Annotated in this window: 55 protein-coding genes, 1 tRNA gene and 4 pseudogenes (1 of these 60 running past the window's edge); 17 read left to right on the top strand and 43 right to left on the bottom strand. The window is 33.2% G+C overall.

The genetic code is table 11. The annotated features are described in order from the left end of the window. The 4 genes from treP to gltB form a co-directional block, all read right to left on the bottom strand. Positions 1-395, bottom strand: partial view of a PTS system trehalose-specific EIIBC component gene (gene treP / locus IDG65_RS08345; RefSeq protein ID WP_000279370.1) — the 5' end (the start) only. The gene continues 1,033 nt to the left of window position 1, outside the view; 395 of the gene's 1,428 nt are visible here — the first part of the coding sequence; its start codon is at positions 393-395; its stop codon lies beyond the left edge, outside the window. A gap of 470 nt (positions 396-865) precedes the next feature. Then, positions 866-958 (bottom strand) — tRNA-Ser (locus IDG65_RS08340). A 268-nt stretch (positions 959-1,226) separates the two neighbouring features. Next, the gene (locus tag IDG65_RS08335) at positions 1,227-2,690 is read right to left on the bottom strand and encodes a glutamate synthase subunit beta (protein WP_000503590.1); all 1,464 of its coding nucleotides are present in this window, start codon (positions 2,688-2,690) and stop codon (positions 1,227-1,229) included. Positions 2,691-2,707: 17 nt separating this feature from the next. Continuing rightward, the gene (gene gltB, locus IDG65_RS08330) at positions 2,708-7,207 is read right to left on the bottom strand and encodes a glutamate synthase large subunit (protein ID WP_031928728.1); all 4,500 of its coding nucleotides are present in this window, start codon (positions 7,205-7,207) and stop codon (positions 2,708-2,710) included. A 180-nt stretch (positions 7,208-7,387) separates the two neighbouring features. On the opposite strand from gltB, the gene gltC reads away from it, so the two are divergent. The 3 genes from gltC to IDG65_RS08315 all read left to right on the top strand — a co-directional run bounded on the left by gltC (position 7,388) and on the right by IDG65_RS08315 (position 10,284). Further along, positions 7,388-8,272, top strand: coding sequence for a glutamate biosynthesis transcriptional regulator GltC (gene gltC, locus IDG65_RS08325; protein WP_000403914.1), 885 nt, complete (start codon positions 7,388-7,390; stop codon positions 8,270-8,272). A gap of 114 nt (positions 8,273-8,386) precedes the next feature. Beyond that, positions 8,387-9,505 carry a YibE/F family protein gene (locus tag IDG65_RS08320; RefSeq protein ID WP_014667684.1) on the top strand — a complete coding sequence of 373 codons (1,119 nt, stop codon included), beginning with the start codon at positions 8,387-8,389 and terminating at the stop codon, positions 9,503-9,505. Next, the gene (locus IDG65_RS08315) at positions 9,502-10,284 is read left to right on the top strand and encodes a YibE/F family protein (protein ID WP_000994678.1); all 783 of its coding nucleotides are present in this window, start codon (positions 9,502-9,504) and stop codon (positions 10,282-10,284) included. The genes IDG65_RS08320 and IDG65_RS08315 overlap by 4 nt, the downstream gene beginning before the upstream one ends. A 168-nt stretch (positions 10,285-10,452) precedes the next feature. Here IDG65_RS08315 and IDG65_RS08310 read toward each other — a convergent pair whose 3' ends face one another. Together IDG65_RS08310 and IDG65_RS08305 are read right to left on the bottom strand one after the other, a co-directional pair. Next, positions 10,453-10,938, bottom strand: coding sequence for a GNAT family N-acetyltransferase (locus tag IDG65_RS08310; protein ID WP_000183671.1), 486 nt, complete (start codon positions 10,936-10,938; stop codon positions 10,453-10,455). Next, a complete protein-coding gene (locus tag IDG65_RS08305; RefSeq protein WP_000588529.1) occupies positions 10,928-11,323 on the bottom strand; it encodes an NUDIX hydrolase in 396 nt (131 codons plus the stop codon). Before IDG65_RS08305 ends, IDG65_RS08310 begins: the two co-directional genes overlap by 11 nt. Before the next feature lie 148 nt (positions 11,324-11,471). Between IDG65_RS08305 and IDG65_RS08300 the strand changes: the two genes are divergently transcribed. Continuing rightward, positions 11,472-11,741: a hypothetical protein gene (locus IDG65_RS08300; protein WP_001129473.1), complete on the top strand. Its 270-nt coding sequence runs from the start codon at positions 11,472-11,474 to the stop codon at positions 11,739-11,741. Positions 11,742-11,925: 184 nt separating this feature from the next. On the opposite strand, the gene aaa is transcribed toward IDG65_RS08300, so the two are convergent. The 10 genes from aaa to IDG65_RS08250 form a co-directional block, all read right to left on the bottom strand. Further along, positions 11,926-12,933, bottom strand: a complete 1,008-nt coding sequence (gene aaa / locus IDG65_RS08295; protein WP_001170272.1) for an autolysin/adhesin Aaa — start codon at positions 12,931-12,933, stop codon at positions 11,926-11,928. Positions 12,934-13,265: 332 nt separating this feature from the next. Continuing rightward, positions 13,266-14,108, bottom strand: coding sequence for a dipeptide ABC transporter glycylmethionine-binding lipoprotein (gene gmpC / locus IDG65_RS08290; RefSeq protein ID WP_000825530.1), 843 nt, complete (start codon positions 14,106-14,108; stop codon positions 13,266-13,268). Positions 14,109-14,144: 36 nt separating this feature from the next. Further along, a complete protein-coding gene (locus IDG65_RS08285; RefSeq protein ID WP_000467994.1) occupies positions 14,145-14,804 on the bottom strand; it encodes a methionine ABC transporter permease in 660 nt (219 codons plus the stop codon). A gap of 3 nt (positions 14,805-14,807) precedes the next feature. Continuing rightward, the gene (locus tag IDG65_RS08280; RefSeq protein ID WP_000569292.1) at positions 14,808-15,833 is read right to left on the bottom strand and encodes a methionine ABC transporter ATP-binding protein; all 1,026 of its coding nucleotides are present in this window, start codon (positions 15,831-15,833) and stop codon (positions 14,808-14,810) included. Between the two features lie 293 nt (positions 15,834-16,126). Continuing rightward, positions 16,127-17,269 (bottom strand): bifunctional cystathionine gamma-lyase/homocysteine desulfhydrase, encoded by a 1,143-nt coding sequence (locus tag IDG65_RS08275; protein WP_001036646.1) that lies wholly within the window; start codon positions 17,267-17,269, stop codon positions 16,127-16,129. Next, on the bottom strand, positions 17,262-18,167 hold the full coding sequence (locus IDG65_RS08270; RefSeq protein WP_000634098.1) for a PLP-dependent cysteine synthase family protein: 906 nt from the start codon (positions 18,165-18,167) through the stop codon (positions 17,262-17,264). The genes IDG65_RS08275 and IDG65_RS08270 overlap by 8 nt, the downstream gene beginning before the upstream one ends. Before the next feature lie 216 nt (positions 18,168-18,383). Continuing rightward, a complete protein-coding gene (locus IDG65_RS08265; RefSeq protein ID WP_000828722.1) occupies positions 18,384-19,721 on the bottom strand; it encodes a sodium-dependent transporter in 1,338 nt (445 codons plus the stop codon). Between the two features lie 164 nt (positions 19,722-19,885). Beyond that, complete coding sequence (locus tag IDG65_RS08260; protein ID WP_000513419.1) at positions 19,886-19,999, bottom strand: hypothetical protein; 114 nt, start codon at positions 19,997-19,999, stop codon at positions 19,886-19,888. Positions 20,000-20,127: 128 nt separating this feature from the next. Further along, complete coding sequence (locus IDG65_RS08255) at positions 20,128-20,862, bottom strand: alpha/beta hydrolase (protein WP_001220805.1); 735 nt, start codon at positions 20,860-20,862, stop codon at positions 20,128-20,130. Positions 20,863-20,898: 36 nt separating this feature from the next. Next, complete coding sequence (locus IDG65_RS08250; protein ID WP_000565817.1) at positions 20,899-21,573, bottom strand: phosphatase PAP2 family protein; 675 nt, start codon at positions 21,571-21,573, stop codon at positions 20,899-20,901. Positions 21,574-21,610: 37 nt separating this feature from the next. Between IDG65_RS08250 and IDG65_RS08245 the strand changes: the two genes are divergently transcribed. Continuing rightward, the gene (locus IDG65_RS08245) at positions 21,611-22,027 is read left to right on the top strand and encodes a hypothetical protein (RefSeq protein ID WP_001805684.1); all 417 of its coding nucleotides are present in this window, start codon (positions 21,611-21,613) and stop codon (positions 22,025-22,027) included. A gap of 228 nt (positions 22,028-22,255) precedes the next feature. Here IDG65_RS08245 and IDG65_RS08240 read toward each other — a convergent pair whose 3' ends face one another. The 3 genes from IDG65_RS08240 to IDG65_RS08230 form a co-directional block, all read right to left on the bottom strand. Continuing rightward, positions 22,256-22,618 carry a Na-translocating system protein MpsC family protein gene (locus IDG65_RS08240; RefSeq protein ID WP_000831496.1) on the bottom strand — a complete coding sequence of 121 codons (363 nt, stop codon included), beginning with the start codon at positions 22,616-22,618 and terminating at the stop codon, positions 22,256-22,258. 161 nt (positions 22,619-22,779) lie between these two features. After that, positions 22,780-25,485, bottom strand: a complete 2,706-nt coding sequence (locus IDG65_RS08235; protein ID WP_052997666.1) for a DUF2309 domain-containing protein — start codon at positions 25,483-25,485, stop codon at positions 22,780-22,782. Positions 25,486-25,497: 12 nt separating this feature from the next. After that, positions 25,498-26,982 (bottom strand): NADH dehydrogenase subunit 5, encoded by a 1,485-nt coding sequence (locus IDG65_RS08230; RefSeq protein WP_000948298.1) that lies wholly within the window; start codon positions 26,980-26,982, stop codon positions 25,498-25,500. Between the two features lie 519 nt (positions 26,983-27,501). Between IDG65_RS08230 and IDG65_RS08225 the strand changes: the two genes are divergently transcribed. The 4 genes from IDG65_RS08225 to IDG65_RS08210 all read left to right on the top strand — a co-directional run bounded on the left by IDG65_RS08225 (position 27,502) and on the right by IDG65_RS08210 (position 27,910). After that, entirely contained in the window at positions 27,502-27,567 is a 66-nt protein-coding gene (locus IDG65_RS08225) for a phenol-soluble modulin PSM-alpha-1 (protein ID WP_014373781.1), read from the top strand. A 31-nt stretch (positions 27,568-27,598) separates the two neighbouring features. Beyond that, a complete protein-coding gene (locus IDG65_RS08220) occupies positions 27,599-27,664 on the top strand; it encodes a phenol-soluble modulin PSM-alpha-2 (RefSeq protein WP_014373780.1) in 66 nt (21 codons plus the stop codon). 51 nt (positions 27,665-27,715) lie between these two features. Then, complete coding sequence (locus IDG65_RS08215; protein WP_014373779.1) at positions 27,716-27,784, top strand: phenol-soluble modulin PSM-alpha-3; 69 nt, start codon at positions 27,716-27,718, stop codon at positions 27,782-27,784. Between the two features lie 63 nt (positions 27,785-27,847). After that, entirely contained in the window at positions 27,848-27,910 is a 63-nt protein-coding gene (locus IDG65_RS08210) for a phenol-soluble modulin PSM-alpha-4 (RefSeq protein ID WP_014532416.1), read from the top strand. Between the two features lie 657 nt (positions 27,911-28,567). On the opposite strand, the gene IDG65_RS08205 is transcribed toward IDG65_RS08210, so the two are convergent. Then, entirely contained in the window at positions 28,568-29,770 is a 1,203-nt protein-coding gene (locus IDG65_RS08205) for a GTP-binding protein (protein WP_001062987.1), read from the bottom strand. 118 nt (positions 29,771-29,888) lie between these two features. On the opposite strand from IDG65_RS08205, the gene IDG65_RS08200 reads away from it, so the two are divergent. Further along, the gene (locus IDG65_RS08200; protein WP_072433528.1) at positions 29,889-30,149 is read left to right on the top strand and encodes a hypothetical protein; all 261 of its coding nucleotides are present in this window, start codon (positions 29,889-29,891) and stop codon (positions 30,147-30,149) included. Positions 30,150-30,476: 327 nt separating this feature from the next. Here IDG65_RS08200 and IDG65_RS08195 read toward each other — a convergent pair whose 3' ends face one another. From IDG65_RS08195 to IDG65_RS08160, 8 genes and pseudogenes are all read right to left on the bottom strand, one after another. Further along, a complete protein-coding gene (locus tag IDG65_RS08195; RefSeq protein ID WP_000172540.1) occupies positions 30,477-30,791 on the bottom strand; it encodes a hypothetical protein in 315 nt (104 codons plus the stop codon). A gap of 18 nt (positions 30,792-30,809) precedes the next feature. Continuing rightward, positions 30,810-31,133 carry a hypothetical protein gene (locus IDG65_RS08190; protein WP_000971498.1) on the bottom strand — a complete coding sequence of 108 codons (324 nt, stop codon included), beginning with the start codon at positions 31,131-31,133 and terminating at the stop codon, positions 30,810-30,812. Next, positions 31,130-32,458, bottom strand: a complete 1,329-nt coding sequence (locus tag IDG65_RS08185) for a hypothetical protein (protein WP_000042462.1) — start codon at positions 32,456-32,458, stop codon at positions 31,130-31,132. The genes IDG65_RS08190 and IDG65_RS08185 overlap by 4 nt, the downstream gene beginning before the upstream one ends. A 2-nt stretch (positions 32,459-32,460) precedes the next feature. Next, positions 32,461-33,270, bottom strand: a complete 810-nt coding sequence (locus tag IDG65_RS08180; RefSeq protein WP_025174571.1) for a tandem-type lipoprotein — start codon at positions 33,268-33,270, stop codon at positions 32,461-32,463. Positions 33,271-33,450: 180 nt separating this feature from the next. Then, the gene (locus IDG65_RS08175; RefSeq protein WP_001670268.1) at positions 33,451-34,248 is read right to left on the bottom strand and encodes a tandem-type lipoprotein; all 798 of its coding nucleotides are present in this window, start codon (positions 34,246-34,248) and stop codon (positions 33,451-33,453) included. Positions 34,249-34,286: 38 nt separating this feature from the next. Then, positions 34,287-35,081, bottom strand: a complete 795-nt coding sequence (locus tag IDG65_RS08170) for a tandem-type lipoprotein (RefSeq protein ID WP_001205664.1) — start codon at positions 35,079-35,081, stop codon at positions 34,287-34,289. A 60-nt stretch (positions 35,082-35,141) separates the two neighbouring features. Next, positions 35,142-35,920 (bottom strand): annotated as a pseudogene (locus IDG65_RS08165) (tandem-type lipoprotein). Between the two features lie 47 nt (positions 35,921-35,967). Then, positions 35,968-36,750 carry a tandem-type lipoprotein gene (locus IDG65_RS08160; RefSeq protein WP_050964244.1) on the bottom strand — a complete coding sequence of 261 codons (783 nt, stop codon included), beginning with the start codon at positions 36,748-36,750 and terminating at the stop codon, positions 35,968-35,970. 366 nt (positions 36,751-37,116) lie between these two features. Here IDG65_RS08160 and spn point away from each other — a divergent pair, with 366 nt between their 5' ends. Next, the gene (spn, locus tag IDG65_RS08155; protein ID WP_000669523.1) at positions 37,117-37,425 is read left to right on the top strand and encodes a myeloperoxidase inhibitor SPIN; all 309 of its coding nucleotides are present in this window, start codon (positions 37,117-37,119) and stop codon (positions 37,423-37,425) included. A gap of 106 nt (positions 37,426-37,531) precedes the next feature. Here the strand turns inward: spn and IDG65_RS08150 are convergent, their stop codons facing one another. The 13 genes and pseudogenes from IDG65_RS08150 to IDG65_RS08100 all read right to left on the bottom strand — a co-directional run bounded on the left by IDG65_RS08150 (position 37,532) and on the right by IDG65_RS08100 (position 50,487). Continuing rightward, positions 37,532-39,016 (bottom strand): FKLRK protein, encoded by a 1,485-nt coding sequence (locus tag IDG65_RS08150; RefSeq protein WP_001208914.1) that lies wholly within the window; start codon positions 39,014-39,016, stop codon positions 37,532-37,534. Positions 39,017-39,037: 21 nt separating this feature from the next. Next, positions 39,038-39,724 (bottom strand): superantigen-like protein SSL11, encoded by a 687-nt coding sequence (locus tag IDG65_RS08145; protein ID WP_000769157.1) that lies wholly within the window; start codon positions 39,722-39,724, stop codon positions 39,038-39,040. A gap of 412 nt (positions 39,725-40,136) precedes the next feature. Beyond that, a pseudogene (locus tag IDG65_RS15140) lies at positions 40,137-40,715 on the bottom strand (restriction endonuclease subunit S); the annotation flags it as partial. Positions 40,716-40,718: 3 nt separating this feature from the next. Next, a pseudogene (locus tag IDG65_RS15135) lies at positions 40,719-40,892 on the bottom strand (restriction endonuclease subunit S); the annotation flags it as partial. Next, a pseudogene (locus IDG65_RS15130) lies at positions 40,866-41,396 on the bottom strand (restriction endonuclease subunit S domain-containing protein); the annotation flags it as partial. The pseudogenes IDG65_RS15130 and IDG65_RS15135, both read right to left, overlap by 27 nt. Next, the gene (locus IDG65_RS08135) at positions 41,389-42,945 is read right to left on the bottom strand and encodes a type I restriction-modification system subunit M (protein WP_000028651.1); all 1,557 of its coding nucleotides are present in this window, start codon (positions 42,943-42,945) and stop codon (positions 41,389-41,391) included. The pseudogene IDG65_RS15130 and the gene IDG65_RS08135, both read right to left, overlap by 8 nt. A gap of 258 nt (positions 42,946-43,203) precedes the next feature. Beyond that, a complete protein-coding gene (locus IDG65_RS08130; RefSeq protein WP_000778498.1) occupies positions 43,204-43,887 on the bottom strand; it encodes a superantigen-like protein SSL10 in 684 nt (227 codons plus the stop codon). A 366-nt stretch (positions 43,888-44,253) separates the two neighbouring features. After that, positions 44,254-44,952, bottom strand: a complete 699-nt coding sequence (locus IDG65_RS08125) for a superantigen-like protein SSL9 (protein ID WP_000778502.1) — start codon at positions 44,950-44,952, stop codon at positions 44,254-44,256. A 340-nt stretch (positions 44,953-45,292) separates the two neighbouring features. After that, positions 45,293-45,988: a superantigen-like protein SSL7 gene (locus IDG65_RS08120; protein WP_000769824.1), complete on the bottom strand. Its 696-nt coding sequence runs from the start codon at positions 45,986-45,988 to the stop codon at positions 45,293-45,295. A 447-nt stretch (positions 45,989-46,435) separates the two neighbouring features. After that, positions 46,436-47,140 carry a superantigen-like protein SSL5 gene (locus tag IDG65_RS08115; protein ID WP_000702720.1) on the bottom strand — a complete coding sequence of 235 codons (705 nt, stop codon included), beginning with the start codon at positions 47,138-47,140 and terminating at the stop codon, positions 46,436-46,438. Between the two features lie 360 nt (positions 47,141-47,500). Continuing rightward, positions 47,501-48,532 carry a superantigen-like protein SSL3 gene (locus IDG65_RS08110; protein ID WP_000702717.1) on the bottom strand — a complete coding sequence of 344 codons (1,032 nt, stop codon included), beginning with the start codon at positions 48,530-48,532 and terminating at the stop codon, positions 47,501-47,503. A 289-nt stretch (positions 48,533-48,821) separates the two neighbouring features. Further along, positions 48,822-49,523, bottom strand: coding sequence for a superantigen-like protein SSL2 (locus IDG65_RS08105; RefSeq protein WP_000782836.1), 702 nt, complete (start codon positions 49,521-49,523; stop codon positions 48,822-48,824). 283 nt (positions 49,524-49,806) lie between these two features. Next, positions 49,807-50,487 carry a superantigen-like protein SSL1 gene (locus IDG65_RS08100; RefSeq protein WP_000669003.1) on the bottom strand — a complete coding sequence of 227 codons (681 nt, stop codon included), beginning with the start codon at positions 50,485-50,487 and terminating at the stop codon, positions 49,807-49,809. A gap of 471 nt (positions 50,488-50,958) precedes the next feature. Here IDG65_RS08100 and IDG65_RS08095 point away from each other — a divergent pair, with 471 nt between their 5' ends. The 4 genes from IDG65_RS08095 to IDG65_RS14840 all read left to right on the top strand — a co-directional run bounded on the left by IDG65_RS08095 (position 50,959) and on the right by IDG65_RS14840 (position 53,428). Beyond that, a complete protein-coding gene (locus IDG65_RS08095; RefSeq protein WP_001024383.1) occupies positions 50,959-51,804 on the top strand; it encodes an SDR family oxidoreductase in 846 nt (281 codons plus the stop codon). An 18-nt stretch (positions 51,805-51,822) separates the two neighbouring features. Then, entirely contained in the window at positions 51,823-52,182 is a 360-nt protein-coding gene (locus tag IDG65_RS08090) for a DUF1304 domain-containing protein (protein ID WP_001021572.1), read from the top strand. Positions 52,183-52,710: 528 nt separating this feature from the next. Further along, positions 52,711-52,863, top strand: coding sequence for a hypothetical protein (locus IDG65_RS08085; protein ID WP_000248844.1), 153 nt, complete (start codon positions 52,711-52,713; stop codon positions 52,861-52,863). Positions 52,864-53,008: 145 nt separating this feature from the next. Next, positions 53,009-53,428, top strand: coding sequence for a hypothetical protein (locus tag IDG65_RS14840; RefSeq protein WP_223289616.1), 420 nt, complete (start codon positions 53,009-53,011; stop codon positions 53,426-53,428). A 587-nt stretch (positions 53,429-54,015) separates the two neighbouring features. Here the strand turns inward: IDG65_RS14840 and IDG65_RS08075 are convergent. Continuing rightward, on the bottom strand, positions 54,016-54,348 hold the full coding sequence (locus tag IDG65_RS08075) for a hypothetical protein (RefSeq protein ID WP_000212548.1): 333 nt from the start codon (positions 54,346-54,348) through the stop codon (positions 54,016-54,018). Between the two features lie 927 nt (positions 54,349-55,275). Between IDG65_RS08075 and IDG65_RS08070 the strand changes: the two genes are divergently transcribed. Next, positions 55,276-55,755 (top strand): hypothetical protein, encoded by a 480-nt coding sequence (locus IDG65_RS08070; protein ID WP_000705125.1) that lies wholly within the window; start codon positions 55,276-55,278, stop codon positions 55,753-55,755. A gap of 21 nt (positions 55,756-55,776) precedes the next feature. Continuing rightward, positions 55,777-56,169 carry a hypothetical protein gene (locus IDG65_RS08065; protein WP_000888757.1) on the top strand — a complete coding sequence of 131 codons (393 nt, stop codon included), beginning with the start codon at positions 55,777-55,779 and terminating at the stop codon, positions 56,167-56,169. 625 nt (positions 56,170-56,794) lie between these two features. Here IDG65_RS08065 and IDG65_RS08060 read toward each other — a convergent pair. Next, complete coding sequence (locus tag IDG65_RS08060) at positions 56,795-57,487, bottom strand: Abi family protein (protein ID WP_230401019.1); 693 nt, start codon at positions 57,485-57,487, stop codon at positions 56,795-56,797. Positions 57,488-57,671 lie beyond the last annotated feature (184 nt).

The following is a 57,671-nucleotide window of genomic DNA, read 5'->3' as shown; positions in this document are numbered from 1 at the left end:
TTATTGATTCCCATTAACAAACCAGCTGTCACAATCGCAGGTAATATTGGTATAAAAATATCCCCCAACAATTTGATCAAACGTTGTACTGGATTCCCTTTTTGTGCAGCTGCTTTTTTCGCTTCATCTTTCGAAGCTTCTTGAGCACCTGTTTCATCAATAAACTGCTTATACACTTCATCGACTGTTCCTGGACCAATGACAATTTGATATTGATGGTCTGCTTTAAACTGCCCCTTGACCAACGCGTTATTACTTAATGCGTCTTTATCAACTTTACTTTCATCCTTCAGCACTAAACGTAATCGTGTTACACAATGCGTTGCAGCTTCAAGATTTTCTTTTCCCCCAATAGCGGTTACGATGGCTTTTACATCTTCTCTTTTTACAGCCATATATTTCACTCCCTTAATGTCTTAAAATGAGTATAACTTGTCTAGACAAGTTATGTAAAGGCTTTCAAAGAAATATTTTTATTTTGTCACAATTATCTGGGATAGCCATTTCAGAAAATCAATGAGCCATAACGACATATGTAGCAATAACTCCTCGCTACAATTGCGTTATTAACAATACCTCACCACGCTCTCACCATTATAAAGTGTAGATGCATGGCCAACTCCTAAATTGAAAAATGCATATCTATAAATAGCAAACTTGTCCACACAAGCCATCCATCATATTTCACAAAACAAAAAAGACATTTAGCTATGTATATTGCACAAGCCAAATGCCCTTCCAATCTCAATGCCTTATCATTTCTATTATCAAAAATTACGAGTCATTCAAAGACAAATAAAAAAGGTAAATACTCAAAATTTGAGCACTTACCTTCATTATATATAGTATTTAATATAAATATTGATGGCGGAGGAAGAGGGATTCGAACCCCCGCGAGCCGTTAAGCCCCTGTCGGTTTTCAAGACCGATCCCTTCAGCCGGACTTGGGTATTCCTCCTAAACACAATATTTATCATATATGAACGTTCTGTAAAAGTCAATATTGTTTTTAAGCATTACATGATTACCACAAATCATTGTCTTCCACTACAGTTGACCTATAAACGAATGTAAAAAATCACTACTTATAATTAATCTATTTGTTGTCTTACAAACCTTTGTTTTTAGGTTACAATGATAGCATGTGACGTTGATAGATACTAGATTATTTCAAACTCGATTCAGCATGCCACAACGTCAACGTAACCACCATTTCCATACAAAGATTATACACAAACTTTACTCGCTAAATACTGATCTACTGCTTTCGCTACGCCTCTACCTTCTTTAATCGCCCATACAACTAAACTTTGACCACGTCTAGCATCTCCAGCAGCAAATACTTTTTCATTATTAGTTTGATAGTTTGTATCATCCGCCACGATTCGATTTCTATCCGTTTTAATGTTAAAAGCATTCGGTACAGTTGGTTCTGTACCTTCGAAGCCGATTGATAATAATACAAGGTCAGCAGGCCAAAATCTTTCAGGTCCTTCTTTCATGACCATACCATTTTCGCCTTGCTCTAAAATTTGAGTATACAAACCACGTATGTGTCCTTTATCGTCAACATCGTAACGCATTGTTTGAACACCATATGCACGTGGTTCCTTACCAAACTTAGCTTCGTACTCTTGGTGCGCATAGTCCATTTTAAACACCGGCATTGCTAAAGGCCATGATGCATTTTCTGTAAATGTAATTGCTTCTGGCAATTTCGTATATTTATTAAATTGAACAATCGATTTACAATTTTCTCTTAATGCTGTCGCTACACAGTCTGCCCCTGTATCACCAGCACCAATGATAATGACATTCTTATCTTTTGCAGTTATTGTAATATCATCAATTTCTCCATTTAACAGCTGCGTTTGTTCAGTTAAATAATCCATAGCGAAATGTATACCATCACCCATGCGTCCTTCTAAAGGTAAATCTCTACCTTTTTGTGCACCAGTACATAATATAATGGCATCATACTCAGATTCTAACGTTGCTTTATCAATATCAACGCCTACTTCAACACCATTAATGAAAGTAATGCCCGCTTCTTCCATTAACTTAATACGACGTCGAACCACATCTTTATCAAGTTTCATATTCGGAATACCATACATTAATAAACCGCCTGATTCTCTAGCACGTTCATAAATAGTTACTTGATATCCTAGTAGATTAAGTTCTTCAGCAGCAGTTAATCCTGCTGGACCGCTTCCAACGATTGCCACTTTTTCATCTCTACGGCGACTCGGAACTTTCGGCGCTACCCAACCATTTTCAAAAGCTTCATCAATAATTGTGCGTTCAATACCTTTAATCGCAATCGATTCTCTATTAATCTTCATCACACAAGCACTTTCGCATGGTGCAGGACATACACGCCCTGTAAAGTCAGGAAAGTTATTTGTTTCGCTTAAGCGTTCATAAGCAGTTTTAAAATCTTGATGATACACTAAGTCGTTCCATTCAGGAATGTAGTTTCCAATTGGACAACCTATTGTTTCCCTACCATACTGTTGTCCGGTTTGACAAAACGGCGTTCCACAATCCATACATCGCGCACCTTGGATAGAGGCATCTTCTTTAGTAAATCGTTGTTGATATGCTTTATGATGCTTCAAACGGTCTACCAGTGATAATTCACCTAAGTACTGTTTGTCATACTTCATAAATCCTTTAAATTCACCCATCGTATCTCCCCCTTTCCTTAATACACAACGGCTGGTTTATGTTTAGCGTCGATTGTTTTACTGTCATCGTAAAATGCAGCTAACATCGCTTCATCTTCATTGTCATGTAATGATTTGTGCAAATGAATTTTTTGCATCATTAATTGATAATCTTTAGGAATAACTTTAACGACGACATCTTCAATGCGATCAAAATGTTTTAACACATGAATCGCTCTCGTACTATTCGTGTGTGACACATGTTCTTCCAGCATTTGCTTAATGAATGCTTTTTCTTCTTGGTGTTTAATCTTTGTAAACGAAAGCGTATCTAGTTGATTATTTTCAACAAAAGCTTCTACATCAGACGGGATAACGTAAGCAATACCACCACTCATACCTTGACCGAAGTTCTTACCTACATCACCTAAATTAATGACATGTCCACCAGTCATGTACTCTAATCCATGGTCGCCGATACCTTCAACGACAACATCTACACCACTATTTCTAATACAGAATCTTTCTCCTGCACTACCGTTAATAAATGCCTTACCACCTGTCGCACCATAGAATGAGACGTTACCAGCAATAATTTCATTTTGTCGTTCTTCAAAAGGTGCTTTGACAATGACCGTACCACCAGATAATCCTTTACCAACATAGTCATTCGCATCTCCAGTATGATGAATCATTAAGCCTTTCGGTGCGTATGCTGCAAGACTTTGACCAGCATGACCATTCGTATAAACATTAATTGTATTTTCAGGAAGTCCTGCTTCTCCATATTGTTTCGAAATCTCACTACCTGTAATAACTCCTACATCACGTTGTTCATTATTTACTGTAAAGCTACCTGTATAGCGACGCCCTTCAGTAATATATGGCTTCGTTACTTCATATAAATTTGTTAAATCAAATCCATGCTCAAGATTATGATTTTGTTGAATTTCTTTTGTGTTTGGCCCATCGAAAGGACATAACAGTTTTTCAACATCAATACTAGCCGCTTTGCTATTCGCTTTTAATGTTGATGATCGTTGTAATAAATCAGTTCTTCCAACTAAGTCTTCTACACGTTTCAAACCTAAAGATGCTAAAATTTCTCTTAATTCTTGTGCAATAAAATGCATAAAATTAACAACATGATGTGCTTTACCTCTATATAAAGCACGTAAATCTTTGTTTTGAGTTGCAACTCCTACTGGACATGTATCTTTATGGCATACACGCATCATTATACAGCCCAACACCACTAATGGTGCAGTTGCAAATCCAAATTCTTCCGCTCCAAGCGCACATGCGTACGCTACATCTTTACCAGTTAATAACTTACCGTCTGTTTCTAACTTAACACGACTTCTTAAGTCATTTAGTTTTAATGTTTGATGTGTTTCTGCTAAACCAATCTCCCAAGGAACACCGGCATGCTGAATACTCGTTTTAGGTGAAGCCCCTGTACCACCATCGTAACCACTGATGACAATTTTATCTGCAAATGCTTTTGCCACCCCAGATGCAATGGTACCAACACCTGTTTTCGAAACTAATTTTACCGCGATATCTGCATCTTTATTCGCATTTTTCAAATCATGTATCAGTTGCGCTAAATCTTCTATTGAATAAATATCATGATGTGGCGGTGGTGAAATCAGACCGATACCTGGCGTTGACCCTCTTGTCTTCGCAATCCACGGATATACCTTAGTACCAGGTAATTGACCACCTTCACCAGGCTTTGCACCTTGCGCAACTTTAATTTGAATTTCTTTGGCATGTTGTAAATAATCACTAGTTACACCAAACCGCCCAGAAGCAACTTGTTTAATCGCACTTACTTTGTTGCTTCCATCAACTTGTACTTCATAACGTTTTGCATCTTCGCCACCTTCACCACTATTACTCTTTCCACCTAATTGGTTCATGGCTTGTGCTAACGTTTCATGTGCTTCCGCTGAAATCGATCCATAACTCATCGCCCCTGTATTAAAGCGTTTGACAATGTCACTTACCGGTTCAACTTGGTCGATGTCAATCGGTGTACATGCTTTAAATTCAAGTAAATGTCTAATGTGATCTGTTCTATTTTTGTTCACCGCTTCAGAGTATGCTTTAAATTGCGCATAGTCATTTTCTTTACATGCGTGCTGCAATAAGAAAATAGATTCCGGATTAAAAGCATGATGTTGACCTTGTTGTCTCCATTGGAATGTACTACCTGATGCAAGATAATTATCATCACTTTGTTGACGTGCTTTATTTTCAGCATCAATTTGATCAATCGAAATACCAGATAACTTAGACTGTGTCCCAGTAAAATAACGATCAATCACATCATGAGACAAGCCAATCGCTTCAAATATTTGTGCCCCTTGATAACTTTGCACTGTCGAAATTCCCATCTTAGCCATTACTTTAATGACACCTTCCGACAATACATCCGTATATGTCTTAACATTATCGACAACGGTGCCTTGTAACCCTTCTGTCAATGTCAGTTGTTCAACTGTACGTTGCGCTAGGTATGGCACAATTGCATTCGCGCCATATGCGAGTAAACAAGCAACATGATGCACTTCTCGTGTCTCACCAGATTTAGCGACTAAACTTGTAGACATACGTAAATCTGCTTTAATAAGTAATTGATGCACATGACTTATTGCGAGTAACATCGGCATTGCAAAGCCATTGCTATCAACTAATCCACTGTCATCTAACACTAGAATTTGAGCGCCTTGCTTTACAGCATTCACTGCTTCTCGGCCTAATGCTTCTAACGCATCTTCCAAGTCCCCTTCATATACCGTTGATAAATAAGTTAATTTAAAATGTTCCTGATCAATCGCTGCTAAGTGTGATTCATTCAATACCGGCCTTTTCAATTGAATACGATCTAAAACCGTTTCATCAGGTGCTAGTAAGTTACCTTCGCCACCTAAATAAGAAAGTTCACTCGTTACGATTTTTTCACGATACGCATCAATTGGTGGATTCGTAACTTGTGCAAACAGCTGTTTAAAGTAATTAAATAGTGATTCTGGTCGCTCGTTCAACACTGCAATTGGCGCATCATATCCCATTGCACCGATAGGATCCTTCTTACCTTCTACAAGTTCCTGAATATACTTATGAATCTCTTCTTTCGTGTATGCAAACTGACGTTGTAATTTAAATAACGTCTCATCTTTCCATTGCGAATCTTGATATTGTATATTTTCAAAATCAAAGTCAACTTTATGGTTATCAATCCACGCTTTATATGGTAATTCTCCAGCAATCGCACCTTTTAAATCATTATTTTCAATGACTTTATTCTGTTTAAAATCAACAAGCAATAACTTTCCAGGATTCAATTGACCTTTAAAAGCAACATTACTTTCAGGTACGTCCACAACACCCACTTCAGATGAAAAGACAATAAAGTTATCTTTAGTAATCGTATAACGACCTGGACGTAATCCATTTCTATCTGTAAGCGCGCCAAGTTTGTCACCGTTACAGAACGAAATCATTGTAGGACCATCCCACGGTTCCATTAAATAACTATAAAATTCATAAAACGCACGTACATTTGCATCATTCGCTTCATTATATAACCAAGGTTCAGGTATGAGTAACATCGCTGCCTTTTCTGGCTCCATGGCTAACGATAAGAACTCTAGCGCATTATCTACAATAGCAGAGTCACTACCATCCTCATCGACAATTTGAAACACTTTATGTTGATCCTCGCCAAATAATGTTTCGATTAATTTATGTTGGCGTGCTCGCATCCAGTTTACATTACCTTTAATCGTGTTAATCTCACCATTATGCATTAACATACGGTTAGGATGTGCCCTTTTCCAACTCGGGAATGTATTCGTACTAAATCTCGAATGCACTAACCCTAGCTTTGATTGATATAAATCATCCGATAAATCTGTATAGAGTTTTTTAATTTGGTCTGATCGTAACCAACCTTTATATACAATTGTTTTGCGTGATAAGCTCGTAAAATACAATTCTAAATCGCACTGAGTCGAATAAAACTCTAATTGTTTTCTCGCTAAAAACAAATGCTTTTCAACATCTTCAATGTCCCTAATATCAATAAACACTTGTTGAATGACTGGCATCGTATCTGCTACATGTTTAGCAATGGCATCTTTATTAACTGGTACATTACGATAACCAAGAATTGATAACCCTTCGCCTTCAAAATATTTTTTAAAAACTGCTTCATGTTCAGAACCTAAAACGCGTTCTTTGGAAAAAAATAACCCCACGGCATATTCACCTTCACCTGGGATATCAAAGTCCGTTACATGTTGTTTGAAAAATGCAAAAGGTATTTCAGTCATAATACCTGCGCCATCACCAGTGATGCCATCTGCGCCGACCCCGCCCCTATGATCTAAGCGTCGCAACATTTCAAGCGATTTATCAATGATGTCGTGAGACCTTTTATTATCCATATTCGCATAAAAACCAATACCACACGCATCATGTTCCTCACGATAGTCATATAAGCCTTTAATTAATTTCTCATTGTGCATGATGCACACCCCTTTTTTAGAATATTCTGATATTAGTTATTAATGATAATTACTATAATCTAAAAAATTTATCTGTTCAATATATAAAATAGAAGATATTCATCTAAAAAATAGAACATTTATCAATAATATTGCTATAATAGTTACAAAACACTCATTTTTGGAGGTGCCTATATCGCTATGGAAATTAAACAATTAAGATATTTTATCGAGGTCGCTAAAAGAGAACATATCTCCGAAACAGCACTTGAACTAAACATTGCTCAATCAGCGATAAGCCGTCAAATTACATTATTAGAACAAGAACTTAATGTGTCTTTATTTAAAAAGCAAGGACGCAATATTACGCTCACATCTGAAGGAAAATTATTATTTAATGAAGCTCTGCGTATTATTGAACATTTAGATAGCACGATTGAACAATTTCAAAGCCATGGATTAACTAAAAATAAAAGTATCTACATTGGCTATGATGAGAGTGACGTATCCCACATGTTACTACCACTTATCCAAACGTTTCATTTACAAAATGATACACATGTCATCCCTAATTTATTAGAACATGACACAATTATAAATAGCGTATTAAATGGGAATATAGACATTGGTTTCACGGAACTTACACCAGAAATACGTAAACACAAACAATTACATATGCTACCTTTATTCGAAGAGCACTATCATTTATATGCGCCTTCAGACGATCCAATTACGATGGCGACACACCCACCATTAATTCAGTTTGAGCATAGTCATATTTATTGCTTGGCACCATTTGCCGAAACTGTAAAAAAACAATTGCGCAAGATTACTAAATCAGATGTATACACAATCAGTAGCCAACCACTTGCGCAGTATCTCCTTCGTCAAAAAGAAGGTTACATCATTTCATCACAAAATATACATTTACCAGAATCTAAATCATGGATAGATATAAAATTAGATCATACTGAATTAAAAAGAACGATATGTGCTATTACAAAGGAGCCTTATACAAAGAGTGATATTGGCATATTATTAACACTTATTCAGCAATTAATGACTAAAACGTCTACATTCCATTAAGTAATTCGATGCTATCAATGATGATTTTCGTTTTACACTTAGCAGTAATATCTTTGAAAATAAAAAATTAAGGGCGTATAATCACCATATTAATTCATTCATAGAATTGGGGTTTTGTTTTTGAAATATAGAAATTTATTTACAAAGCCATTTAATATAATTTTAGGTTTGTTCTGCATCGCATTCATTGGTGCTATTTTATTTACATTCAATAATGAGAACTTTTACAACAAACCAATTGGTCAAATTATAGATGTCAAACATGTTTCTTCGACACCTACAAAAGATGCACAAAATAATCGTGATATTAAATATAAAAATCAATTAAAAGTCAAAATATTAAATGGTCAATTTGCTGGAGAAACAACGACGATTAATCATCAGTACGTCAAATCACAAGCAGATTCTGAGGCATTTCGCACACACGAAAAAGTATTATTACATATTTCTAACAAGCCGAGTGATGCTTATATTATAGAAAAGAAGCGTGATACCTTAACGGTTATCATCACTGGTTTGTTCTTATTAACTGTATTATTGGTTGGTCGCAAAGTCGGACTGCAATCGATTTTATCGTTAATCTTGAATTCTATTGCCATATTAATCGCAATTTACATTCATATTCAACATAGCAATATTAATTTATTCTTACTCATGACCATTGCCATGATCTGTTCAACAGTACTCACTTTATTGCTCGTTACAGGCTGGCATATGCGTACACTCATTACCATAGCCAGTACAATTATCGGAACTTTTTTGAGTATAGGTTTAACAGAATTAATCATATATATGACAGATGGTAAAGGCATTAAATATGAAACGATGAACTTTTTATCATTACCACCGAAAGATATCTTCCTAGCCTCAGTGTTAATAGGTTCACTTGGCGCTATTATGGATGTTGCAATTACAATTGCTAGTGGTATGCATGAAATTTTACAGCGTACGCCACACATTTCAATGAGGAGATGGGCGCTTGCTGGGCGATACATCGGCCAAGATATTATGGGAACAATGACTAACATCTTATTATTCTCATATTTATCTGGTGCACTACCTATGTTTTTAATCTTTTTAAAAAATGCAAATACTGTGACTTATACTATTTCGATGAATTGGTCGTTAGAAATTGCGCGCGCACTAACAGGCGGTATAGGTATCGTACTTACAATTCCTATCACAATATTGTTTATGGAAATATTTGAAACATTAAGGAGGGCGAAACAATGAATGCTGTATTTATATTGGCGTTATTGCTCCTCTTTCTGATGATAATTTTCGGAGGTAAAAAGGGATTCATCTCTTATTTAACCCTATTTTTAAATTTCGCTATTTTAATTATTAGTATTGTGTTGATTATTTTTGGCGTACCGATTTATGTCGTCACATTCTTTTTCTGCATTATTATTGGCGCTTGTAATTTATTCGTACTCAATAGTTACAATGTTAAAACACAAGCTGCATTTATCAGCACTATCGTTACAACAATATTGTTGATTACACTCATTTATTTATCGGTCTACTTCGGTCATCTACAAGGCTTTTCAACCGAACAACAAGATGAAACATATGTGTATTCAATGAATATTGGCATTGATATGGTTCAATTTATGGTGTTCACTATTATTCTTGCTGTTATTGCAGCTGTGATAGATTTAACGATTACCATTAGTTCACCCATTTATGAATTGCATCAAGTGAATCCAACACTTACGCAATACGAATTATTCCAATCTGGCATGCGTGTTGGTAGAGAAATTTTAGCGACATCTGCGAACACGATTTACCTTGCCTTTTTTGGTGGCCAACTTGCTTTATTTATTTGGTTTTTCAAACTTAAATATTCATTTGGTCATATTATAAACTCGAAAATATTTGCTCAAGAATTTATTTCTATTATTTTAGGCGGTATTGCCGTTGCAATCAGTATTCCGATTACGGCTTGGATTACGGCATTTTTAATAAAAAGACCATCTCGACAGCGCAAAAATGATGAGTCTATCAATTAATCGCAACTAGCAATATAATTTAAGTTAAGCGACCTGTGGATATATGTCAATTGTTCACTAGGTCGCTTTTTACTATAGTAAATTGTCCGGTGATCTATAACAAAAAGCACCTTTATTCATCATTAATTGTTGTGATCGACGATGAGTAAAGATGCTTTTAAATTTAATTTATTTTATAGTTAACGCCATAATATGAACAGGTCTTCCGACGAACATACTATCTCCCATATATTGATATCCTTGTTGGCGATAAAGTGCCATGGCATGTGGATTGTCAGTATTAACCGTTAACACAATCTCATTAATACCCTGAAATGTTGAAGTGATAAATGACGCCAATTTTTCCATTACCACTTTACCTATTCCTCTATTACGATAACGTTGATCAACACTAAATGACCTGAAAAATACTGCATCTTGGTTATCGCTAAATGGTGCGACCCCTTTTCCACGATGTAATGTAAAAAAGGCCACACATTGCCTGCCATCCATTACAACGATGGGATACCTTTCATTATCAGACATTGCAGCTGTAATATTTTCCTCTGGCGTTTTAACAAACTTCAAATCACTTTCACTTAATTGAAAAGCTTCTAACATCGAATAATCTTGTGGGACATAATGTCGTAACATGATGGTGTCATTATTTGTCATGTTTACCACCATACGTTTCAATCCAAACTTTGACAGCAGGCGCAATCAACGCATCATTATCTTTATCCATCCAGCGTATATCCGTAATTTCATTATTGATAGTTACGTTTTCCCAATCGATTTTGGTTAATGCGCGAAATCCATTTAACTCAGTTAACATATCCTGTTGTGGATATGCAGGACCTACAATTGTCCCGATATATTCAATTTCATCCATTGTTAATGTTAAATTTAATTCTTCTTTTACTTCTCTTAACAGCGCTTGTACTTGTGATTCCCCTTCTTCTATTTTACCACCTGGGAAATAATACTTTTCGCGATTCCTTACTTGAACAAGCAATATTTTATCAGCTGTTTCTTCAACTAAACAGACACATTTAATCATCTTTGACACCCCAACTTTGTGAAATCAATTTTTCAAATTATACTGTACAATTATGTTATCATATATGAGTAGTTATAGCGCAAAACGTTAGCAATTCAGCGCACCCAACTTTTCATATAAACAGAAGATACTAGGGGGAATTAATATTATGGCAAAACGTTCCAAATCACAACGTTTATCAAGTTTACTAAATGTCGCAGGTTTCATAGTCGACGGCTACAATGGCTATAAATATCATGCTAAAAATAAAAAATTAGTATATCTTTCATTAGGTTTAAGCACTGTAGGAACCGTGTTAGACTTTTACATTTCAATTAAGTCACCACGTAAGTTCAAAAAAGCAGTGGCAGTTGTTACTTTAATAACAAACGGTGCTAGATTATTTACAAGCATTCGCAAAGTAAAGCATGAATACTAATTCAGAAAAGGATTGGTCGAACATAGAACATGAAGTTCATTCGACCAATCCTTTTTCATATACAAAAATTCCTATTACAACAATCACGACTTTGATAGCCCCGCCATAAAGTTTAGGATTCAATCCAACTTTTCAGCTTGTGAAATGTAATAGGAATTCATTATATATTTATATACGTAAGACTTTAGTGAATATATCTATAATTATTTACTTGGTAAGCTGGTACCGTTCTGTAAGTTAAAATACCTGGTGCAGCTGAATAGTTCATTTCTGAAACTAAAATACTACCATCGTTATTTACACGTTCTACAAACATAACATGACCATAGTAACCTACATCTGTTTGAGCGATAGAACCTACAGTAGGTCTATTGTCGATAGTGTAACCATCTGCTGCCGCTGCGTTATCCCAGTTATTAGCATTCCACCAATAAGTACTAATACCTTTACCAATTTCAGCACGACGATTAAATACATGATATGTACATTGACCCCATGTATATAAGTTTTGATGACTGAATACTGGTGTATTGTAACCTCTATTCGTAGTTGTTGCAGATGCTGAGTTTGAAGATGTTGCATTACCAGTTACTTTTAATTTTTGACCCGGATATATAAAGAAATTATTTAAGCCATTTAAGCTCATAATTTTTTGGTAAGTTGTACCATATTTTGAAGCGATTAATGACAATGAGTCACCTGCTTGTACTGTGTAGTATGATCCACCGCTTGAATTCGTTGATGGACGGCTACTATTGCTCGCAGAATTACTTGAGCTTGCAGTACCTGATACTTTTAATTTTTGACCTGGATAAATAAAGAAATTATTTAAACCATTAAGTCGCATAATGTTTTGGTAAGTTGTACCATATTTAGATGCGATTAATGACAATGAGTCACCTGCTTGTACTGTATAGTATGATCCGCCACCTGAATTTGTTGATGGACGGCTACTATTGCTCGTAGAATTACTTGAGCCAGATACTTTTAGTACTTGGTTTGGGAAAATTAGATTAGATGTTAAATTGTTTAATGACTTTAATTTAGCAATCGAAATCCCATACTTATTTGAAATTGCCCACACTGATTCACCCGGTTTTACTGTGTGAGTTGTAGCCGCATTTGCTTGAGTTGCCGCAACAGCGCTAATCGCGCTTGTCCCAATAATAGCTGCAATTACTTTTTTTTGCACTTTAAAATCCTCCTCTTGCTTAACTTTCCTAACATTCTTTTTATCCGAATTTATGAATACTACATCATTATACGATTTAATTATGTATAATAGGTTGATGTTTGATGACATTATGATTACAAAAAAATCATATACTGTATCATCAAATTTTATAATTACCCCTTAAAATTATTACAACTTATTAGATTTTACAATATCTAAATTATTACAATTTCATAATATTTCACTATAAAATGATTACAATCCCTTTCTCTATTGGAAATAATTTTATTGTCAAACAATAACGCCCTACAAACATAAGCATGAACTTTGCTTGTAGGACGCAATATTATTTATTTTGCTAATGACGTTTCTATTGCCTTAATCTCATCTTTAGATAAATTAACAGGTTTCTCTCCATCTTTGACATCTTCCTGCAACGCTTTTTGAGCTTCTTTTGAATGATACAATTCTACGATTTTAGCATATGTTTTGTTATCCAAGTCTTTGTCATTAACTGCAACAATATTAATATATGGCTTTACAGCATCTGAATTTGATTTTTCTAAAAATATCGGATCATTTTTAGGATCTTTACCCGCTTTAGTTGCTACACCATTATTAATAACTGCAATATCGACATCAGATAAAGCACGCGCAGTTTGTTGTGCATCTACTGCAGTAATTTTTAAATGTTTTGGATTTGACGTTATATCTTTCACCGTGCCTGCCAAACCGAAATCTTTTTTCAGTTTTATTAAACCAGCTGCTTCTAATAGTTTAAGTGCACGTGCTTGGTTTGATACATCATTTGGAATGACAACTTTAGCACCATCTTTAACCTTTTTGACATCTTTAATTTTATCTGAGTAAATGCCCAACGGTGCTAAAACTGTTGTACTTAATGCTGAAATCTTTGTTCCTTTATGTGCCTTCTTATACTGATCTAAAAATGCAAAATGTTGGAATGCATTCATATCAATATCACCATCGTTTAATGCTTTATTCGGTAAATTGTAATCGGAAAAGTGCTTAATCTCCACATCAATATCATCTTTTTTAGCTAATTCTTTAACCTTCTCCCAAGCCTTAGTATCATTTGATGCGACACCAATTGTTACTTTTTTATCATTGTTACTACCACACGCTGCTAATAATACAAGTGCTACGATAACTAACCCAATCAATCTTTTCATTCTATCAATTCCTTTCAAAATCTTCACTATATACCATTAATGTCTACGTATGAATCTAGCTAGAACATTCCCTAGCGTTTGAATCACTTGGACAATAATGACTAATACAATAACGGTAATAATAATGACCGTCGTATCAAATCTTTGATAACCATACACTAAAGCTAAGTCTCCTATACCACCACCGCCAACAGCTCCTGCCATCGCCGTACTTCCAATAAGTCCAATAATCGCAGTGGTAATTGCTAATACTAATGAACCTAACGCTTCAGGGATTAAAAAATATCTAATGATTTGTAGTGGTGAAGCGCCCATCGCTTTCGCCGCTTCAATAATCCCCTCGTCTACTTCCAATAATGAGTTTTCAACAAGTCTTGCAATGTAAGGTGCCACATATACTGTTAAAGGCACGATGGCAGCAGTCGTACCAATTGAAGTACCTACTACTAATTTTGTGAATGGCACAATCGCAATTAACAAAATAATAAATGGTAGTGACCTTAAAATATTGATTAAAGGATTTAAAACTTGATGTATCACTATATTGGGCCATATGCCTTGTTTTCGAGTAATTACCAATAAGACACCTAATGGAATACCAATCACTGCTCCTAAAAATAAAGCAATAGATACCATATATAGCGTTTCGTACAATGCTTGTAATAACTGTGCACTGTCTAAATCAGAACCAAACATATGTTAATGCACCTCCTCAAATTGAATATTTTTCTCTTTGAAATATTGATTTATTGCCGTGTCATCAAATTGTTGATCCATATTAAATCGAAGCCACATATAACATACGGTGTTACCTTGTATTTCTGACATAGATGAAAATAAAATTTTAACCTCTCTGCCACAAATTTGAATCAAGTCATTTATAATCGGTTGTGTCACCTGAGTTTCCTCGACGAAGATTTTATAATCTTTAAAATCGCCAACTTGTTCGTCATTCAATCGACGAATCAATGATGTACTTGGCTCAGTCTGTATAACTGTAGACACAAAATTTTGAGCAATCGTCGTTTTAGGATGACTAAACACCTCTTTAACAGTTCCTGTTTCAACCACTTGCCCCTTTTCCATTACAGCAACACGATTACAAATGTCTTTAATAACGCGCATTTCATGTGTAATCATCATAATTGTAATGCCAAAGGTTTGATTGACATTCTTTAATAACGTCAATATCGAAGCAGTCGTTGCTGGATCCAATGCGCTTGTTGCTTCATCGCATAGGAGTATTTTCGGATTAGTAACAAGCGCTCTTGCAATAGCCACCCTTTGCTTCTGCCCACCAGATAATTCATCAGGAAATTGGTCTTTTTTATCACTCAATCCTACAAATTCAAGCATTTCCGTTACTCGTTGCTTAATTTCTGTTTTGCTTTTCTTACTTAAAATGAGTGGCATTGCTACATTTTTAAATACGGTAGCTGAATTTAATAAATTGAAATGCTGAAATATCATACCGATATCTTTTTTTATTTCTCGCATGCCTTTTTCACTATAATTCGTAATATCATGTCCATCTACAAGCACTTGACCACTTGAGGCAGCTTCAAGATGATTCACGAGTCTTACCAACGTACTTTTTCCAGCACCACTGTATCCAATCACACCAAAAATATCATTGCGATTGACCTTAAATGATACATCTTTTAAAGCATGTATTTTTTGCTTCTTTTTATTAAAGGTCTTACTTACCTGTCGAAACTCAATCATCATCGCCCCTCCTACAAATTCTTATTAATCCACTAGGAATAAGAGCATTATATGTAAAATTGCATATATCGTCAATACAATTTGCCGAATTTTCTAAAAAATTAAAAAATAAGCAATTCATGTGACAATGATGAATTGTGAGGCTACTATGACATTTATCGAATTAAATGAATAAAAATGACCAGCAATCCTCCACAACGCAATTACGAAATATTAACATCGCACAAAAAAGCACTAGCATATTCAAGAACAACAAACGTTGAACTCAAAATATATGCCAGTGCTGCTATTATTTATAACGTATCTAGTGCTTGTTTTAAATCATCCACTAAATCTTCAGTATCTTCAATACCTACAGAAATTCTTACAAGTCCGTCTGTAATACCTTCTTTAGCTCGAATATCTGCTGGAATGGATGCATGTGTCATCAGTGCAGGTACTGAAATTAAACTTTCCACTGCACCTAAACTTTCAGCTAATGTGTAATACGATGTTGCTTTAATCAATTGTTTGGCACTTTCTGTATCTTTCACTTCAAATGCAATCACACCTGTATGGCCATCAGCTTGAGCCATATGGACATCATGATTTAAATGACTTTCAATACTTGGATGGAACACTTGTTGCACAGCTGGATGTGCTTGTAACATTTTAATAATTTCAATAACACTGCGATTAATTTGTTCCATACGTAAACCTAATGTTTTAATACCCCTCACAAGTAAATAGCTATCTTGAGGTCCTAAAATGCCACCTGTTGAATTTGAAATAAATGCTAAACGTTCTGCAAGCTTGTCATCCGATGTTGCAACTAAACCAGCAACGACATCACTATGTCCACCTAAATATTTCGTTGCAGAATGTAAAACAATATCGATACCTAAATCTAATGGATTCTGATAATAAGGTGTCATAAATGTGTTATCAACGACTGAAATCAAACCGTGTTCTTTCGCAATTTCAGCAGACTTTTTAATGTCAGTAACACGTAATAATGGATTAGAAGGTGTTTCAATAAACAACATCTTTGTTGTTGGGCGTATCGCTTGTACAATTGAATCTGTATGCGTTGTATCTACAAAATCCACTTCAATGCCAAATCGTGTAAATACTTTTGTCAATGCGCGATAAGTACCGCCGTATACATCTGAATTTAAAATAATATGATCACCTTTGTCCAACAGCATAACAACTGCACTGATTGCTGCAACACCTGAACTAAATGCAAAGCCATGTTTGCCATTTTCTAATGCCGCAATAACGCTTTCTACAGAACTTCTTGTCGGATTCGCAGTACGAGAATATTCATATCCTTGACGTAAATCACCAATATCATCTTGTAAATATGTACTTGTTTGATAAATTGGTGTAGTAACTGCACCTGTATAGTCGTCCGTTGTGTGTCCACCGTGAATTAATTTAGTTTTCTTATTCATAATCATTCTCCTCATAATTAAATATTTGCTTAGACATATATCGATCGCTACCATCTGGAAATACGACAACAATCGTACCTTCAGATAATTGCGCTTTTAAATTCAATGCACCTTGTAATGCTGCACCTGAAGAACTGCCTACTAACAACCCTTCATTTATAGCCAAACTTTTGACATTTCGAAAGGCATCTTGATCTTTAATCGTAAATATCCCATCTACAAGACGTCTCTCTAAAAATATCGGCCATTTCTCAGAACCGATACCTTCAGTGTCATGTGCATGAGCTGGCCCTCCATTTAACACGGACCCTTCTGGCTCAACGGCATAACATTGCACGTGATGTTGCTTTAAATAACGTGCGGTACCTGTAAATGTACCGCCAGAGCCAATACCAGCCACAAAATAATCAATTTGCTGTAATGCTGAAGTCAATTCGGGTCCCAATGTATGAAAATATGTATCCGGATTATGTTCGGATTCAAATTGATTCATATAAACGGCACCATATTTTTCAGCATAGGAACGTGCAGCTAATTGTGCCCCATGCATACCTTCAGACTGACTCGTCCTTGAAACATCTGCACCAAGCGCTATCATAATATTAATCTTTTCTTCTGAAAAACCATACGGCGCAAAGATCTTACATTTCAAATGATGTCTATTCGCTGCAATAGCTAACCCTATGCCTGTATTACCAGCAGTCGCTTCAACAATAGTTTGACCTGCACGCACACGCCCTTCTTGAATTGCCTTCTCTACTAAATATTTCCCGAGTCTGTCTTTAACACTGCCTCCAGGATTCCATTGTTCAAGCTTGGCATAAATTTTAACTTTATCATCACTATAATGTTCTAACAGTACTAATGGTGTATTGCCAATTAAATCATAAGTAATCATAGATGCACCCTCATCTGACATGCCGATCAAATGAATGAAACCTTTCTTCATATCTCAATTTTAATTCTTACTTTTCAGATAAGAATTATAAACGACATTTTGTTATTTTGCAATTATCTAAGTTTCGATTAATTCAGAACCAGTACTAACTTTTCAATTCCAAACAAAAAAACACCTGATCAACACAAATACTTGTGTGTCAGATGCTTCTATATATTAACTAAATAATTGCACGATAAAGACTAAGATAATAACGACAGGCATCGCATACTTAATTAAGTAATACCAACCACTGAATAATCTAAATCGATCTTTACCAAAATATTGTTGTAATAATTTTTTATCTAATAATTGTCCTACGACAAGCGTAGTACCTAATGCGCCTAATGGCATCAATACATTCGAAACGATGAAATCCATATTATCAAAAATCGTTCCCGCACCGAATCTTACATCTTTTAAGATACCAAAAGATAAGGTTGCTGGAATACTAATGATAAATACTAAAATACTACCGATCACTGCGACTTTTTTACGTTTTGTATTGTCATTCTTCGTGAAGTTAGAAACATTTAATTCTAATAAAGAAATAGATGACGTTAAAGCCGCAAATAAGAACAGCACTAAGAATCCCAAATAGAATAATGTGCCTAGATGCATTTGACTAAAGACCATTGGCAGTACTTTAAATAATAATCCAGGCCCTTCTTGTGGTTCATAGCCAAAACTATGTAACGCCGGAAATATAGCTAGACCTGCCAATACAGATACAAAGATATTCATAACAACGATAGAAATAGCTGATGACTTAATCGTCATGTCTTTAGAGGCATAACTCGCATAAGTAATCATACCTGTAGTTCCTAATGATAACGTAAAGAATGATTGGCCTAGCGCAAACAAGATACCGTCAGCAGTAATCTCTGATACTCTTGGTTGTAAAATAAATTTCACACCTTCTAAGGCACCATCTAATGTTAAAGACTTAATCACAATGATGATTAAAAAGACAAACAGCAATGGCATCATAACTTTCGATGCCTTTTCTAATCCTTTTTCAACACCTAACATGACAATAATCATCGTAGCGAATATGAATATACCTTGCCCTAGAACAGTTAACCAAGGATTTGATATTACCGCTTCAAAATTCATTTCTTGGAGATGATTGATGCGTTGAAATATAACTAATTGCCATAATACTTGTCCGATGTAAATGACAATCCAACCACCGATAACACTATAGAAGCCAAATAAAATAAACACTGCCAAATTACCGTTCCAGCCAATGATATTGAGCCATTTTTTACCAGTTAATTTACTATATATTTGTGTTGTATATGTCCGTCCCATTTTCCCAACAGTGAATTCCATAATGAGTAATGGCAACCCAACAAAAATGGTGAATATTAAGAACATAGCTAGAAAGGCACCGCCGCCATAAATCCCTGCCATATATGGGAATTTCCACATGGCACCAAGACCGATTGCAGAACCCGCACTAGCTAAAATAAATCCAGTTGATGACTTCCATTGTGATTGTTGTCTTTTCATCATTCGCATCTCCTTTAAAGCGTTAAAGCGTCTACGTGTTTAAGTAACACTCTAACATGTATGTAAATAACATGCAATACACCTGCATCAAATTTGTTTCATTAGTACGGTAGCACCTGGATTTATCATAATATAATCAACTCTTGTAATGTGTTGTCATTACGCTACATTAAATTTTCTGGTTCAACGCTGTATACGTACGCCAATATCTCGCCACATACAACACCATCTATATCCCCAACATCTCGCCACATAACAACTTCAGGTACAATGCCCATAAAATTTCCACGACATCACACTACAAATTAACTTTAGCTAAGTTCCCTATACTATCACGCCACAAAAAACACTCAAATGACAAATATAATAACATCGTCACTCAAGTGTTAATTTTTAAAATCTTCAATTATGTTAAAGCATTGAAAAAGCGAATAACATTTTCTTCTAAAATATCTCTGCCTTCTCCATGCGTCATTAAATGATGCGAATCCTTCAGACCATTTAATTCTTTGTCTACTGATCCTAAATGTTCATAAATAAAATGTGCACTTGTTTCATAGGATGGCGCATCTTTACCACCAAATAATATATTAGCTGGCATTTTAATAACATTTAAATTTGTCATGATATCATCAATAAAATGTTGAAACTTCGTAATTTCACCTTCATAATCATCAATTGCTGCTAATTGCGCACTCGATGCTTGCTGATCTAAATTTAAAATATTCGACATGCGTTGACTATAATAAACTAAATGTTCTATTAAGCCATCGTCACTCTTTTCCTTTGGTGCTGACATGACAGCGATACGTTTCAAAGGATAGTGTTGCGCCAATTTTAATGTCATTAATCCACCTAAAGACACACCCGTTGCACTGATAGATTCATAACCTTCATTGACTAAAAATTGGTAAGCTTTCTCAACTTCTTCCCACCAATCATCTACATTATATGTCATGAAATCTTTCAACAGTAAGCCATGACCTGGATAATTCGGTGCATAACAACTAAATCCTTGTGCATTTAACTCAGCTGCAAGATGCTTCACATCCCGATTTGTACCTGTAAATGAATGTAATAATAATATCGCATGTCCATTTGTGCCTTTTAAATACGATGGACTCGGTGTTTTAATTCTCATTTTTCTATATACCTCCACTATGTCTAAAGATGTTTGCTAAACGCGTTGTCGTCGATGATTAATAAAGTATGGGTATACCATTAAGAATAACGCTACCCAAATGATTGCTAGTGACGTGCCGCCAATGACATCTGAAAAGTAATGCGCATGAAAATAAAGGCGACAAAATAATATGCTAAGCCATAATATTCCCATAACTAGCGCACTCAACACTTTTGTTATTGTCTTAGCAGCAAGTGAAATAATTATGATCATTAAGGCGAAATATAATAATGTGCTGGCGTTGGAATGTCCACTTGGAAATGAAAAGCCTGTATCAACGGCTAAATGATTATATGGTCTTGGACGTAAAACAGTATCTTTAATTAATTTGTTCATGATGACGCCTGAAACCAAATATGTCACAAACCAAACCGCTAAATGCCTCTGTTTAATAAACAGTATGATTGTGATGATAATGGAAATCAACACGACACCTTTGACATCTCCAATTTCCGCACTAAACGTCATATAGTAATTAAATAAATTGTTAACATACTGACGTTGTGGCTCACCGAAATAATCTGTAAACCATGTTAATGATCCCATATCTATATTTTTAAGCCATTCTTGATTTGTCACTACACTGTAAAACATACCTATAAATACAATCAGCGCGATTAAAAATAAAGGCACTGTCATTTTCGGTGATGTTAATTTTTTATCTATCATCTTACAATCTCCTCGTATCATCATTTTCATTTTACAAATGTTATCCATAATATCAATGTGCCACAAATTTCACTTTACCGACAATATCAAAATTATAAAGTTCATATTGTTATGTATATTGCAAATAAAACATTGTATAATTGAAATAACAATATTTTGCTATTTTCAATTTAGTACGATTTATAGTTATTATACAGAGGGGGTAAGGCGTATCAATAGAGTTATTTTTGTCTATATAGCGTTAATCATTACATTAGTTAGATTCTTTACCCCTATTCATCCATCGTTTTCAAATTTGATTTACTGGATATTTGTATTATATTTTATTCCTATTATACTATGCGTTATCGGTTTCAAGGCCGAAAAACTTATTGCAACAATGGTCATTATACCTAATTTTTTAGGTATACTTTATCGATTATATGCATACGTCACACATATACTCTTTATGTAAAAGGATAGTGGGCATGTCTCGCAACAAATATGCTTGCGTTGACTTGTCACCATTCGCAAATTTTATGACATACGCCTTTCACGGGCTATATTCAGACCCACGCATTCATCCACGTAATAAACACATCATATAATAGAAAAACAGCACACCCAAATATATGGCGTTGCGCTATTTAACCAAGCATACTTCTATAGCTTTAATAAGCCAGCAGAAGCATACCTAACCTTCTTAAATATGCTTTTCCAAATTATCCTCAAGTTTGAATACGATAATACGTTCACCTGTAACTGTACTTAAATCACTGTGGAAGCTCATCACTTTGATACCTGTAATTTTAAGAATGATATCATTCAAATCTTGCTCACCGGATTCAACTAATTCAGAACGTGTTCGTTTAATATTTAATAATCCTTCATTCGTACTACACACACGATATTCTGCTGGCGTTAAGATACCTTGTAAACTAATAATCACCATATCTCTTAAAATGTCTGATTTAACTGACAAGGAACCTCTGCCAAGGAAATCTTTTTCCCATTGCGTAATGGCTTTACTGATTTCAGCTTCGATTTCACCTTTCGTTCTTTTCATATCACTAACTCCAATAATATTAAAATTGATTACTTCATCTTTGTATCGTTATCACGACATCAACTATTACATTAAGTTTATCATTTTTAGTATATTTTAAGAAGCTAGAACATTGTAGATATGATGATATATTAGTTACTTAGCATCGCAACATATCATCGTTAAATCCAACTTTTAAAACGCCCTTCCTCATTAACGCTCATTAAACGCAGCCAATGATTAGACACCTTCCTAGCGAAATGGTCATTATTCGCGAGTAGTCTTGCTACAACATAGTCGGGTGCCTGAACAACGACAAGCAAACGAATTGGCGAATGATACATCGTTCGATCAGCAGCCATAACAGATTGCCATGATAAGCCATACATCAGATCACTCGCATTACCTTGCATGACACCAACACCTGACGTGACGGTTTGTGTCGCTTTATTCCCACTTCCGTAAAAATGCGGCGCAACTGTCGACGCATAATATTGTAAATTAATCCATTGTGCCACAAGTGCCGGACCAGAAATGATGGTATTTAACAATGTGCCATCTTTATCTTTACGCCAATCATAATTGTGTAAAAATGTCCGCCCTTCTAAATCAATGCCTTTTGTTAATTGGCGTCGTCCAATTATAAATGATGCATTTTTAGCCAAGCCCCATTCTGGACGTACCTCACTCCAATCACTCGCAAACCGCTGCGCTTCTTCCACTGGATGATTCACACGACCAATCGTTGGCAGTTTGTCCAAACGTTCGCGATTCGCGTGTTCAGAAATCATCGGCATCGCGTCATTCAATGATTCATATGCATCTAGAGCTAAAGCTGATAATGTGTCTGGCACATATACCCATGCCAACGTATCAGTAGACGTATGATGTTCTGCTGCCGCAAAAACAGTTGTCTCCGGAATTACTACGCCTGCTTGTTTTAATCCTTGTCTGACATTTGGACGATTACATATCATCGCTAATAACTTAGCATTAAAACCGCTTGATGCGCCACCACAAGCCCCACATTCAAGTGATGCATGATGTGGATTATTATGAGAATGACTAGCATGACCTGCTAACACAACGAACGGCGCAAATGCTTCGGTTAAATCCATCAATTTCAACGCTTGTAACGCGAAATCAATTTGCTCTTGCTCAGTAAATCCAACAGGTAAGTCTGATGTTCGGTCAAACTCACGATCAATCGTTAACTTTGTTTCAGGCTTTTTCAACCATTTTTGTTTTATTTTTTGTAAAGACGCGCGACTTTTTCTAGGCATAATCGAATTGACAATGGTACTCAAGCTTAAAAATGGCCCACTTAATTCAGGCAATAACAGACTAGGCATGACATTATTTTTCATCAATTTAAATGTGTAAAACATCGATGACATTGTCTGTTGCTGTTGTCGATAAACATTCATATCGTAGCGGTCTGCAAATTCTTTAATGCGATATGCCGGCGGTACTATGACAGGTAATGAATCATGTTTGAATTGTTCGTCTACGGCATCTTTTTGAATAGGTAATCCAAAGAAACCTGCAATACCAATCGTTTCAAAGGGCCCTGCCGCTTCGATATGTCTACGAAATGGTTCTGAACGAACATCTATACAAAATGCAATTTGCGCTTTCGTTGATGTGCCCATCTGATTTAGCTCGCTATTATTTTCATCAACTGCTTGTGTGTCATTTAACAATACTGAATGTGGCTGATTAGCGTTATCATTTTCTGAGACATTTACTTGGTTTACATCTAATGCGCCCGCCACACTCTCATGACCTGCTTTAATTTTTTGTTTTAACTGAGATTCGTATGTCATTTCCCAGGCAATTAGCCATAAATTTTTAAATACATTTTTATTCATAGTTGCTGCAAAATGAATAAACGTTTGAATTTCATTGACGTCATGTTGTAGTAATACATCGCTAGGCATATCACTGTAGTAACACCATGATGCAACAGTTTGCTTAAACCAATTTTCCGATCTACTTTCACAATCTTTAGTGACTGACTTAAACTCATCACCAACTAGCAATTGTTCGACAACTAACCGAATGGCCAAATAATCCGTTAACAAATGTTGTTCAAAGTGATGCTGTTGTGAACGGTAATACAACATACCTGCCCAACCCGGTAACGCCAAAAGATGTCCTTCAACACAAGCTTGGTAGTCTTCCTGCGCTATTGAAAAATGAGTTAATACTGACTCTATCGTCATTTCAGGATCATTGGGTAAGCCTTTAATCACTTGGCGCTGTGCTTTAGTAAAACTATGGTCATGTTGCGCTAAATGCAACCATGCATGGTAAAAACTTTGCTCTCGCTTCGGCATTGTCCAACTCGATAGAAATTGATCGATATAAAGTTTCGTCCATTTAATCATTTGACGATTCACTTGTTCGCTAAGTGGCTCACCTTGTTCATCTATTATTGCATCACTCATCGGACGTACATCATAGTGATGATATGATTCAGCCATATCACGTTTTGATTTTTCTAATAGTAGATCAGCAACAACATCAACATTTGAATGATTCATATATGATGTAGGTACGTCTTTTAATGTTTTAATGTTATCAATATAAAGATTGATGTAGTGTTGCGGGATATTGTAGTGATGTTCAAGTAACATATCAGTAACAAGTTGATTAAAGACACTTTCGTCTAATTCACCACGTGCCACAGCACTTTCTATTAATGCTTTATTTGGAAAAATATCCACATCTCGAACATCACGTAACCATTTTGCAACATCTTCAAACGTATCCGCTTCTAATCCTTCCCATGGATTTCGTGCTGCAAAAATCGAAATTGGTGATAATGGTGTAATAACACGTTTCGCATTTTCAATGACTGAATTGATATTTAACTGTGTTGTCATACCTTTCACCTCCTATAAATACTTCTTCAAATAATTCGGATGACTTTCTATCGCTTTCGAGCGTGCTTCACCTAGATTAACTAACCACACGTACAATACCGCAAAACCCTTAGAGTATCGATGACGCGCCACCCAAATACTTAATAAACTACCAAAGATTAAAATGACAACACTAATGATGACACTCACTGTAGGCGGTGTTGTCGCATGTGTTGTTATATTTCGCAATACATCGTAAAAATAATTATGTGTGATGATGTAGATAAATGTCACAATTGCAATCAAAATCATGCCAACAAGACGTGCCATGCGCCCTTTACTAAAGGCTACCATCTGATTCCAAGATACAAGTAATGACCATGCTAGAATGAGTGCACTTAACACTTCATATGCACTTCTGTCACTACTCATCCAAAATAGAAATGCCACGATAATAGCTAATACACGTCCCATGACAATCCAGCCATAAGCGTCTTTAGCAGATGCTTGTTTTGGAATATTGAATCGCTTCACGATAGAACCTGATTGTAAAAATAATGTTGCTTTAAAAATACCGTGCAATATTAAATGAATAATCGCTGCTGAATATACACCCAATGCACATTGAACTAACATAAAGCCCATTTGACTCATCGTAGAGCCCACTAATTGGCGTTTATAGTCAACTTGAACTAAGCTAATACCCGATCCTAACAATACAGAAATACTAGAAAGGATAAGTAATAATGATAACGCAAATCCATTATCAAATATCGGCGCAAAACGAGTTAGAATAACACCACCTGCATTCACAATTCCTGCATGCATAATTGCCGATACTGGCGTTGGTGCCGTTACAGATTCAATCAACCATCGATGAAAAGGAAATTGTGCTGCCGGTATCATGACAGCTAATACAAGTAGTACATTCGTCAACAATGACCATGTCGAATTAGACATATGTTGAGGCACGCGCCACTCGCCAGTCGCAATATAAATAGTTACAATTGCTCCAACGAATGCAAGCCAACCACATAAAAATGTCATACTTGATAATTTCGCAGACTCACGTGGCACTTTCCAAAAACGATTAACGTTCATCAGCAATGTTAAACATAATAATGTCATACCCCAGCAGAGTGCCATCAGTCTTAAGTCTTCAGACATCCATGCTAAAGATGCAAACGACGTAATCGCAGTGAACAATGGAAAGTAATGTCTATAATGATGATCACCTAGTAAATATCGCATTGAAAACTTTTGAATAATAAAGCCAAGCGCCATTACAAAGCCAGCTAATAACCAAGATAAACGATCTATTTTAAATGGACCTAAGACATGTTGACCATGAATACCGAAAAAGCCAATGACTGCAAATAATACTGGCATGACTAGTATGTATAAATGTAATTTAATATATCTCATTGGCATAACTGGTGCTAAAAACAACAAGCCACTTATCAATGCAATGATAAGCGCAATAACAAACAGTGAAAATAGCAATTGAAAACTTAACACTGCATAACCTCCTTATTTCTAATCTCTCGCATAATTGCTTATGTATAAAAATAAAAACCTACAATAGTAGATTCTGTACATAATGGCAGAAAATTTACTATTGCAGGTTTCAGTTTAACTAGACACTGCATCACGGTACGTTGATATACCTTGTTGCAGTGTTCTCTTTAAGCGTGCTCCCATGCACATATGTATATAAAATGTTACTTCTGTCTGTTCAATTCATCTTCATAAATATGCTTTGCCTAGACGAGACCTAACGTGTTATTCGTTTTAAACTTATAACATAAAATATAATTAAATTTCTGCTTCATGTCAAATTCATCAGCTTAACCTCTATTAAACCAATGATTGTAAAGATTTTGTAAATGCACCTGTACAGTTAGGCAGTATTTCCCGTCCTTTTAAAATAAAAAATTCGCAGTTATGATCATAACAATTCAAGTTAGGAAAAAATCAATTACGCACAAGATAACTATGTACAATGAAGTTAACTCATAAGCAAAGGAGGTAATCTTAATGGGTATCATCGCTGGCATCATTAAAGTTATCAAAAGCTTAATCGAACAATTCACTGGTAAATAAGATTTCATAACAAACAAAGGAGGTCTTTCACATGGGTATCATTGCAGGAATCATTAAATTCATTAAAGGATTAATTGAGAAATTCACTGGTAAGTAAGTTATAAAAATCTCATAGATATGAACATCTTATTTGAAGGGGGCCATTCACATGGAATTCGTAGCAAAATTATTCAAATTCTTTAAAGATTTACTTGGTAAATTTTTAGGTAACAACTAATCTCAAACATTAACGATCAACAACTCATCACTATGTTAAATCAACATACAGGAGGACAAAACGATGGCTATTGTAGGTACTATCATTAAAATCATCAAAGCAATTATCGACATTTTCGCAAAATAATTTAAGCGAATTGAATACTTAAAATTCTCAGGCCACTATGCCAATAGGGATGGTGGCTTTGCTTTGTGTTGATTTATTGATGTGAGGTTAGTCTTGTTAGTTTGTTGCAAATAAATGGTCTTGGTTTTTTTGTATAGGATGTTCTTCGTGGGACGTACGGAATATTCGTGATCTTTGTAGTCTGACGCGTTATATTTTTGTGGCGTGTTTTATGTTTGATACTCGAGGTCTGAGACATTCATGATTTGGCGTGCGAAATCTTAATGATTTTCATGATCTAGCGCAAGATATATTGGCCACGTGCGGAATTGCGTTGCACGTTTAGACTGAAACACTCGTGTGACCGTAAGTGTTAATAGTACATTGATAGCTGCATTTACTTCACTCATTTTTATGACTGTTAAACAATGATTGTACCTTCAATTAACAGTTGGTACGATGGTTTTGCCATTTTTCATCAAAGCAAACATAAAAAGGACTAAGACACATACATGTCCTAGCCCTATGGATAAAATGCAAATTTCTGCTTTATCAAAACTATCACACTTTAAATAGATTGAAAACAAAAAGATCCTAAGAACACCTTAACTTTTTATTAATTGTCATAAATTGCAAACAATTAAGCCACAATTTAAAAATGATTATACTTCATTCAACTTATCGTGCTGGTCTAATTTGCCATTGATATGGATCTTCAAATTGTTGCCAATCTGCATCAATTTCTTGCGCATTGACTAAGCATGCGTCGAGTTCTTTTGTTAATTTTTCTTCATCTAATTCTGTACCAATAATGACAAATTGTGTATGACGATCGCCATATTCTGGATCCCATTCAGCTGCGACATCTTGACGTTCTGCTAATATTTGTGTTTGTTGCGCTTCAGACATACTAGCCACCCAATATGTAACTGGATGAATATTGCAAGATGACCCTGCTTGAGATAATAAACATGCTACGTGATTGTATTGTGCTAGCCATATGATACCTTTTGATCGAACGACATTATTTGGCATGCTTTCTAACCAATCATTGAACCTTTTAGCATGGAAAGGAAGTCGACGTTTATATACAAACGATGATATACCATATTCTTCTGTTTCAGGTGTATGCGATGCATGCCCACCAGACTCAAGTTCTTTGATCCATCCTGCTGACTCGCTCGCTTTTTCAAAATCAAAACGCTGCGTATTTAAGACTTCTTTTAAATCTACTTCAGAATTTGTTGTCTTAATAATTTTAGCAGTAGGTTGCAATGCGCTTAACACTTTTTCTAACTTTGCAAGTTCTTCTTCACTAATTAAATCAATTTTATTAATAATCAATACATCACAAAATTCAACTTGGTCAATTAATAAATCAGCAATCGAACGTTCATCTGTTTCATCAACGCTTTGATCACGATCCATCAATAAATCTTCTGAGTTGATGTCATGTACGAAGCGGTTAGCATCAACAACTGTAACCATTGTATCTAAACGGCAAATCGCTGTAAGATCAATGCCAAGTTCATCATCAATATATGAGAAAGTTTGTGCAACAGGTACTGGCTCTGAAATCCCTGTTGACTCAATAACAATTTGATCGATGCCACCTTTTTTCACTAAACGCTCAACTTCTTTTAATAAATCATCTCTAAGTGTACAACAGATACAACCATTAGAGAGTTCGACTAATTTTTCATCTGTACGCGATAGTCCCCCACCATCTGCGACAAGATCTTTATCGATATTAACTTCACTCATATCATTTACAATTACCGCGATACGTCGACCTTCACGATTTTGTAAAATATGATTTAACAATGTTGTTTTCCCCGAGCCTAAATAACCACTTAATACCGTAACTGGAATTTTAGCCATATATATACCCTCACTTCAATTTATTTGTAAATAGGAATAATTCCGTTTTACATTATATAGGAGCGTTTCATCTTTCGCAATCTTCGATAATAAAAAAATAGTATACTTAATTAAATTATTGAGCGCTTTACTTTATAATGGAGACAAAGATATATCTCACGAAAGAGAATCGAGGTGTATAAACATGCTATTTGTCATTTTAGTTTTATATGTCATTGGTATTGCATTTATTCTACTCAGTGTTTTTGGTTCAAAGACTGAAGGATTATCTACGAAACATACGTTATATACCATTGGCAGTGCTATTATAACGATTGCTATTTTCATTTCAATTGGCTATGCCATTCAATACTTAACTGCAGCGCTTTATGGTTTGTAAGGTGAGGATGATTAATGGCAAGTAGTTCGGTCGATGTTGACTTGCGTTGATTTTGATAAAGTGGTCATAGCTTTTGGTACTTGAGGATTTTGTTGTTGCTGTTTGGAATGTGGATATGTTTAATGCGGGACAGTAATTTAAGTTGTGTTTTTACAATTGTGAGTGTGGTATGTCCATTCGGTTCGAATTACTTTACATGGGAATAAAATAAATTAAAAAGAAGCGGCCTAGTGTCAGTTGTGAATATACTGAAGCGCTCCCTCCAAAGTAGACATTGAAAAAATGAAAATTTTGAAGGGAGCTTTATTTATTAATATGATATGTAGTTTAGCTATTAATTTTTTTCAGGTCATCCTTAATGCTGTCAATCTCAGACATAGCACTTTTAACCCAATCTCCTTGAGCTGCGCCTTTAAAATTAGCTTTAAAAGCTTCGCAATGCTGCGCCATTTGTTCAATTAATACTTTTTCTTCACCTTTTAACCCATTTTCAATATCTTTATATTTATGCTTATGTTCAGGTGCAATAACTGTGCGAATATTTTCTTTTTGCGCTTCCATTTTAGATATGAGATTAAGTGTTTCTACTGTAGTACTTATATCTGGCATTCTTAAGTTCATATCTGGTTCTATTAGAGTCATTTAATCTCCTCCAAATTATCAGTCACTTAGTTTATCTAACTGCTTTTCATAAGACTTTTTTAAGTCTTCTTTATATTCTTCTAATTTCCATTCTTGCTTTCTAATTATCTCATTGATTTCTTGCTCATACGCTTCTATATTTCTCGTCATTTTCCTTTGGGCATCTTCACTATAATTCATTTCGTGCTTCAAATATTGAAAAACATCATAACTACGTTCATTTTCTTTTCGAGTTCTATGCCTAAGTTCATTTAAATTTTGCAGTTCATTCTCTATACGTTTTTTCTCAGATTCATATGATTCTTCTAATTCATTTTTATTATTAATTTGATTAAACATCATAGTAATCCACCTATTTGTGATGCAAGCACTTGATCTTTATCAACGATTTCATTAATACTGAGTCTAACTCTCATAATATAATTTGATACAGAAGACCCTATCGTTGAAAGTTGTCTTTCTTTTGCAGATATCATTTGTTCAGGTTCTCTTACCATACTACTTTCATTCACTTGACCTTCATCTAAAGCATTGAGAACTCCATTTACACTCAAATCTTCACCTACAGCTTTTCCAGCTTTTTGAGCGTCTTCCCAATTTTTTCCAAATTTCTTTTTCTTTTCATTATACATTTTTTTGATTTGATTAATTTCATCGTCTATCAGTTGACTGAATGACTGCGCAATTGTTAAAGCTGTTAAACTTTCTAAAACTTTTTGCTGCGAAGAAGATAATCCTCCTCCATTTGTAGTCATCATATTTGCTCTAAGTAATTCTATACTAGCTAATTTAGAGATAGCATTATTTGAATGCTTTACAAATGACTTATTATTTTCTTCTGCATAACCTTGTAGTTTTTTTAGTTCTTTTTTTATAGCTTTTTGTTCTTCTTTGGTCAGAAAGCCTTCCATTCCATGACCTTTACCATTTTTAAAGACTTTATCATTACCGAAAAAAACATAATGCTTATATTTCTTCAGATTTTCTGTCAATGCATCATTTTCTGCAACAAACCTAGTAATATTACCTTTATAATTTTTATATAACTCTAACAATCGTTTTCCATCTGGGGAATTAGGATTCAAACTAGTTATAGAAATAGGAGCTGGATTATAAACCACAATGTTCGGAATACCATTACTCATTCCTAGAACTACTGCATCTCTTCCACCTAGTGAATGACCAGTAATAAAATCAATGTCATACTTACTTTTTATTTTATTTATAAATTCTTGTGTATTCGCATATCTATAGTTTTGATCAGATGCAGGAGAATATAATATTTTAAGATCTGCATATCCATCTTTAACTGTTTCCAAAGCATTGGTAAAATTTTGTCTTGAAAATTCACCTTCTTTTAACTTTTTAAAGGCTTCGTCTTGTAAATTAGTCCCAGTCATCCCGAGAGTTACTTTGCCTGTATCTTTATTTAAAAAAGCAGAAGTTGTTACTCCAGTAAGAGAATCAGTGTAACTATCAACATATTCAAGATTAGAAGGGAATTTGTATCTATCTTTTAGTATATCAATTTGCTGATACATTTTTACTTTATCCAAACCACTAATATTTGCATTTTCAATTTGATAACTAAAATAGGATATAGCAGATGTTTCTTCTGTATTTGCATTTATTTTACCTGGGTTTAGTTGATATTCTGGTTTACTCATATTTATTTATCCTCACTTGGTATAAATTCAACACTATCATTAAAATAAATATTCTCACCTTTTCTTTCAACAAATGTAAATTCAATATCTTTTTGACCAACTGAGGAACCTTTTAAATCCCCTCCACCTTTTAAAAGTAACTTAGGCGCTTCTTTTGTTGAAATGTCATATTTTTTACGTAGTTGCCTTACATTGTAATCGTCGTTTTGTAATTGATATTTAGCCGAATAAATTGGTGCTTCTGGATTATATGAAAACTCACCATTTTTGTATTTTTCGAAATTTTTAAACTTTCCATATTGCACAAAAAACTTGAAGTTTTCAATTTCTTTTTTTATTTTCTCGTCATTAATTTGTTCAGTAGGAATAATTTTATTTCCTACCATTTTCACTTCGTATTTTTCCTCCTTATCTTTATTTACACGATTATTATTTTCACTTATTTCTTTCAAAACAAAGAAACCTTTGGCTGTTTTGGTATTTCTATTAATATATAATTGCATACCTCTTGTTTTCATCACTTTGCCCTTTGGCTGTTTAACTATTTCAGATCTAATTAGCCAAGTACCTTTATCATCTTTTTTAAATTCTCCATCTCGATATCCCTCTTTGTTATAAAAGTCTTCTAGATTTTCAGTAGGATACATATCCAACGTTTTCGCAAAGCTTTTTTTGATTTGCTCTTCTTTTGAATCTGTTTTATTTGTATTTGCTTCTTTTTTCTGTTCTTCTTTCATATTTCCACATCCCCCAATAAAAATGATTAAAAGTAATACACTCATGTACAAAGCAATTTTTTTTATATACTCCATCATTTCACATCTCTCTGCTTTAATTTTATAAACATTTGAATATTTCATACAACTTAATAAAATAGTGATTATTGCACTTTTATGTTATCAAACAAAACTAACTTATTCAATTTAATACATGTAATTCATTTAACTTTATTATTAAATGTTCTAACGTGTTTTTTATAATACTAAATATACTTATTTATCCTCACTTGGGTTGAAATTAATACTATCTGTGAAGTAAATATTTTCTTCCTTATTTTCAACAAAGGTAAATTCAATATTTTTATATCCGACTGAGGATCCTTTTAAATTACCTGAGCCTTTCAATAACAATTTAGGCGCCTTTCTTGTTGGGATATTATATCGCTTACGTAGTTGCTCTACATTATAATCACTGTTTTTCAATTGATATTGCGCAGAGTAAATTGGTACTTCTGGATTATATGACACTTTACCATCTTTATAGTTTTCCAATTCTTTAAAATTCCCATATTGTACAAAGAATTTAAATTCTTCAATTTCTTTTTTAACTTTTTCATCATCGATTAATTTTAATGGAATAATTTTTTTATTATCAATTTTGACTGGGTATTTTCGTTCATCACTATATACCTTGCCCTCATTGTCTTCTTTGATTATCCTAACAAAATACTCACCTGTAGTTGTTCTGGTATTTCTATTTAAACGTACGACCATACCTTTGGATTCCATATTTTCATCTTTTAGTTCTGTTGTCATTTCAGATCTAATAACCCACGTCCCCTTATCACCCTTTTTAAATTCGCCATCACGGTATCCTTCTTTATCGTATAAATCCTCGAGATTCTTAATAGGGTACATATCTAACGTTTTCGCAAAGCTCTTTTTGATTTGGTCTTCTTTTGAGTCTTCTTTTGCTTTTTCAGCAGTAACACTAGATTTATCACAGCCTATTATAAAAATACTCAAAGCCATAATGCTTATGTACAATACGTCTCTCTTTAAATTTCTCATTATTCCACATCTTTCTTGTCTGATTTTTTATTGAATCTCTACTGATTATCTTTTGATGGGTTAAAATTTAAAAAATCACTGACAGAAATTTGGTTATCTTTTTGCTTTGAAAAGATATATTCCACTTTTTTATATCCTATCGAGCTACCTTTTATATCCCCATCTATATGAAATTTTAAAGTTGGCGATTCACTGGTTGTAATTGGATAAACATTTCTAAGTTTTTTTACATTTCTATCACTATTTTCTATTTTGTACTCTGCTTCATAATATGGAACATTTTCATTGCTCGATATTTTCCCGTTTTTATAATTTTTCAAGTCTTTAAAATCTGCATATTGCCCAAAAAATTTAAAATTTTCTATTTTATGTTTGAGTTTTTTATCTTCTACTTTATCTAAAAGGACAATTTTATTATTTTTAAGTTTAATACGATAATCTTTCCTTTGCAGCATCTTATCCTCTTCGTTATAAGTTTTTCTTACAAAATAATATCCTTTAGCCGTCCGCGTATTTCTATTCAAATGTAATACCATACCTTCACTATCCAATTCACCCGCTTTATTACTTTTGGCAAAATCTGTATATATCGTCCACGTCCCCTTATCACCTTTTTCAAATTCGCCATCTCGATATCCTTCTTTGTCATATAGATCCTCGAGATTCTTAATTGGATACATATCTAACGTTTTCGCAAAACTCTTTTTGATTTGGTCTTCTTTTGAGTCTTCTTTTGATTTTTTTGCATTCTCGCTTGAACTATTACAACCAATTATAAAAATACTCAACACCATAATGCTTATGTACAATACTACTCTTTTTGAATCCCTCATTTTTTCACTTCTCTCTATCATGTTAATATTTGTTGAGCACCATCAACCTTTGTGTTATTTTTAGTCACCTGGAATTAAGTTTAATCCATCTGAAAAATATATATTTTCTTTTTTATTTTCTAGAAATATAAATTCAATTTCCTTATATCCAACTGAAGACCCTTTCAAATCCCCCGAACCTTTCAACAATAATTTGGGCGCCTTTTCTGTTGGTATATCATATCTTTTTCGTAATTCTTTAACATTATAATCATCATTTTTCAGTTGATATCTCGCGGAATAAATAGGACCTTCAGAATTGTAGGAAATGTGACCATTTTCATAATTCTCTATTCCTTTAAAACTCCCATATTGAACAAAAAACTTAAAGTTTTCAATTTCCTTTTTCAACTTTTCATCTTTTATCTTTACGGTTGGAATAATTTTATTGTTTATAATTTTCACAGGATACTTTTTTCTGTTTCTCTCTCGTCAAGGTTTTTTCTTGAATCTATTTCTTCTATTGAAAAATAACCAGTTGTGGTCCTAGTATTTCTATTCATGTATAATATCATGCCTCTTGAAGTTAAACTTTTACCTTTTGGTTGAATTATCATTTCAGATCTAACAACCCACGTCCCTTTGTCTCCCTTTTTAAATTCACCATCTCTATATCCTTCTTTGTCGTATAAATCCTCGAGATTCTTAATTGGATACATATCTAAAGTTTTTGCAAAACTCTTTTTAATTTGTGCTTCTTTTGAATCTCCAGTGATCTTATTATCACTATCACAAGATGTTACAAAAATGCTTAAAATCAACAGGCTTATGCACAATCCAATCCTTTTTAAATATCCCATCATTTCACGTCTCTCTGTTTTAGAATTATTTCTATATCTAATAAACTTTAGATATCTTCATCAGACGGCCCAAAATTTAAATAATCTCTTAATGTTGTCTCTTGATCTTTAACTTTTGAAAATTTATATTCTATTTTTTTGTATCCAACTGAACTTCCTTTTATATCACCATCTATATGTAACTTTAATATTGGAGCCTTTTTCGTTGTAATTGGATAAATATCTCTAAGTTTTTTTACATTTTCATCACTATTATTCAATTTGTATTCTGCTTCATAGCTCGGTACATTTTCATTAGTTGTTATACTTCCATCTTGATAATTTTTTAAATCTTTAAAATCGGCATACTGACTAAAAAATTTAAAATTTTCAATTTTTTGTTTAAGTTTTTCGTCTTCTACATTATCTAAAAGAACAATCTTATTATTTTTAAGTTCAACACGGTATTTTTTCTCATTCTGATTTTTGCTAATATCATCATAAATTTTATTTACAAAATAATAACCTGTTGCCTTTTTGGTATTCCTATTTAGATATAGCACCATACCTTCATCATCTATCTCGCCTGGTTTGTTACTTTTTGAAAAACTTGTGAGTAAAGTCCATGTACCCTTATCGCCCTTTTTAAATTCGCCATCTCTATAGCCTTCTTTGTCGTATAAATCCTTGAGATTTTTGATTGGATACATATCTAACGTTTTCGCAAAGCTCTTTTTAATTTGTTCTTCTTTGGAATCTTCTTTTGTTTCATCACTTTTACCACAACCTGCTATAACAACTATTAAAATAAAAATACTTATGTACAATGTAAACCTTTTTAAATATCCCATCGCTTCACGTCTCTCTGTTTTATACTTCATTTATATTCTCTTTTCATATAAATAATTAATTATTTTGTATATTTCTCTTTTACGTTACCAAAATATACATATACAATCAATTTAATTTCTTAATTAAATTTGTACTTATTATTAAGTTGCATCATTTTTTTATTATTGTTTCATTTGATTTAAACCCTCTTTGAAATCAAGGTTTTAGTAGGAAAATTCATAAGTATCGTATTAGAGATTAATTGCTTTTTAGCAATATTTGTCACTTTAACTATTTATTAAAAATCATTAAATCGACTTAATAAACGTAATTTTCTTAATATTCAGTGTTATGATGGAGTTACAATTTTTAGAGGAGTGATGGATATGAAATTTAAAAAGGTTTTAGTAGCTACGGCAATGGTAGGTGTTTTAGCAACTGGCGTTGTTGGATATGGTAATCAAGCAGATGCGAAAGTTTATTCTCAAAATGGACTCGTACTACATTATGATGCAAACTTCTTAGAACATGAATTAAGTTATATTGATGTGTTATTAGATAAGAATGCTGACCAAGCTACAAAAGACAACTTAAGATCATACTTCGCCGATAAAGGACTACATTCAATCAAAGACATTATCAACAAAGCTAAACAAGACGGCTTTGATGTTTCAAAATATGAACACGTAAAATAAATTCAATAATGCTTTGTAACAAAGCACAAAAAACAGCTCAATGACGTTGAAGTCAGTGATTAACTCACTAATTTCATTACATCATTAAGCTGTTTTATTTTATTAATTATTTTTCTAATTTAGGTGTTATACGTTCAACTTTCTTTTCACCTAATGGATAAAACCAAGTAATCGGGAAATCGTTAGTATCGAAACCAACTATTTTATCGCCGTATAACTTGTAGTAAGCAGGCGTATTTTCAAGTCTTTCATCAAATTCACGGTCTGCTTTTTCTTCTGGTGTTTCTTCAATATCAATCTCTTTAGAAACAAACTCATTACTCAACAGCTCACCTGTAATAGGATCAACTACTGTAAAGTTTAGTTTTTCTCCATTTTGTAATCTAAAACCAGCACCATGTGAGTCAAAGCTAAATTCACCTTTTTCATTTACTTGTAAATCAGGGAATAATTGTGCTTCACCTAGTTCAGAGTCTACCTTCACTACTGCATTCGCGAATTTAGTCTTTCCTTTAATTACTTTAGTACCTTCTTTATCAAGAATACCTTTACCTTTGTCTGTATGATATAAGCTTCCATATATTTCATCAACATGTAAATCTTCTTTAACATTATCTAAAATTTTCACTTTGTTGACTTTAGTATGGTCATATTTAGTTTCTGCTTTATCAATATCTTCCAAACTTGTTACTTTAGTTTTGAAAATTAAAGGTTTTAATGCATCTTCATCATCATCAGGTGCAAATGTTAGTGAAATGTCATTACCTTCTTTTAACTCTAAATTATCGAAACGTTTCGTTTTGAAGTCAAAATTAAAGTATCCTTTATCATCAATAGGCATCCAGATTCCTTCTGATCCAGATTTCGCTTCTTCTTTATTTGGGCCACCATTAGAATTTGTTTCAAAATTAATAAATTTATTATTAATAGATAAAGCAACTTTACCTTTTACAGACGTATGCCCTTTAATAATACCTGATCCTTCAGTAATAGGTTCGATGAAAACTTGGTGATGTCCATCTTTTTCTTCTAATCGTTTTTCCGGTACTTCATACGCTTTTTCATATCGCGGTGTTGTGTAAGTAACTTTAGCACCTGTACTTTCTTCTTCAGCTTCAGATTTTTCAGTGGAATCTTCTTCTACCTCTTCATCATCTTCACCTAAATCATCTAAAGATGAAGATGATACTTCAATTTCTTGGTTGTGAACTATTTTACGATTATTTAGAGGATACTCAAACTTCCCATCTTCTTTTGAAGTTATAAATGAACTGTCCTCTCCATCTACTGAATCAACACTTTTTCCATCTATGTTAAGTAATATAATATGATTCGGCATAGTAGTCCCTGTTACCTTTTGATCTCCTGGTTTGATAGGGTCTAAATTAACAAAGTTCTTAGAAGACTCTGCCGTTTTTGTTTCTTTTGAATTTTGTTCAGTATGTGTAACAGCTGTTGATTCTTGATTTGTACTTGGCTTTTGATTAGTTTCTGATGCTTCTGCTTGTCCGTTTGTCATGATATATAACATAGTAATTGCAACTGATACTAAACCGACTTTCATTTTACGTAATTTAAAATTTTCCCTCATGATTTACTCCCTCGAATATTATTAGTTTAATTCAACATTAATTTCTTTTATTTTAGTACCATCAATTACATCACCCATGCGGTTTGTTTGTAACTTTTTATTCAATTCAAATGTGTAAAACCCACCATCTTCCATGGTAACTCTAATTTTGCTGTTTTTAGGTTCTGTTTTATAAAGACCGTTTTTGTCGATTAAGTGTTTTCTTAATTTGAAATCAAGTTCTTTTAATGAGATATTCTCTTTACTTATACTGTAATAAGATGAAGTTACAGTTTCAGTATTACTACTAGTTTTTTTAGTTATTTGCATGTTCACACTTTTGACATTATCTATGATATCTTGTTTATTTGAAGTTGTTATTCCTCCATTAGAACTTGTGATACCTGATCTATCAGAATTTTCTCTGACCACAAATACATCAACATTAGATATTTCTCCATCGTCATTAAATTCTAACTTTTCATTACCTGTTAGTGTCACATCAATTTGTTGATTGTGATATATGAAAGTAACCTTGTTGCCTTCCTTATATCCTCCTATATTTTTCAGATCAAAACTTTGTCCTTTATAATAATCTTTTAAATCTTGAGTCGCTTGTGATCTAACCTCTAATGTACTTGCTTTTACTGGCTGAGCAGTAGTTGTAATCATCCCTGTTGTTAAAATCCCTAATGCTAAACTTGCTTTAGCAATATTTTTTAATTTCATAATTCTATGCTCCCAATTTTTAGTCTATTTGATTTATTCTATTACGCAATACGAACAATCCTCATTCATTATAATGAGCAATGGTCGTGCTTCACATTAAACTTACTTTAACTAAAAATTAATCATTATTAAGTAATTTAATAAATAGTTAACTAATATCATTCAATTCCTATCGATCTACTCTCTTTTATTTACGAATAACACTTTATCTCAACTTAATCTTTATTTAACCACTTATTCTGTACACAATTTCGACACAAAAAAGACACTGCGCTTTCACAGTGTCTAAATTTAATGTTCGCTTTTTTATCATAGCGAATCGGGTATTTTTAGTTACTAAAAGTTACATAAGGAAAATCGGCCAATTTAAGATTATTTTATTAATACTTAATTGATAGATGTGCTCAAATGCTTAAATAAACATCTTTTGTAAAAACACTTGTTTTTGACTTTTAGTATGTTCAATTTTATATTTTTGCAACTCAACCAATTGATTAATTTTTCTAAAGAATTCAGCAATCTCTTCTTGCTCTGATATGGAATGTGGAATAGTAACGTATAGTCGATTTAAATTTTTTTGACTCACACCTTTTGCTGTAGCACCACTACACAATTTTAATAAATCATTATAAACATTTTCAGAGCTCAACAATGATGCTAAAAAGTTATCAGTGATTTTTTCATTTGAATTAAACGCGATAGTTCTTTGACTTAATATATATCCTTTATTATCCGGAACCTGTGCTACATTGCCCATTGGCGCTTCAGTTGTAAATAATACTTGCCCCTTATATAATTCATTTCCTCTCATCCATCTAGTATATAAATCTAGATTTCCATATTTCGCCTCTACATTAAAATCAATATAGCCTTTTTTTACATTGACTGCTGATAATGCTAAATACCCTTCGTCAGACCATTCCATATTTAATTTTTTTGGTGTTCTCCCTCTAAAATCTATTACTTTATCAATTACATCAAAAAATTTAATTCTTTCCCAATCAGGATAATCATTACCATTCTCATTCTTAAATCGCAATTCCTGTGAGAAGATTTTCTGCATATAGCCTTTTTTCTGTTGTTGAAGTAATTCAAGCTTTTGTTCTTCTAATTCAATTTGTCGGTCGAGTTTGCTGAAGAACTTGCCTATTTTTTGCTGTTCTTCTAAACTTGGATATTTAATTAGAATAGTAAAAAAATCATTCACAGAAACATTTAATAATCCGTGATTTCTTGCACCCTCAACTGCAATTCCAGAAACTTCTCTATACCAGTGTGTCGAATCAAAATATGCTTCCATGAAGTCTTTAGACATTTCACTTTTAATAGAAAAACAAATATACAAAGAGGACAATACACCACTATCATATCTAGTTAATCTTTTAATAGCCCCTAATGGGTATCCATTAGAATAACTTTTGTTATACGCGAATTCTCCATTCTTTATTAGTGTATAATTTTCTAGATTTTTCGACGAAACTGATTTACTAAAGTATTCTGTTTGATCAATTAAACCTAACTGTCCGGATATTGTTAAAGGCTTTTTCGATTCTAAGTTTTTATTTTTCCTAATTACTCTATCTGTAAGATCCCCTAACTTCTTCTCTTCCCATTCGCCTTCAAACCCTGGGAATCTCAACTCTGGCACATTTTTCTTTTGTGTATTACTCATCTTTCAACACCCCAAGTTCTTTCAGGTATGCATTGATTTCTTGTTCGATTTCTGCGATTTCTTTGTCAATATTTTTCAAATCTTGTTGGACTTGATCTAAATCAATTGGCTCTTCTTCTTCGAATGTGTCGACATATCTCGGTATATTTAGGTTGTAATCGTTATCGGCAATCTCTTGTAATGTCGCGCTGTAGCTATATTTATCAATCGTTTCTTTACGCTTATATGTGGCTATAATACGATCGACTTGGGCATCGCTTAAATGGTTTTGATTTTTTCCTTTTTCAAAATCATTGGATGCATCGATAAATAATACGTTGTCGTCTTGTTGGCGACATTTTTTAAATACTAAAATACATGTTGGAATACTTGTCCCATAGAAAATATTGGCTGGTAAGCCAATCACGGCTTCTAGGTAGTTCTTTTCTTCTATTAAATAACGACGAATCACACCTTCTGCAGCCCCACGGAATAAGACGCCATGTGGTAGCACAACTGCCATGGTACCTTCATCGTCTAGGTAATGTACCATGTGTTGAATAAAGGCAAAGTCTGCTTTGGATTTTGGCGCAAGCTTGCCGTAACCACTAAATCGTTCGTCATTTTCAAATTTTGAATCTGCTGTCCATTTCGCACTATACGGTGGATTCGCAATAACCGCATCAAATGTATGGCCTAAAAAGGCTGGGTTTTCCAACGTATCATCATTACGGATATCGAAATTTTCATAACGCACATCATGTAATAACATATTCATACGCGCTAAGTTGTATGTGGTATTGTTACGTTCTTGACCGAAATAACGATACACTTGTGTTTCTTTACCAACACGTAACAACAGTGAACCTGAACCACATGTTGGGTCATACACGTGACGTAATTTATCTTTACCGTCTGTGACAATCTTCGCCAGTATCTTAGATACTTGTTGTGGTGTATAGAACTCGCCTGCTTTTTTACCCGCTGTCGCCGCAAAGCGCCCGATAAGAAATTCGTATGCATCACCTAACATATCAATTTCCATGTCACTGTGAACGAATGGTAAATCGTCAAGGTTAACCATGACTTTAGAGATTAACGCAGTACGTTCTTTGACATTGTTACCTAAACGCGTTGAACTCAAATCCATATCGCTGAACAGTCCGATAAAGTCATTTTCACTTTCTTCACCTAGTGTTGATGTTTCAACTTTACGAATTGCCGTCGCCAAATGTTCGATATCGAAATCTTGCGTTTCAATTTCACGAATCATCGCACTGAATAAATCTTGTGGCTCAATGAAGTAACCGACTTGGTCAATTAATTCTGCTTTTAAGTCTTCACGGTATTCTTCGTCTGCCCATGCTTCTTGATACGTGATGTCTTCACCTGACAAGGCATCTGCATATTCTTGTTCTGCTTTTTCAGATAAGAAGCGATAGAAAATCAAGCCTAAAATGTAATTACGGAATTCACTCGCATCCATATTCCCTCTTAAATCATTCGCAATCGACCATAATTTTTTATGTAATTCAGCTTGTTGCTGACGTTGTTTTTCAGTAATAGACATGTGATTCCTCCGCCTTTGAATAAGTAATTTATCTCTTTGTGTAATAGATTTATTATAACATTTGGTGATGTTACGATGTTGAGAATTTTGATGTTGGTGGTGGAAATTTTATCTTTATGGAAATTGGGGTAGAATCCATAAAACGAAAAAAACGACTTAACGACGATATCGATTAATGCATCCCTTTGGTAAGGTGTGCACACCAATTTACATTTCATCGTTAAGCCACTTCAATTAATTTTTCTTATTCGTAATTATTTACTTCAAATTCACTTCAATATCTTTAATTTGTTTACTATCTATGACTTCCCCCATATGTTTGAATTTTAATTTAGATCTTAAATCAAGGTTATAAAAGCTGCCATCTTTCAAGTTAATTTTAATCTTGCCATCTTTTGATTTTGTTTTATAAAGACCATATTTTTCAATTAGATGTTTTCTTAACTTAAAATCTAATTCTTTTAGTGATATTTCTTCTTTTTTAATATCATAAGGGTAACCTTTCACAAAAGCATCTTCACCATTTTCTTTTGTAACATTTAATAATGGTGCACTAACAAACCCAGGTGTTTTATTCGACTTTGTTACGCCACCAACAGTATATGATATGTCGTGCTTGTCTCTTTTTTCTTGAACAAAAAACACATCTAAGCCTGTATGTCTTCGCTGTTGATATTTACGGTACTCATCTCCAGGCAATAATACTTGAGTCTTCATACCTCTATATTTAAAACGTAAGTTATTTTTACCATGTCTCAAAGCATTAATGTTTTTCATTTCCTTAAAGTTTCCACTGTAGTATCGGTGTAATGCTTCTTTATCATGTTTGTTTACTGACTTTTGATTTTGTTTAGCATGACCTGAATAAGCCTCTGTTGTTAAAGTTCCTGTTGTTAAAATCCCTAATGCTAATGTTGCTTTTGCTAATGCTGTCAATTTCATATTTATTTACTCCAATCTTAATGTATTGGATTGTTTTATTACGTAATTTGAATCATACACTCTAATTATAACGTCCATCGTTTAATGCGATAATTAACCTCAATTTAAATATACGTGAATTATTATTAATGAAAAACAAATATATTTTAATGGCCAGATTAATTAACTTTCACTCTTTACATGTGGTTGTTTTTCTGGATCATTGTTTACTACAACAAATGTTGATACTCTGTTCTGCACTTTGAAATGCAAAAAACAACTTAACAACATTAATGTATTTAACACAGTTCCTTATTTAAGGACATGCATGTCAATTCACATTTTGTTGTTAAGTCGCTTCTTAATCTATTATGCTATTATGCTTAATTAATTCAAATTCACTTCAATATTTTTAATTTGCTTACTATCCATTACATCAAACATACGATCAAAACTTAATTTTTCACTTAAATCAATTACATATTTCTTTTCGTCTTTCATATTAATAACGATTCTACCTTTATCTGACGCGCCTTTATACAATCTATATTTTTCGACTAACATTTTTCTTATTTTAAAATCAAGTTCTTTCAACGATACTTCTTCCTTTTGAATAAAGAACAACTCATTTACCGAAAAGCCATGTTTAGGATCGATTTTTTTAACTAGTAAACCTGGATGACTTACAAAGCCAAACACGGGTCTCACATTTTTCTTTGTTATACCGCCAACGCTATATATGCCACCTTTAGTATCTATTAATTCAGGTACTGCAAAGACATCAAGACCATGCGTTTTTTCTTTATATTTATTTTTATCATCACCAAGTAGAAATACTTTGAAGTTTTTATTTCGATGGTTAAAGTTTAAAACGTTAGAACCATAATAATCTTCACTTTTAACACTAATGTTTGTTGGTTCATAGCTTTCTTCAGAATAGTAATCTTTTAACATATAGATATAGTATTTGCGTTGTGTCTCATCAAGTTCTACTTTCGCGTGAACGGCTTTACTTTCTGCTGTAAACACACCTGTAGTTAATATTCCTAATGCTAATGTTGCTTTTGCTAATGCTGTCAATTTCATATTTATTTACTCCAATCTTAATGTATTGGATTGTTATGATTACGTAATTTGAAACATCTGCCTTTATTATAAAGTGCATCGAAACAAACTGACATTAACGTGCGTTTAAATAACTTTGAATCATTGTTAATGAACATCTAAGTAATATTCAAAGCACATAGCTTTCACGTCTAATTTGGTTTTTTTAGTATACTCGTGACCTGCGTTATTAAATATAAAAAACAGCCGAACGACGGCGTTACTTTAAACACGCTCCTCTTGTAGGATATGCGTATTTATTCAACGTTTCATCGTTAAGCTGCTTCAAAATTTATTACTTTAAAGTCATTGATTGCTTACTTTAAATTTGGTTAATAGTTACTGCTATACCTCTAATGTCTTTACTATTCAACACATCGCCCATGCGCTCGAATTGCAATTTATCACTTAAATCAATTTCTACTTTATTTTCGTCTTTCAAATTGATAATGATTTTACCGTATTTAGATGTACCTTTATATAATCCGTAATTATTAACTAATTGTTGTCTAATTTTGAAATCAAGTTCTTTTAATGAGATTTCTTCTTTTTGGATTAAAAATGAGTCAATTGATGCATGTAAATCTCCGCCATCAACTTTATTAACAACTAATTGTGTTTTAGTTTCAGAAGTTTTGTTATTGTTCTTCGTTACACCACCAACAGTAGATAGTCTGCCGTTTGGATCAATTAATTCTTGTACTACAAAGACATTTTGACCTTGAAGACCTTCTTTATATTCTTCTTTATCTTTTCCTAATAAGAATAATTGGTGATTTTGATCTTTTTGGTTAAAGCGTACAACGTTAGAACCATTGTAGTTTTCAACCTTACCGCTAATATTACTATATTCAAAACTTGGTGCTGAGTAGTATCGATGTAAATCTCTAATATCATGTAAATGTTGTACTCTCTCTTGCTTTTCTGCCGCTTTTACTGCTTGACCTTCTGATGTAATGACACCAGTAGTTAATAAACCTAATGCTAATGTTGCTTTAGCTAACGTTTTTAATTTCATAGTATTATTCTCCCAATCTATTTTTAAAATTTAACTTAATATATGCTTATATGATTAATTCAATTACGTAATACGAACAATCTACTATCATTATATAAGCCGGATATTGCGCTATGAATTAACCACTTTTTAACTATTCATGAACCAACGTTAAGCTAATTAATGGATTCCTAACAGTATTAATCATTTTTTATAACACTATGCTAATTTTTTTCACCATTAACACTTTCCTTCAATTTAATTATGTTTTCCACATTGTTTCACGTCACTAATGCGACACCGTGCGACTATAGGTATCAACTATTTTTACAAGTTTTATTGTCGTTATTATCTTTCATCAACCCGCTTCATTTCCGATCATAACGACACAAAAAAGAAGCTAAGCAACCTATGCTGCCTAACTCCTCTATACTATCCATATTTTACTATTATCCATGTTTTATTGAATTATCTAATATTGGCTTCTATTTTCTCAATATTTCTACCGTCAATGACGTCACTCATGCGGTTTGTTTGTAACTTTTTATTGAGTTCAAACGTATAATAGCCGCCATCTTTCATTATCACTTTTATCTTGCTGTCTTTAGGAAACTTTTTATACAGATCAAAATTTTGAATTAAATACTGTCTCAATTTAAAATCCAATTCTTTAAGTGATACTTCTTCTTTATAAATGTAGTGTACTCTACCGTACGTAGCAATACCGTCACCTTCATCTCTCTTGATTTGGAATCTTGGTGCGTTTATATAATCATAATAGGCGCCTTGATTTTTCTTAGTAACACCACCATACGAATAAACTGTACCATTACGGTTTTCCGCTTCTTTAACAACAAATATGTCTAATCCCGGATTTTTGCGTGCTTTAAATCTTTCAATATCTTTACCAAATATCTGTACTCTTGTGAACTTTCTATTTTTATCAATGACAAGGTAGTGTCTACCGCCTTTACTATAGTGATAACCGATAACATTTTTAAGCGCTTTACTTTCACCACTATAGTAGTCTCTTAAGTCAAAGATATCTTTTGTCACATTTTCATATTTTGCTTCATGTTCACTCGCATTTACAGTTTGAGCCGTTGATGTTATAACCCCAGTTGCTAAAATACTTAGAGCTAAACTGGCTTTCACAATTGTTCTTATTTTCATAGTTGTATGCTCCAATCGTAATTATTAGACTTGTTCGATTACGTTTATTGAATCACACAGCTTTATTATAGTTGGCGTATGACTCTATTCACATTAAACCTTGTTTAACTAAATTTGAATCATCGTTAATTAAATTAAGGAATCCATAATGTTCGTTAAATAAAAATGACTTTTGTTGTACTTCAACGCTTGATAGATTGGGATTTTTAGACACATTTAGGACATAAGTATGTTATGTGTGGTCAACATCAAATATTCGTCTTCTTATATCACTGCGCAACACGAAAGAAGCTGAGCAACATGTAAATAGTTGTCACTCAACTTCTCGGCACATCGTTCATAGGTTCTATGCAGTATCCATCACGATGATTTTAGATTCACTTCAATTCTGTCGATACTAGTGCCATCTATGACATCTGCCATGCGATGTTCTTGTAATTTTTTGTGTAATTCAAACGTGTACTTCCCACCATTTTTCGTTTTAATAACAATTGTTCCTGAACCAATATTACCGTACAGATTATGTTGTTCAATGAGTTGCTTTCTCAATTTAAAATCAAGCTCTTTCAAGGAAATCTCTTCTTTAGTAATCTTGTATTCTGAATCATCGCGTGAGATTTTGCCTTTCTCATCTTCTTTAGTAATACTGATTCTTGCTTTGTGATCAACTTTTTTACTATTCGTCTTCGTGATACCCCCGACAGAATATTTTTTTAATTGATATTTATTGTCCTCTAAAACGATAAATACATCAATATTATCGTATGGCCCATCTTTATATTTCTTATCGTCTTTTCCAACTAAAGCTATTTTATAAATGAACCAATCTGGTATAACATTCATAAACCTAACTGTCGTCCATGGTTTCAGCATAAAACCAAATTGCTTTTCGAATTCTAAACTCGGTTTCGTATAATATGTTCTTAAATCCTTATATTTAGGGTTTATTTCCTTTTGTGCTTGTTTTGTGGTAGGCGATTGCGGTTGTTGTGTTTCTACACTAGATGAAGGCGATGTTGATGCGTTTGGTGTTGATTGTGGTGATTGCGGTTGTGCATTTGGTAAAGGCTGAGTTGTTCCGCTTGGTGTTGGTTGAGTTGCCTTTTGTGTGTTAGATTTTGGCGTCTGTTCTGTTTTAATTGAAGGCGATGTTGATACTTTTTCTGTATTAGACTTTGATGCCTGTTCAGTATTAGCCGTACGATTTTGTTCTGCGTTCACTGCTTGCGTTGTCGTTGTGACTGCACTTGATGATACGTTTATCTTTGCTAACTGTCCTGCTTTAAGTGCTGATGCTACTTCTGCATTGGCCGATTGCGTTGTTACTATACTTGCACCTGTTGTTACAAGCCCTAACGCTAAACTCGCTTTCGCAATTGTTCTTATTTTCATAGTTGTATGCTCCAATCGTAATTATATTCGATTGTTCTTTACGTAATTAGAATCATACAACTTCATTATAGAGGACATATTGGTCTATTCACATTAACCCTCGTTTAACAATTGTTGAAGTATTATTAAGTCATTTAAGCAAAAAATAATGAGTACTTTCGAGGTTTATGTGGTGTTACTACGTATCATTGAAATGATTTTAAGACATAAAAAAGAAGTTAAGTAACGTTTTATCATCACTTAACCTCTCTATTGCAATTTCAATTCATTACGACGACCAGTCTAAGCATTATGCTTTTTTAACTATAACTTCAATTCTGTCAATATCTGTGACTTTAATGATATCGGCCATTCGGTCTTCTTGTAACTTTTTATCTAATTCAAATGTATACTTGCCATAGTATTTCATTTTAACAGTAACTGTTCCTGAACTCATTTCACCGTAAAGACCATAATGATCGATAAGATGTTTTCTTATTTTAAAATCGACCTCTTTCAATGTCATTGCTTCTTTATCTATTTTAAATGGGAAAAAGTCATAATCATATTCACCAGTATGATCTTCTTTAATAACTCTTGCTTCTGCTATTTGGTCAACAGCTTTATCGCTTGCTTCTGTGATACCACCAATAGAGTACTTTGAACCTTCAAATCTCTTATCCTCATTAACATAAAAAATATCAAGGTTACGATGTACACCCGTATGATAGTGTTGCTTATCTTTGCCAACTAAAGCTAGATTATTAACTGTATTACCTTCTATAATATTCATAAATTTAGTACCTGCTTTAGGTTGAATACTACTGATATAACCTGTCACATTTTTATATTCAACACTCGGTTGAGTATAGTACGCTTTTAAATTTTTACTATTTTGGCTTACTTGAATAGGTTTATTTTCGGCATGCACCGGTTGTTCCGTTACAGTATTTACACCTGTAGCTAAAATACCCAAGACTAAACTTACTTTTGCAATTGATTTCATTTTCATAGTTGTATGCTCCAATATATTAGATTAGATTGTTTTATTACGTAAATTGAATCATACAACCATATTATAGGAGCTGTATTCTGATATTCACATTAACCCTTTTTTAACTATTCATAAAATATGATTAAGCTAGTTAAGTAAAAGATAATGCGTGGTGCGACTGTTTGTGTGAGTTTTGTAACTTTGACCCTCAAAAAAAGAAGCTAAGCAACAGTACGTCGCTTAACTTCCATATATTCCAAAACAAGTGCTATTCAGCGTAGTGCTTTGTTGTTAGAAAGTATTATTTCATTTCTACTAGAATTTTTTGTATTTGTTTGCCGTCTACTGACTGACCCATACGCTCTTTTTCAAGTTTTTGACTTAAATCGATTGTATGTGTTGTGCCATCATTCATTGTAATTGTAATTTGACCTTGTTTAAGACCTTTTGAATACAAGCCGTGATGTTTGATTGCACGTTCTCTTAATCTATAATCAAGTTCTTTTAGCGAAATGTCTTCTTTATAAATTTGGTATAGACTACTTTGTGGTTCTTCTTTACCTTTCTTGATTTCAAGGATTGGTGTGTGTATATAGTCATAATACACTCCTCGATTAGTTTTTGTTACGCCACCAATCGAATGATTATCAGCTTGTCTACCGTTTCCTTCTCTAACGACAAACACATCTATATCTGGATTAACTTCTTCATTATATTTATCTTTATCAGAACCAACTAAAGATATTTTATTATATTGTCCATTGTATATAAAATCAATGAATCTATCTTTACCTTCAACAAATCCATATCCAGTTACTTTTTTATATTCAAAACTTGGTCCACTATAATAAAGTTTTAAATCAGCCTCACTTTGTTGTTTAACTTCTGCTTTCGCTTGTACTGATTGTACATTCGATGTAATTACACCTGTTGCTAACATTCCCAATGCTAAACTTGCTTTTGCTATCGCTTTAAATTTCATAATTTTTAGCCCCAATCTATTTAAATTTGATTTTTCAATTACGTAATATGAACAATCTACCTACATTATATTGAGGCGCTATCCCCTTTCAAATTAAACCTCATTTAACTAAACTTGAATCATTGTTAAGGTAATTAATAAAATGCTAACTGTTATTAATCAATTCTTATCCGTCGAGACTCTTTTTTATACAATTCACACTTTATACCATTTTAATTTTAAAAACTGTAAAACTTTTAGACACAAAAATGACACCATATCGTCGCAGTACCATGTCAAAAATTTCAAAGATCATGGTGACACACATCAACTAAAACGCGTCATTACGGTATTTTCAACATTAATAACATATACGTATTTACTATACACGACGACAATAAATACAGATTACAATTTTTTATAAAATCAAATGTTTTGAAAACCATCGAATAAGTATTATGTTATGTATATAAAGATTAGGAGATGAAGTGAATGAATATTATGTTAACAGGTGCTACAGGTCATTTAGGCACACATATTACAAATCAAGCCATTGCAAATCACATAGATCATTTTCACATTGGTGTTAGAAATGTTGAGAAAGTTCCAGAAGATTGGCGTGGAAAAGTTTCTGTTCGACAATTAGATTATTTTAATCAAGAAAGCATGGTAGAAGCATTTAAAGGAATGGATACCGTTGTGTTTATTCCAAGTATTATCCATCCATCATTCAAACGTATTCCTGAAGTGGAAAATTTAGTATATGCTGCAAAGCAATGTGGCGTTGCTCATATCATTTTCATAGGTTATTACGCAGATCAGCATAATAATCCATTCCATATGAGTCCTTATTTTGGTTATGCAGCACGTCTATTGGCAACAAGTGGCATTGACTATACCTATGTAAGAATGGCAATGTACATGGATCCACTTAAACCATATTTACCAGAATTGATGAATATGCATAAACTGATTTATCCAGCTGGTGATGGTCGTATTAATTATATTACTAGAAATGATATTGCTAGAGGCGTCATTGCTATTATTAAAAATCCAGATACTTGGGGCAAATGTTATTTATTATCAGGCTACAGTTATGATATGAAAGAACTTGCTGCTATTTTATCTGAGGCATCAGGCACAGAAATTAAATATGAACCCGTTTCATTAGAGACATTTGCAAAAATGTACGATGAACCTAAAGGCTTTGGTGCATTATTGGCATCAATGTACGACGCAGGAGCAAGAGGACTATTAGACCAAGAATCCAATGATTTCCAACAATTAGTCAATGATCAACCACAGACACTACAATCATTTTTACAAGAAAATATTTAATACTAAAGGAGCGTTACAGTGAATATCATCTCGATAATTTTAATCATATTTGTGGCATTAGAATTTTTCTATATTATGTACCTTGAAACGATTGCTACAACTTCCAAAAAGACTAGCGAGACATTTAATATAAGCGTCGATAAATTGAAAGACAAAAATATTAACGTACTTTTGAAGAATCAAGGCGTATATAATGGTTTAATCGGAGTTTTGCTAATATACGGTTTGTTTATCAGCAGTAATCCAAAAGAAATATGCGCAGCTATTTTAGTGTATATCATTGGCGTTGCTATTTATGGTGGCCTTTCAAGCAATATTAGTATCTTTTTCAAACAAGGTACGTTGCCAGTATTGGCACTCATTTCAATGCTTTGGTAAGTATTGGTGTTTTGGGGTTTGGAGATTTAGTCTGGGGTTGAGAGTTTGAGCGATTTGGGTGATTTAGGTGTGGACTTTAGACCCAGAGTATTTCAACCTAATTATTTCAAGCAGAGGTGACAGTAGCGTTGCCTCTGTTTCTATATGGAAAAATGATTTAATGAAGAAAATTCATATCTGTTTTAATTTTTAGCTGATAAATACTCCATATATTAGAATGGCTACTTTATCTATTGCATCAATACTTTAAAACAAAAAAACCATGATTTCGAAATTCCCGTATGGTGGGGTTCCTACTTTCATGGGTCAGTTAACAAAATTATCACTATCAGTTTATAATTTCAATATTATTAACAATATATGTAGTCGCAAAAGGAATGAGGACATGAGGACTTTGGTGTTGATTGGCATTACATAACGCTTCCAAACAAATTATTCGGTAACAATAAGAAACTATTTACACAAATTATTATACATAGTAAAATTATTTTATAAACTTTAAATCCAATTGTACAAGGAGTGAATATCATGGTACCAGAAGAAAAAGGTTCTATTACTTTGTCAAAAGAAGCTGCTATCATATTTGCAACCGCAAAATTCAAACCATTTAAGAACAGAATTAAAAATAACCCACTAAAAACAAATCCATTTCTTAAATTACATGAAAACAAAAAATCTTAATAACTTTATTTATAGCATTTCTAATCTCAGAAATGCTATAAAGGACAACGCCCTCTTTCATAACTATATAAGTCAAGAAACCAAGACATTTCAAACATCTTTAAACCCTTCAATAGCACATTCCCTAAAACATAAAGCAATAACAATGAACGATCAAAATTCCTTCCGTACGTATTTAATTATAGATAAATCAGACCTTGAAATAATGGGATACTTCTGCTTAAAAATTATAAATATAAAGCTTGAAAAAGACGTTAGTGGAAAAACGAAAAGAAAAATCTCGTCTGATGCTAAAAAGAATGGAGAATTTCAAGCATTATTAATAACTAAATTAGATAGGAGCGATAAACACAAAAAGCATATACCAGGAGAAATTGTAATGGACTATGCCTTATCTATTGCTTCTGAAATTTATGATCGTACTGCACTAAGACATATTTGTGTTGATTGGTATGATAATAAGAATTTGAAAGAATTTTATTGCAATAATTGTGGATTTAAAATATACCAAGAAAAAATAACTAAAAAAGGAAAACTTATTTCCGCATTTTACAAGCTTAAGTAAGGGTTTAAACAGATTATGTATGACTATTTTAGACAATTCAAAACAACGTAAAAATAAAAACCTCGGTTATTTCAAGAATTATAAAAGACGGAGTTGCTGAAGAATATTTCAAATCTGTAGGTTCGTAAACTTTACCTAGACATATAAAATATATACCATATTACGCATGCTTTTTTATTTGCACGTTACTTGCACGTTATTTTCGCTAGACAAATTCATTACCAAATAAATACGACCTAATCCTTGTTTTTAAAGGGATTTAGGTCGTTTTTTTACTTGCACGTTACTTGCACGTTATTTTCGCTTCATAAGTAAATTAGATTAAAAAAAGGACACTACTCACTTTTCATATGCTATCACAATTAGGTTTTGGGCAAAAAACGTATTTTCATCTTTTTTTGAAACGAATGAACTTAACTAAATATAGTATATAAGCGATAAATATAAACAGATTTGAAATTAATATTTGCGTCGTGCTGATATTACCAAATTTTATACTAATTATCACCCATGATATTATTACTAAAAAATAAGAACGAACATACCCATATATTAAAAAATTTTTTCATGGTATCACTCCTACACTATTAGCAGAATGTGGCTCCACCGGTTAGACCACCGCCGACAGCACCACCAACAGCTCCAACTACGCCTCCACTAACTGTCCCAATTACTGGAATAGTAACTGTTCCTACTCCTGCACCTGCAAGACCTAAAGTAGTGCCTCCTGTCACTGCGCCACCCGCTATACCAGAAACGCATTTCCCTACTCCACGTTCTTTTTGTGTTTTCTGCACATAAAAACCTAATTTATCGTCTTTTTCAAAATAAATTAACGTAACTTTTTTACCATTTTTATCTTTTGCAGTTGATGGCAAAATTTCCTTTTTACCAGTCTTTACATCTTTTAGTGTTGCCACTCCGAACTCCTTTTATATATAAAGAAAGAACCCCACATATACTCAAAAAGCATAATAGAGTTCTCTACATAATCTATAGACTCATTGTAACCTTTTACAATATACAAGTAAATAAATCAAATAAACCTTTTCATTTTTAGTAAGTTTTTATTTCTCCGAAAAATTTTATTAAACGATATGCATGATTTCAATCTAGATTGATTTTTCAATTACTTATCGACCTTTCCATAAACTATGTCATTTTCTTACATATGTTTCAATCTTCAACCAATCTCAAAGATAGATTGGTCCTCGATGTTTGAAGTCGTGTTTCACGACGCCACATTTACGATTAACATATCTAGTTATACAAATTCATCTTCCACTGTAACAGTCGCGTTTCTCACCGCATAATAATCTCTAACAACCTTAATGGATTTAAATAAATTAACGACTCTTAACAGTTAAGAATAATATTCTGACACTTATGCAAAACAATTAAATTTAATAGCAATCTCTTCTAAACTATTTTATGAACGGGATGACAATATGGTAATCAAGTTCATGTGAAAAATTTATTAGTTACTGGCTACACAACTGGAATTTTGAAAATCATAGGGCTAATGTTATTTGCTGTAGCAATTTTTTCACTAACTATTTATTTTGCTTATATAATGGAATCTTTACTTTTTGGGTTCTTACAAACAGTCACTTCATTAGTACTTTTAATATGTTCACTTGTATTAGCTTGGACTTCTTTCATAGTTACATTACTTTTAATAATTGTGTTAAGTGGCATTTTCTATTTTGGTGCAAACGATTAATTAAATTATTAAATGCTAGTTATACGAATTAGGACCTTTCACTCACTTTGTTTTTTAATGATTATTTACTTATATTTCAAACATTTGGTTTTGCAAATTCACTATTAAAGGAGATAAATGTATAATGAAAATCACAAAAACTATTGGTTCACTAGTCTTGACTGCCGTTTTATTAACGTCTGTTTCACCTTTAACTAACGCAAATGAAATACAGACAAACAATACAAAAACTGCTCACCAAAGTTATGAAAATATAAATGGTGTGAAAATTAATCGCAATCCAAACTTGCCAATGAATCCAGAAGCACAACAACGAATTGGCGGAACAAAAGTAGTTAAAACTGCTATAAAGCTAATTATTAATAATAGGGGCAAAGCAAAAAATGTCATACAACAAGTTGGCGGCAAAAAAGCTGCAACTATTTTTGATAAAGGGTATTCAGGTATTGTAAAAGAATTGAAACCATTGCTAAAATGGTCAGAAGTACCAGCTAACGCTGTCGGTGATGCAGTTAAACGAGGCGCAATAAATGCCGGTCTAAGTAAAGGTGATGCTGGAATAATCTCAACTGTAGTCAAAGAAGCCATTGCATGGTTATTCTAAAATGATAAAGGAGTGTTTCATATGCTTGAAGATAACGGCGATATCAGATTGCTATATCAATCAATAGAAGAACTTGCTTCAGTTTTGGGTCAAAGTCAATTCGAAACTAAAACTGTCAGCTTAATATTTGTACAAATGGACTTAAGATATAGTGTTTTCGAAAAAGTGCAAACTGATTTTATGAAGTATTTAGCACATAAAAATTCTGATGAAATAAAATATATAGACTTAATCAAAATAATAGAAAATGCATTACCTGAAGATAAAGAACTTAGTATCAATGTGATTAATTCCATTATTATTGGTTTCGCTAATAACTATTACCCAATATTGCAAAGTTTAGTACCGGAAATACAAAGTAGTTATGGCATAACCATAAATAAAAATTTCAATATAGATAGTATAGATTTTTAAATACTATTTAATAAGAATAGGAAACCGATCCCAGGACATAAAATCCAAATCGTAGGCTCTACAATCTTATATTGGTAGTAGTTGACTGCGGAGCCCCAACATAAAGAAATTGGTACGCCAATTTCTACAGATATAACTCCCATCATTTCATCACATGATGTTGCCCATACCAATCGCACCAAAAAAGGCTAGAAACCGCGTAATAACGGTACTTCTAGCCTATCATTTGCTATATATAATTATTCCCACTCGATGACAAGAGTACTTTTCGTTAATTTGTACCAGTTTATAACTATTGATATATCAAGATTTTTAATGCTCTATACTTCTCAACAGTTCATGTCACTGCATAATTTACGTATTCATTGCCTACAACGTATGAGATGATATATCAAATCAACTCTACAAGGTTGTAAAATATCAACATTGAAAGCAAGGTACATTTACTCATTATTTGTGGCGGATAAAAGATAAATGCTTTTTATTACTCCTATAAAATAAACCGACCATATTATAATTCAACATTTTTATAAATATAGTGTTATTTAAAAATCTTTCTAACTACAACACAGGGCATTATTCAGCGTAAAAAGACAATCACTTAGTTATTAGTGTGCGCTATTTTTTATTTAGTTATTTTAAAGTAAGAAAGGTTATTTTCAATAACTCCTAACCTAGAAAGTTTAATAAAGTTATGTTCTGAACATTTATTCTCTATCTTAGTTAGAGTCTCATTCCATTCAATAATATTATTTTCTGGCATACTCATAAATATTTTCTTCATAGCTAATAAAAATGTAACTAACCTTTGCTGATATTTATACTTTTCTATATTTACATACATTTCCTCATCACTATGATGTTTTGCACAGGTGTTTGTAAAATTAATTCCATAAATTATATCTGTGTGAGCTATTCTATTTCTCAAAAACCTGATACTATTCAACCATGCACACAATAACTTTTCTGGAAGTTTTATGCTTATACCAGTATTTTTTTCTATTAAATTTTCAATTCGCTTACTTACTTTATTTCTATAAGTTGGTAATGTAGTTCTATAAAAAGTAGACAAATCTCCAAAACTAAAATTTTGGAATAAAACCCAAGCTGGTATAATATTGTATTTTCTAATATTATGTTTAACGTTATCGTTACTTTTCTTTTTTTCTATAGCTCTCCAAAAAACATTTTGTAACCTATTGAACTCTTTTAGCTTTTTGGCAGAATATTTATACTCATCATTAACTTTCTCAAAATACAAATCTTTATCTAAATAGAACAGTGTCGAAGGCTTGTTATTATATTCAATTTCTAACATATATACTTCTAAAATAATATTTCTTATATGAGTTTCCAACATATTTACTAAACTAAATGAATCGTCTACACTTAATTGGACAAATTCTATGAGAATAGATATTGTTAATTTAAGAAAGTAGGCGATTTTATTATGACAAGAGAAAGAAGATCATTTAGTTCAGAGTTTAAGTTACAAATGGTTA

This window comes from Staphylococcus sp. EG-SA-17, assembly GCF_017151845.1.
In the GTDB taxonomy this organism is placed as follows: domain Bacteria; phylum Bacillota; class Bacilli; order Staphylococcales; family Staphylococcaceae; genus Staphylococcus; species Staphylococcus aureus.
This window is presented reverse-complemented; position numbering and strand designations above follow the sequence as displayed.

Excerpts from the sequence above, each read along its gene's own strand:
- IDG65_RS08060 (WP_230401019.1), bottom strand. The coding sequence starts at position 57,487 with ATGTTAGAAATTGAATATAATAACAAGCCTTCGACACTGTTCTATTTA.
- IDG65_RS08305 (WP_000588529.1), bottom strand. The coding sequence starts at position 11,323 with ATGATTAAATGTGTCTGTTTAGTTGAAGAAACAGCTGATAAAATATTG.
- IDG65_RS08160 (WP_050964244.1), bottom strand. The coding sequence starts at position 36,750 with ATGGGATATTTAAAAAGGTTTACATTGTACATAAGTATTTTTATTTTA.
- IDG65_RS08300 (WP_001129473.1), top strand. The coding sequence starts at position 11,472 with ATGGCAAAACGTTCCAAATCACAACGTTTATCAAGTTTACTAAATGTC.
- IDG65_RS08095 (WP_001024383.1), top strand. The coding sequence starts at position 50,959 with ATGAATATTATGTTAACAGGTGCTACAGGTCATTTAGGCACACATATT.
- gmpC (WP_000825530.1), bottom strand. The coding sequence starts at position 14,108 with ATGAAAAGATTGATTGGGTTAGTTATCGTAGCACTTGTATTATTAGCA.
- IDG65_RS08195 (WP_000172540.1), bottom strand. The coding sequence starts at position 30,791 with ATGACTCTAATAGAACCAGATATGAACTTAAGAATGCCAGATATAAGT.
- IDG65_RS08265 (WP_000828722.1), bottom strand. The coding sequence starts at position 19,721 with ATGAAAAGACAACAATCACAATGGAAGTCATCAACTGGATTTATTTTA.
- IDG65_RS08280 (WP_000569292.1), bottom strand. The coding sequence starts at position 15,833 with ATGATTGAGTTTCGACAGGTAAGTAAGACCTTTAATAAAAAGAAGCAA.
- IDG65_RS08235 (WP_052997666.1), bottom strand. The coding sequence starts at position 25,485 with ATGACAACACAGTTAAATATCAATTCAGTCATTGAAAATGCGAAACGT.
- IDG65_RS08180 (WP_025174571.1), bottom strand. The coding sequence starts at position 33,270 with ATGGAGTATATAAAAAAAATTGCTTTGTACATGAGTGTATTACTTTTA.
- gltC (WP_000403914.1), top strand. The coding sequence starts at position 7,388 with ATGGAAATTAAACAATTAAGATATTTTATCGAGGTCGCTAAAAGAGAA.
- IDG65_RS08130 (WP_000778498.1), bottom strand. The coding sequence starts at position 43,887 with ATGAAATTGACAGCATTAGCAAAAGCAACATTAGCATTAGGGATTTTA.
- IDG65_RS08310 (WP_000183671.1), bottom strand. The coding sequence starts at position 10,938 with ATGACAAATAATGACACCATCATGTTACGACATTATGTCCCACAAGAT.
- IDG65_RS08260 (WP_000513419.1), bottom strand. The coding sequence starts at position 19,999 with ATGGGCATTGTACCTGAAGTTGTTATGTGGCGAGATGTTGGGGATATA.
- IDG65_RS08085 (WP_000248844.1), top strand. The coding sequence starts at position 52,711 with ATGGTACCAGAAGAAAAAGGTTCTATTACTTTGTCAAAAGAAGCTGCT.
- IDG65_RS08145 (WP_000769157.1), bottom strand. The coding sequence starts at position 39,724 with ATGAAATTAAAAAATATTGCTAAAGCAAGTTTAGCATTAGGGATTTTA.
- gltB (WP_031928728.1), bottom strand. The coding sequence starts at position 7,207 with ATGCACAATGAGAAATTAATTAAAGGCTTATATGACTATCGTGAGGAA.
- IDG65_RS08185 (WP_000042462.1), bottom strand. The coding sequence starts at position 32,458 with ATGAGTAAACCAGAATATCAACTAAACCCAGGTAAAATAAATGCAAAT.
- IDG65_RS08335 (WP_000503590.1), bottom strand. The coding sequence starts at position 2,690 with ATGGGTGAATTTAAAGGATTTATGAAGTATGACAAACAGTACTTAGGT.
- IDG65_RS08110 (WP_000702717.1), bottom strand. The coding sequence starts at position 48,532 with ATGAAAATAAGAACAATTGCGAAAGCGAGTTTAGCGTTAGGGCTTGTA.
- IDG65_RS08070 (WP_000705125.1), top strand. The coding sequence starts at position 55,276 with ATGAAAATCACAAAAACTATTGGTTCACTAGTCTTGACTGCCGTTTTA.
- IDG65_RS08125 (WP_000778502.1), bottom strand. The coding sequence starts at position 44,952 with ATGAAATTGACAGCATTAGCAAAAGCAACATTAGCATTAGGAATATTA.
- IDG65_RS08315 (WP_000994678.1), top strand. The coding sequence starts at position 9,502 with ATGAATGCTGTATTTATATTGGCGTTATTGCTCCTCTTTCTGATGATA.
- IDG65_RS08100 (WP_000669003.1), bottom strand. The coding sequence starts at position 50,487 with ATGAAATTTAAAGCGATAGCAAAAGCAAGTTTAGCATTGGGAATGTTA.
- IDG65_RS14840 (WP_223289616.1), top strand. The coding sequence starts at position 53,009 with ATGAACGATCAAAATTCCTTCCGTACGTATTTAATTATAGATAAATCA.
- IDG65_RS08135 (WP_000028651.1), bottom strand. The coding sequence starts at position 42,945 with ATGTCTATTACTGAAAAACAACGTCAGCAACAAGCTGAATTACATAAA.
- IDG65_RS08275 (WP_001036646.1), bottom strand. The coding sequence starts at position 17,269 with ATGAATAAGAAAACTAAATTAATTCACGGTGGACACACAACGGACGAC.
- IDG65_RS08170 (WP_001205664.1), bottom strand. The coding sequence starts at position 35,081 with ATGAGGGATTCAAAAAGAGTAGTATTGTACATAAGCATTATGGTGTTG.
- IDG65_RS08270 (WP_000634098.1), bottom strand. The coding sequence starts at position 18,167 with ATGATTACTTATGATTTAATTGGCAATACACCATTAGTACTGTTAGAA.
- IDG65_RS08065 (WP_000888757.1), top strand. The coding sequence starts at position 55,777 with ATGCTTGAAGATAACGGCGATATCAGATTGCTATATCAATCAATAGAA.
- IDG65_RS08115 (WP_000702720.1), bottom strand. The coding sequence starts at position 47,140 with ATGAAAATAAGAACAATTGTGAAAGCCAGTTTAGCTCTAAGTATTTTA.
- IDG65_RS08255 (WP_001220805.1), bottom strand. The coding sequence starts at position 20,862 with ATGAGAATTAAAACACCGAGTCCATCGTATTTAAAAGGCACAAATGGA.
- spn (WP_000669523.1), top strand. The coding sequence starts at position 37,117 with ATGAAATTTAAAAAGGTTTTAGTAGCTACGGCAATGGTAGGTGTTTTA.
- IDG65_RS08285 (WP_000467994.1), bottom strand. The coding sequence starts at position 14,804 with ATGTTTGGTTCTGATTTAGACAGTGCACAGTTATTACAAGCATTGTAC.
- IDG65_RS08245 (WP_001805684.1), top strand. The coding sequence starts at position 21,611 with ATGTTATCCATAATATCAATGTGCCACAAATTTCACTTTACCGACAAT.
- IDG65_RS08150 (WP_001208914.1), bottom strand. The coding sequence starts at position 39,016 with ATGAGGGAAAATTTTAAATTACGTAAAATGAAAGTCGGTTTAGTATCA.
- IDG65_RS08120 (WP_000769824.1), bottom strand. The coding sequence starts at position 45,988 with ATGAAATTAAAAACGTTAGCTAAAGCAACATTAGCATTAGGTTTATTA.
- IDG65_RS08105 (WP_000782836.1), bottom strand. The coding sequence starts at position 49,523 with ATGAAAATGAAATCAATTGCAAAAGTAAGTTTAGTCTTGGGTATTTTA.
- IDG65_RS08205 (WP_001062987.1), bottom strand. The coding sequence starts at position 29,770 with ATGGCTAAAATTCCAGTTACGGTATTAAGTGGTTATTTAGGCTCGGGG.
- IDG65_RS08250 (WP_000565817.1), bottom strand. The coding sequence starts at position 21,573 with ATGATAGATAAAAAATTAACATCACCGAAAATGACAGTGCCTTTATTT.
- IDG65_RS08175 (WP_001670268.1), bottom strand. The coding sequence starts at position 34,248 with ATGAGAAATTTAAAGAGAGACGTATTGTACATAAGCATTATGGCTTTG.
- IDG65_RS08190 (WP_000971498.1), bottom strand. The coding sequence starts at position 31,133 with ATGATGTTTAATCAAATTAATAATAAAAATGAATTAGAAGAATCATAT.
- IDG65_RS08240 (WP_000831496.1), bottom strand. The coding sequence starts at position 22,618 with ATGAAAAGAACGAAAGGTGAAATCGAAGCTGAAATCAGTAAAGCCATT.